This window comes from Candidatus Anaeroferrophillus wilburensis, from assembly GCA_016934315.1.
Taxonomy (GTDB): domain Bacteria; phylum Desulfobacterota; class Anaeroferrophillalia; order Anaeroferrophillales; family Anaeroferrophillaceae; genus Anaeroferrophillus; species Anaeroferrophillus wilburensis.
The window spans coordinates 1-57671 of record JAFGSY010000013.1; the positions used below are offsets into that span (position 1 = coordinate 1).

46 protein-coding genes and 1 pseudogene are annotated in these 57671 nt (G+C 51.5%); 7 read left to right on the forward strand and 40 right to left on the reverse strand.

Annotated features, from left to right (window positions below; translation table 11 throughout):
- Window positions 1-88: 88 nt before the first annotated feature.
- The 10 genes from JXO50_02980 to JXO50_03025 form a co-directional block, all read right to left on the reverse strand.
- Complete coding sequence (locus tag JXO50_02980; protein MBN2332049.1) at window positions 89-559, reverse strand: prepilin-type N-terminal cleavage/methylation domain-containing protein; 471 nt, start codon at window positions 557-559, stop codon at window positions 89-91.
- A 16-nt stretch (window positions 560-575) separates the two neighbouring features.
- Entirely contained in the window at window positions 576-2984 is a 2409-nt protein-coding gene (locus JXO50_02985; GenBank protein MBN2332050.1) for a tetratricopeptide repeat protein, read from the reverse strand.
- A 127-nt stretch (window positions 2985-3111) separates the two neighbouring features.
- Window positions 3112-3558, reverse strand: a complete 447-nt coding sequence (locus JXO50_02990) for a prepilin-type N-terminal cleavage/methylation domain-containing protein (protein ID MBN2332051.1) — start codon at window positions 3556-3558, stop codon at window positions 3112-3114.
- 313 nt (window positions 3559-3871) lie between these two features.
- A complete protein-coding gene (locus JXO50_02995; GenBank protein ID MBN2332052.1) occupies window positions 3872-6331 on the reverse strand; it encodes a PBP1A family penicillin-binding protein in 2460 nt (819 codons plus the stop codon).
- Between the two features lie 42 nt (window positions 6332-6373).
- The gene (locus JXO50_03000; GenBank protein ID MBN2332053.1) at window positions 6374-7861 is read right to left on the reverse strand and encodes a PAS domain S-box protein; all 1488 of its coding nucleotides are present in this window, start codon (window positions 7859-7861) and stop codon (window positions 6374-6376) included.
- A gap of 66 nt (window positions 7862-7927) precedes the next feature.
- Complete coding sequence (locus JXO50_03005; protein ID MBN2332054.1) at window positions 7928-9664, reverse strand: HDOD domain-containing protein; 1737 nt, start codon at window positions 9662-9664, stop codon at window positions 7928-7930.
- 114 nt (window positions 9665-9778) lie between these two features.
- A complete protein-coding gene (rsmA, locus tag JXO50_03010) occupies window positions 9779-10621 on the reverse strand; it encodes a ribosomal RNA small subunit methyltransferase A (protein ID MBN2332055.1) in 843 nt (280 codons plus the stop codon).
- 7 nt (window positions 10622-10628) lie between these two features.
- Window positions 10629-11087, reverse strand: coding sequence for a DUF2062 domain-containing protein (locus JXO50_03015; protein MBN2332056.1), 459 nt, complete (start codon window positions 11085-11087; stop codon window positions 10629-10631).
- Window positions 11084-12082: a tRNA (adenosine(37)-N6)-threonylcarbamoyltransferase complex transferase subunit TsaD gene (gene tsaD, locus JXO50_03020; protein MBN2332057.1), complete on the reverse strand. Its 999-nt coding sequence runs from the start codon at window positions 12080-12082 to the stop codon at window positions 11084-11086. Before tsaD ends, JXO50_03015 begins: the two co-directional genes overlap by 4 nt.
- Window positions 12083-12337: 255 nt before the next feature.
- Window positions 12338-13201, reverse strand: coding sequence for an RNA polymerase factor sigma-32 (locus JXO50_03025; protein MBN2332058.1), 864 nt, complete (start codon window positions 13199-13201; stop codon window positions 12338-12340).
- A 323-nt stretch (window positions 13202-13524) separates the two neighbouring features.
- Between JXO50_03025 and queD the strand changes: the two genes are divergently transcribed.
- Genes queD through plsY form a run of 3 tightly spaced genes read left to right on the forward strand, consistent with a single transcriptional unit; the run spans window position 13525 to window position 15254 of the window.
- On the forward strand, window positions 13525-13899 hold the full coding sequence (queD, locus tag JXO50_03030) for a 6-carboxytetrahydropterin synthase QueD (protein MBN2332059.1): 375 nt from the start codon (window positions 13525-13527) through the stop codon (window positions 13897-13899).
- Entirely contained in the window at window positions 13900-14673 is a 774-nt protein-coding gene (locus JXO50_03035) for a GTP cyclohydrolase I FolE2 (GenBank protein ID MBN2332060.1), read from the forward strand.
- Entirely contained in the window at window positions 14670-15254 is a 585-nt protein-coding gene (gene plsY, locus JXO50_03040) for a glycerol-3-phosphate 1-O-acyltransferase PlsY (GenBank protein ID MBN2332061.1), read from the forward strand. Before JXO50_03035 ends, plsY begins: the two co-directional genes overlap by 4 nt.
- 117 nt (window positions 15255-15371) lie before the next feature.
- Here the strand turns inward: plsY and JXO50_03045 are convergent, their stop codons facing one another.
- From JXO50_03045 to JXO50_03080, 8 genes and pseudogenes are all read right to left on the reverse strand, one after another.
- On the reverse strand, window positions 15372-15887 hold the full coding sequence (locus tag JXO50_03045; GenBank protein ID MBN2332062.1) for an NYN domain-containing protein: 516 nt from the start codon (window positions 15885-15887) through the stop codon (window positions 15372-15374).
- Window positions 15888-16027: 140 nt separating this feature from the next.
- Window positions 16028-17398 carry a pyruvate/oxaloacetate carboxyltransferase gene (locus JXO50_03050; protein MBN2332063.1) on the reverse strand — a complete coding sequence of 457 codons (1371 nt, stop codon included), beginning with the start codon at window positions 17396-17398 and terminating at the stop codon, window positions 16028-16030.
- Between the two features lie 104 nt (window positions 17399-17502).
- Complete coding sequence (locus JXO50_03055) at window positions 17503-17718, reverse strand: acetyl-CoA carboxylase biotin carboxyl carrier protein subunit (GenBank protein ID MBN2332064.1); 216 nt, start codon at window positions 17716-17718, stop codon at window positions 17503-17505.
- A gap of 100 nt (window positions 17719-17818) precedes the next feature.
- On the reverse strand, window positions 17819-19534 hold the full coding sequence (locus JXO50_03060) for a tetratricopeptide repeat protein (protein ID MBN2332065.1): 1716 nt from the start codon (window positions 19532-19534) through the stop codon (window positions 17819-17821).
- On the reverse strand, window positions 19531-20571 hold the full coding sequence (locus JXO50_03065) for a DUF3426 domain-containing protein (protein ID MBN2332066.1): 1041 nt from the start codon (window positions 20569-20571) through the stop codon (window positions 19531-19533). Before JXO50_03065 ends, JXO50_03060 begins: the two co-directional genes overlap by 4 nt.
- 3 nt (window positions 20572-20574) lie before the next feature.
- Window positions 20575-20685, reverse strand: a pseudogene (locus JXO50_03070) (zinc-ribbon domain-containing protein).
- A gap of 86 nt (window positions 20686-20771) precedes the next feature.
- The gene (locus JXO50_03075; GenBank protein ID MBN2332067.1) at window positions 20772-21893 is read right to left on the reverse strand and encodes a hypothetical protein; all 1122 of its coding nucleotides are present in this window, start codon (window positions 21891-21893) and stop codon (window positions 20772-20774) included.
- 94 nt (window positions 21894-21987) lie between these two features.
- Window positions 21988-22512 (reverse strand): gamma carbonic anhydrase family protein, encoded by a 525-nt coding sequence (locus JXO50_03080; protein MBN2332068.1) that lies wholly within the window; start codon window positions 22510-22512, stop codon window positions 21988-21990.
- Window positions 22513-22735: 223 nt separating this feature from the next.
- Between JXO50_03080 and JXO50_03085 the strand changes: the two genes are divergently transcribed.
- Window positions 22736-23932, forward strand: coding sequence for an amidohydrolase (locus JXO50_03085; GenBank protein MBN2332069.1), 1197 nt, complete (start codon window positions 22736-22738; stop codon window positions 23930-23932).
- Here JXO50_03085 and JXO50_03090 read toward each other — a convergent pair.
- The 7 genes from JXO50_03090 to JXO50_03120 form a co-directional block, all read right to left on the reverse strand.
- Entirely contained in the window at window positions 23905-25581 is a 1677-nt protein-coding gene (locus JXO50_03090) for a PTS sugar transporter subunit IIA (GenBank protein ID MBN2332070.1), read from the reverse strand. The two genes, JXO50_03085 and JXO50_03090, sit on opposite strands and share 28 nt — an antisense overlap.
- 201 nt (window positions 25582-25782) lie before the next feature.
- Window positions 25783-26517: a tRNA (adenosine(37)-N6)-threonylcarbamoyltransferase complex dimerization subunit type 1 TsaB gene (gene tsaB / locus JXO50_03095; GenBank protein MBN2332071.1), complete on the reverse strand. Its 735-nt coding sequence runs from the start codon at window positions 26515-26517 to the stop codon at window positions 25783-25785.
- Window positions 26518-26519: 2 nt separating this feature from the next.
- Complete coding sequence (gene rseP, locus JXO50_03100; GenBank protein ID MBN2332072.1) at window positions 26520-27590, reverse strand: RIP metalloprotease RseP; 1071 nt, start codon at window positions 27588-27590, stop codon at window positions 26520-26522.
- Window positions 27591-27726: 136 nt separating this feature from the next.
- On the reverse strand, window positions 27727-28872 hold the full coding sequence (locus tag JXO50_03105; GenBank protein MBN2332073.1) for a 1-deoxy-D-xylulose-5-phosphate reductoisomerase: 1146 nt from the start codon (window positions 28870-28872) through the stop codon (window positions 27727-27729).
- Complete coding sequence (locus tag JXO50_03110; GenBank protein ID MBN2332074.1) at window positions 28869-29690, reverse strand: phosphatidate cytidylyltransferase; 822 nt, start codon at window positions 29688-29690, stop codon at window positions 28869-28871. Before JXO50_03110 ends, JXO50_03105 begins: the two co-directional genes overlap by 4 nt.
- The gene (locus JXO50_03115; GenBank protein ID MBN2332075.1) at window positions 29687-30421 is read right to left on the reverse strand and encodes an isoprenyl transferase; all 735 of its coding nucleotides are present in this window, start codon (window positions 30419-30421) and stop codon (window positions 29687-29689) included. Before JXO50_03115 ends, JXO50_03110 begins: the two co-directional genes overlap by 4 nt.
- Window positions 30422-30439: 18 nt before the next feature.
- Window positions 30440-31783: a TolC family protein gene (locus JXO50_03120; protein MBN2332076.1), complete on the reverse strand. Its 1344-nt coding sequence runs from the start codon at window positions 31781-31783 to the stop codon at window positions 30440-30442.
- A 280-nt stretch (window positions 31784-32063) separates the two neighbouring features.
- Between JXO50_03120 and dusB the strand changes: the two genes are divergently transcribed.
- Complete coding sequence (gene dusB / locus JXO50_03125; GenBank protein ID MBN2332077.1) at window positions 32064-33020, forward strand: tRNA dihydrouridine synthase DusB; 957 nt, start codon at window positions 32064-32066, stop codon at window positions 33018-33020.
- Here the strand turns inward: dusB and rlmN are convergent.
- Entirely contained in the window at window positions 32995-34080 is a 1086-nt protein-coding gene (gene rlmN, locus JXO50_03130; GenBank protein MBN2332078.1) for a 23S rRNA (adenine(2503)-C(2))-methyltransferase RlmN, read from the reverse strand. The genes dusB and rlmN overlap by 26 nt on opposite strands.
- Window positions 34081-34574: 494 nt before the next feature.
- Here rlmN and JXO50_03135 point away from each other — a divergent pair, with 494 nt between their 5' ends.
- On the forward strand, window positions 34575-36767 hold the full coding sequence (locus tag JXO50_03135; GenBank protein ID MBN2332079.1) for a diguanylate cyclase: 2193 nt from the start codon (window positions 34575-34577) through the stop codon (window positions 36765-36767).
- 152 nt (window positions 36768-36919) lie between these two features.
- On the opposite strand, the gene JXO50_03140 is transcribed toward JXO50_03135, so the two are convergent.
- From JXO50_03140 to cooS, 14 genes are all read right to left on the reverse strand, one after another.
- Complete coding sequence (locus JXO50_03140) at window positions 36920-38314, reverse strand: sigma-54-dependent Fis family transcriptional regulator (protein ID MBN2332080.1); 1395 nt, start codon at window positions 38312-38314, stop codon at window positions 36920-36922.
- Window positions 38315-38447: 133 nt separating this feature from the next.
- A complete protein-coding gene (guaA, locus tag JXO50_03145) occupies window positions 38448-39998 on the reverse strand; it encodes a glutamine-hydrolyzing GMP synthase (protein MBN2332081.1) in 1551 nt (516 codons plus the stop codon).
- A 162-nt stretch (window positions 39999-40160) separates the two neighbouring features.
- Entirely contained in the window at window positions 40161-41618 is a 1458-nt protein-coding gene (gene guaB, locus JXO50_03150; protein MBN2332082.1) for an IMP dehydrogenase, read from the reverse strand.
- A gap of 18 nt (window positions 41619-41636) precedes the next feature.
- A complete protein-coding gene (locus JXO50_03155) occupies window positions 41637-42584 on the reverse strand; it encodes a fructose-1,6-bisphosphatase (protein MBN2332083.1) in 948 nt (315 codons plus the stop codon).
- 80 nt (window positions 42585-42664) lie between these two features.
- Window positions 42665-44449 (reverse strand): N-acetylmuramoyl-L-alanine amidase, encoded by a 1785-nt coding sequence (locus tag JXO50_03160; protein ID MBN2332084.1) that lies wholly within the window; start codon window positions 44447-44449, stop codon window positions 42665-42667.
- Window positions 44450-44599: 150 nt separating this feature from the next.
- A complete protein-coding gene (locus JXO50_03165) occupies window positions 44600-45532 on the reverse strand; it encodes a Ppx/GppA family phosphatase (protein ID MBN2332085.1) in 933 nt (310 codons plus the stop codon).
- 11 nt (window positions 45533-45543) lie between these two features.
- Window positions 45544-47223: a Na/Pi cotransporter family protein gene (locus tag JXO50_03170; protein ID MBN2332086.1), complete on the reverse strand. Its 1680-nt coding sequence runs from the start codon at window positions 47221-47223 to the stop codon at window positions 45544-45546.
- Window positions 47224-47234: 11 nt separating this feature from the next.
- Entirely contained in the window at window positions 47235-48410 is a 1176-nt protein-coding gene (locus JXO50_03175) for a divergent polysaccharide deacetylase family protein (GenBank protein MBN2332087.1), read from the reverse strand.
- Window positions 48411-48579: 169 nt separating this feature from the next.
- Window positions 48580-49947, reverse strand: a complete 1368-nt coding sequence (locus JXO50_03180) for a S41 family peptidase (protein MBN2332088.1) — start codon at window positions 49945-49947, stop codon at window positions 48580-48582.
- A gap of 191 nt (window positions 49948-50138) precedes the next feature.
- Complete coding sequence (locus JXO50_03185; GenBank protein ID MBN2332089.1) at window positions 50139-51395, reverse strand: peptidoglycan DD-metalloendopeptidase family protein; 1257 nt, start codon at window positions 51393-51395, stop codon at window positions 50139-50141.
- Window positions 51396-51410: 15 nt separating this feature from the next.
- Window positions 51411-52313, reverse strand: a complete 903-nt coding sequence (locus JXO50_03190) for an ABC transporter permease (protein ID MBN2332090.1) — start codon at window positions 52311-52313, stop codon at window positions 51411-51413.
- Window positions 52310-52987, reverse strand: coding sequence for a cell division ATP-binding protein FtsE (gene ftsE, locus JXO50_03195; protein ID MBN2332091.1), 678 nt, complete (start codon window positions 52985-52987; stop codon window positions 52310-52312). The genes JXO50_03190 and ftsE overlap by 4 nt, the downstream gene beginning before the upstream one ends.
- A complete protein-coding gene (locus JXO50_03200; GenBank protein MBN2332092.1) occupies window positions 52962-54695 on the reverse strand; it encodes a proline--tRNA ligase in 1734 nt (577 codons plus the stop codon). Before JXO50_03200 ends, ftsE begins: the two co-directional genes overlap by 26 nt.
- Window positions 54696-54955: 260 nt before the next feature.
- Complete coding sequence (gene cooS, locus JXO50_03205; GenBank protein ID MBN2332093.1) at window positions 54956-56920, reverse strand: anaerobic carbon-monoxide dehydrogenase catalytic subunit; 1965 nt, start codon at window positions 56918-56920, stop codon at window positions 54956-54958.
- Between the two features lie 467 nt (window positions 56921-57387).
- Here cooS and JXO50_03210 point away from each other — a divergent pair, with 467 nt between their 5' ends.
- A complete protein-coding gene (locus tag JXO50_03210; GenBank protein MBN2332094.1) occupies window positions 57388-57666 on the forward strand; it encodes an STAS domain-containing protein in 279 nt (92 codons plus the stop codon).
- Window positions 57667-57671 lie beyond the last annotated feature (5 nt).

Sequence of the window (57671 nt, forward strand, 5' to 3'; positions counted from 1 at the left end):
GAAAAATCAGTTAAAAAGCAGGAAAAAGAAGCTGCCTAATTTTTAATCAGTCAAGGGCGTGTGTCAGGTGAATACTATCACTGTACAGCTAATCAAATATCCAGCGAAAAACTGAAAATCCTGGCAATCCAGGCATAGCAGTATCAGCTACTGGATTAATATCATCTTGATCAATAGTCCATCGGTCGGTACTGCCATCAATAACTGCAAGTGCCTCCAGCACAAATGTTGTAGCCGCTGAATTATTAACGGTAAGAGTATAAACACCCTTGTTAAAACTATTGACATTGGTATTACCAAATCCCGGTAATAGACAGATGGTATCACAATAGCGATTGTTTTCACTAAAAAACTGTTCCTGAGCCATCTGGCTGGCCTTCAACCCAATAATGGCATCAGATTGCCGGGCCCGGTTGAGGTAGTTTCTGTATAGTGGAATGGCTACGGTTGCTAGAACAGCTAAAATAGCGACCGTTATCATTAGCTCCACTAAAGTAAATCCTTGTTTTCCAAAGAAGTGTGATCGGGATTGTACACGTATCATTTTCATAGTACTCATATTGATTTCTCCTCCGTCATAGCCCTTCAGCACCACAAGCCATAGCTTCCAATCTTTTTTTGTGAGGATAGTCTGGATATAATTCCAACGCCTTATCAAAACTATGTAACGCTTCCCCCCTTTTATTTAAAGCCAGCAAATAAATACCACGATTAACCCAGAGTTGGGCATATTTTTCATCTAAAGCAACGGCTTTCTCTATTTCTGTTACAGCCTCAGCCACATCCCCCTCTTTATATAAAAACCACGAGTGCAATAATAACGCATCCGGGTTATCCGGTTGCATTGCTTTTGCTAATTCAAGAACATATTCAGTTACAAAGTTATCATTCAAGCCTACTTTTATCATAGAATAGCCTATGGCCATAATAAAATTGAATCTATTTGTAAATGGATGGTAAAAATACTTATCTTTAATCGTCCCCTTTACTTGCTGTATCTTGTCCAGGGATTTCAGGTAATAAATTTTTTCCTTGATTTCTTTACATTTTTCCGAAGCTGGTTGTCTACCTATACCATTGTCACAATACATAAGCGCTAGATCAAATTCATTAAGGCTAAAAAATATTTCTGCCATTTTTTCATCAGCGGCTGAAATACTTTCTGTATTTATCTTCATTTCAGGATTAAAAGAATAACCTTCTTGTAATGCTGTTGTTAGTGTGTAAAGAAAATAGTTTTCAAATTTTTTCGGATTCTCTAGTCGGCTATTGGCAAGTGAATACTGCAACCCTTTAAAATAGATTTCCAGGGCTGATTGATATTCATGTTCTAAAAAATAAAGGTGCCCCAAATTAAAAAGAAATAAAGGGTACGCATTTTTCTTGGCCTCCGGAGGTGCCTCCTGGAGAAAAGATTCAGCCCTTTCTATGGCTAACCGGTTGTTTCCCATCTTTGATAAGTTTGTGATTATGTTGCTTACCGAAACCCAATATTCCTCATAACCTTTTACCCCTAGTTCTAACGCTCGCTCACACGAAACAATTGCTTGTTCATATTTACCTTGATCAGCCAATGCCTTGGCCAAGTTCCCATGCACACGCGGTTTATTGGGAGCTTTTATAAGACAGTCCCTGTATAATGAAACCGAATCCTGCCAAACGATATTCCTAGCATACGTTAAAAGGGATAAACATGAAAACACTATGAGCATGAAGGAGACAAATAGCTTTCCATAGTCCAGGGAATTTTGTATAGGGAAAATTTTTGATTGAATCTCAATAAGCAACAAAACTAATGTACAGTAGAAACCAACTGAAGGGAGATATAAACGATGTTCAAATTTCAGTTCTAGAGGTATAATTGTTGATTCAATAAGTAAATGTAGAAAAAACCAAAAAATTCCAAAAGCTACCAAGGGATATTTCTCCCTTACTTTCCACGCTGCAAAAATAATCCCAAACAGAAAGATAAGGGAAAAAAGAGTGGACAATGGAGAGAAAAAAGAGGTTGAAAGCGCTACATCATGTTCCAAGTTTAAAAAACTCGGCATAGGTAACAATAAAAGAAAAATATAGGAGCTTACAATGCGCAGTTCAGTCAAAAGGCGCTCCGTAATGGTAAAATGTCGCGCCGCTGCAATAGCTATCATTCGAGGAGATATTTTATAATAGATAAACAACCCACAAGCTGCAATAAAAAACAAAACAATTATTTTATTTTTTTTAATAATTTTAATTGGATAGCTATCTTTAACAAACAGCAATTCCGTTAACAGGACAATGATAGGCAACGTTGCTGAAATCTGTTTACTTAACAACGCACATGCGCCACTCAGTATGAATAAAAAATACCACCATAATACTTTCTGATTAAATCCTTGGGTTAATTGTTTTACCCTACCTTTCAGGTAGCAACCGTAAGAAAAAATATAAAATAAAGCAGACATTGATGTCATACGCTGGACAAGATAGGTTACCGCGTTAGTCTGCACAGGGTTTAATGACCACAAACCAACAATAAAAACAACAACCATGGGGACAGGAACTGGTATTTCTCTTAAGAAAGATTCGTTGCTACGATTATGCAGCGAAAAAAGGGCATTCAACATAAAGAAAACTGACAACGTCGTCAATATATGAATAATAATATTCGTAATATGGAAGGCAATAACACTCCCCCCCCCCCACTGCAAGTCGACAGCGAAGGATAAAATAGGCAGAAAACGAGCAAACCCAAATTTGGTTTTTGTTAATTCAATGAAACTTTCAGGAGTATAAGAAAACCCTAAAATTTTGGGCTCCTTCACAAAACTATGAGAGTCATCCAATGTGAATGGCGCATAAAGGCTATTTGAATATGCCGATATAATAAAAATCAAAAGAAAACAAATAGATAAAAAAATTATTGTTTTCCGCGCACTACAAAAATTTTTTTTGATGTTCCCATAAAGTTTATACACAGTTTGCACAGTGATAGTATTCACCTGACACACTCGTCCAGAACAATTTAACGTTCGAAGCAGCAACAACCGGATTATAGCAACAACCAGAAAAGGGGATACCGACCAGAATCGGTATCCCCTTGTGGTCTAAGCATATACACGCTTATTTTTAGTCCATACCCAATGCGTCTGCAACGTTACCGCTGTAGTCCCAACCAACAATTTTACCATTATCAGTAGTAGCAGTAGCCGTAATAGTAACACCATAAGCCGCAGACAGAGCTCCAACCGTTGTGTTGGTAGAATCTGCCAAGTTAAAAATAAGCTGAAATGCTGCAGGTGTAATTGTTGTCAACGTTACATTGCGGGTGGAAGCGTCAGCCTGCATGACCGTTGTATCTCCAGCTGCGGGGAAAGCATCTGTCAAGGCATAGCGAGCTGCAACATTGGTTTCCACTGAGTGGATTGTCGGCAATACTGCACTGGCAAAGCGCGCCTTCTGGATATAGTTCTTGTACATGGGGATCGCCACGGCGGCGAGGATACCGATGATTGCCACAACAATCATCAACTCAATCAGGGTAAAACCTTTTTTGTTCTTGTGTACTTTCTTCATCACATTACTCCTCCTCATAAAAAATTGCAAAAACCTTACCGATACAAACAGATCCCTGTTCCTAAACTCCCTTTCGACGTCCTACTCAGGAAACTTTACCATTTTTTTTCGCCGTTTTTTCATACAACATGGAACGCTTGCAAAGACTGATCCAGCCAATAAAAAAAATGATAAATTCTGCTTAAAAAAATAACAGCTTTATTTTCAATATATTAAAAAGCATAGAAGAACTCCTTAAAGGAGCATAAGCAGCAACAAGGCAATTATTCAACCGGTAAATGACAAATCAGGGCAGTAGTAGTGACAAAAATTGTCACTGAGGAGGAAGGGGTGGTGAGTTCTCTTCAGGAAAATCCTGAAAAAGCTGCTCTTCCAGCTGATGGGCGGAGATGGGACGGGAAAACTCTTTTGGCTCTGTGCCTTCCCGGAAGCATTCAAAACTCTCCTGCTCGGTCTCGGGAGTAGCCAGCAAACCGGTTTTTTGATCAATTTTTGCAAAAACGATCCCCGGGGGGACGGGAAACGTCGTCTTGGGAAATTCCTTGAGTGCTTCCCGCATGAAGTCAACCCAGATGGGACAGGCCGCCCGGGAACCGGTTTCATGTTTACCCAGGGGTTTCAGGTCATCAAAACCAACCCAGACCCCGGTTACCAGCTGCGGCGCATAACCAAGAAACCAGGCATCATAATAATCGTTGGTAGTCCCGGTCTTGCCGGCCAGGGGGCGCTTGAGAACTCTGGCCCGCCGGCCGGTGCCCTGCTGCACCACACTTTCCATCATACTGGTCATCAAATAGGCTGTTTGCGGTGAAATCACCTGTTTCCGCGGCTCAGAAGCCGATGAAGCTGCACCTTGAAGCATGGCATTAGCGCCATCATCCCCCCCTAAGCCCCAGAAAGGCTCATTATCTTCAAGAATTTCCCCGTCCCGATTTTCTATCCTTTTAATATAAACCGGGCCCTCAAGGCGGCCGCCATTGGCAAAAACACCATAGGCACGGGTCAGCTCCATCAGCGAAACACCGGAAGAACCAAGGGCAAGGGTCAAATCCGCGTTTAGGGGCGAGGTTATGCCGAGTTTACTGGCATAATTGATCACCCGGGGAATGCCAGTCTTCTGCAGCACCTTGATGGTTACCAGGTTGCGGGAATGGATCAGTGCCTGGCGGAGGCTGGTGGGACCATAAAATTTCTGCTCGTAATTGCGCGGTTTCCATACCTGATCCCATTCCTCACTGTCCTGATAGATGATCGGACTATCGAGAAAAATACTGGCCGGTGTCAACCCGTGATCAAGACCGGCGGCATAGATAATCGGCTTGAAGGCTGATCCGGGGGAGCGGCGGGATTGGATAGCCCGATTGAATTCGCTCTCGGCAAACGATTTCCCGCCGACCATGCTGCGGACCATGCCGGTCTGGACATCCAGCGCCACCAGTGCTCCCTGGACCAGCGGTTCCTGGACCAGGCGAACGGCAACCGCCGCACCATTGCCAGCAGCAGCACCATCAGCGACCGCGATGATTTCCACCAGCACGACATCACCGGGCACAAAGGCAGCAGATGGACTTTTGATGGTTGCCCCGGGGAAAAGTGCACCATCAGGTGCAGGTCTCCGGGCCCATGAGCAATCTTTCAACGCCATGACCGCATCAAGCCCCCCGAGGGACAGCATCACGTTCTGCTGCTGGTCGTCAACCTGCTTCACCAGAGCTTTCATCTGCTGGCCGGCAGCCACCGGTAACGAACGGTGCTCATCCGCCAGCTGTTGTTCAAAAGTAGCAAAATCATCGGGAGAAACAATCTGGAGGGGACCCCGGTATCCCTGGCGCCGATCAAGAGCCCCAAGGCCTTTTATGATTGCATCCCTGGCGGCCTGCTGAAAGTCGAGGTTAACCGTGCTGTAGACCTGCAGCCCTTCTCTGTACAGAAGGTCATAGCCGTATTCTTTTTCAAGATAGCGGCGAATATGCTCGGTAAAATAGGGTGCCTTGATGAATGGTTCCCGGTGCTGCCTGATCTCCACCGGTGATGCCAGCGCCTCCCGGGACTCTGCCGCGGAGATATACCCCTCCTTCACCATCTGGCCAAGAACATATCTCTGCCGACGGGCTGCCAGCTCCGGGTTGGTCAGGGGGGAGTAGCGGTTTGGTGCCTTGGGCAAACCGGCAATAAGGGTCATTTCAGCCAGGGTGAGATCACGGGTTTTTTTGCCAAAATAGGTTTGGGAGGCAATTTCAACGCCATAGGCCCCATGCCCCAGGTAGATTTGGTTCAGGTAAAGGAAGAGAATTTCATCTTTGCTGAGATATTTTTCAATCCGATAGGCAAGAATGGCCTCTTTAATTTTACGCTTCAATTTGCGTTCCGGAGAAAGCAGCAGTGATTTGGTCACCTGCTGGGTGATGGTGCTGCCACCCTGAACCACCCGCCCAGCAGAAATATTTTTTATCAGCGCCCGCATAATACCCATAAAGTCCAGGCCCTGATGCTCATAAAAACGGGCGTCTTCACTGGCAATAAAGGCCTTTTTCAGCTGTTCGGGAATCTCCTCAATGGGGATAATTTTCCGTTTTTCCAGGTAGAACTGGCCGATAATCTTACCATTATCGGCATAAATTTCGGTAATGGTTGCCGGACGATAATCCCTTAAGGAGGTTATCCTTGGCAAATCACTGGCAAAGTAAAAATAGGTCCCCATGCCCACTGCCGCCGCCAGCACAAAGCCGGCAACCAGCAGAACAGCACAAAAAACCGCAAGACGCTTGAACATGTCAGTTCTCACCTGTCATGGAGATCATTACCCTCGGCATGATTACGCAGCTGTCTGGGTACGGGACGTTTTACGCCGGTCAACGGGCAGCGACACGGTTACCGCTGTGCCTTCACCTGGCTTGCTGGCAATGTCGATGCTGCCACCATGGGCTTCGACAATCAGATACGCTTTCGCCAGCCCGACCCCGACCCCGGACATTTTCGATGTTACGAAGGGGTTAAAAATTTCCCCCAGCTTATCATCCGGGATGCCGCAGCCCGTGTCACTGATACACAAAGAAACAAAGGCATGATCATAGGATGGGGAAATGGCTAGGGTTCCCTGCTCCGCCATGGCTTCAATACTGTTTTGCATAATGCTGCGGAACAGAACCTGCAGATCATTACTGTCCGCCCGCACCGGCGGTACGCCTGCAGACGGCTCAAAAACAACCCTGATCTTCCGGTCGCCAGGCAGTTGGGCGGCGAATTCATCCACCAAAGCCGAGAGAAAAGCATTAATATCAATCCGCGTCAAGCTCGTTTGATGATCTTTGACAAACTGCAGATACCCTTCGATATCGGCAACCATCCGCTCCAGACGCTGGATCTGCTCAATAACAATACGCACATATCTCTGCACACCGGGATCCTCTTTGAGCTTCTGCTGGAGTCGATTGGCAAAACCGGCCATAATCAGCACAGGATTCCTCACTTCATGGGCAATCCCCTCCACCAGCTTTCCCAAAGATGCCAACTTTTCCATCTCCAGCAGGTTTTCCTCCAGAAGCTTTTGCTCGGCAAGATCCCTGACCACCATAACGCATCCGGAAAGCACCCCGGCAGAATCTATCCGGGACATAGCAATCTGCGCTGGAAATGGTTTCTGAGCAGCGGTATGTAGAGTGACTTCACGGCTGTACCTGCCGTTGCCCACCGCTTTGGCTAGCAGCAGATCAACAAGCAGGTCACCGCTGCCAGCTGCAAAAATCAGCGAAAGGGGTTGTCCCACCAGAAAATCCTGCTCATAACCAAACAGTTTTTCCGCTGCCGGGTTGCAGAACACCACCCTGCCAGCGAGATCAAAGGAAATGACCGGATCACTGATGGCGGAGGCCAGCAACGCCTGATGGCGCATCTGCGAATCCCCCGCCAGCGGCTCCCCCTGATAGGCGTTGAAACTGGTCACAACACGGGAAGCAGCCAGTGAAGCCGCCCCCTGTTTAGTAAGATAGTCCCACCCACCCGCCTTAATGATTCGGGCCGCCCGCTCGGGTTCGGCATTCGCTGATAGGACAATAACCGGGACTCTGAGTTTTTCCCGATGAAGAAAGACCAGCAGGTCCTCGACCTTACCATCCGACAGTTCGACCTCACTGATAATAGCCTCAATGGGAAAGTCGGCAAAAAGAGCATAGGCTTGACTAAGTCGCGGGACAAGATGAACCTGCTGGCAAACGCCTGCCAGGTGTTCCCGCAGAGCATCGCTGTACGGCGAGACCGCATCCAACAGCAACAGGTGGGAGATATGATTCGGGCCGGTGGTCATGAACGTTAGAAAACCTGGCTAACATGGGAGCAGTCCCAAGAAACCTTCAAAACTAGCCGCAGCAGGTCAGACCGCTGAAGCTGAAGGCACCGGATTGGCCATTTCCGCCAGCCAGGGCATGGGCATATGAATGGTAAAACCCACATTGCCATCAGCTTTACGGTCAATATGCATCTGGCCGCCATGGGCCTGGATAATGGAACGTGCCAAATAAAGGCCGGAATCGGTCAGATGATCAGCAACCGTGGTAAGTTTTTTCGGTTCATCCAAGCGTTCCCGCAAAGCCGCTCGCCGGCTATCCTGAAAACCATCACCATGCTCATCTATCCGTAACTCGAACAAACGAGCACTGGCACCGGCTGATGTTGGCGATTGACTACCGGGAACGGTGACGATATCAGTCTTAACCAGCACCTTGCCCCGTTCACCGGCCAGAACCATAGCCAGATTAAGCAGATGGGCCAGGGCATGGCCCAATTTATGCTCATCAAAAGTCAGCAATGGCAAGGGAGCACGAAAATCACTGACTATGGCAATCTCTTTTTTTTCGGCCCGCTCGGCAACCATCTCCAGCAATTCCAGCAACATCTTCTCCATATTGCTTCGGCTTGGACTCACCTGCAGATGTTCCTCCTCCATGTCCATCAGTTTGGCGGATTCTTTAAGCAGGGTCAGGGCGTTTTTGCCACTCTGGTAGATTTCCCGGACAAGTTTCTCAATCTCGGTCCGGTCAGCAGGCAGATTATGCACCAAGTGAGACGAATAGCCGATGATTGCTGCAAGAGGGGATTTCATATCTTCAGCGACCATGTTCATCAACTCGATGCGGGCCTGCTTCAGCCGTTCATGCTCCATTAGCGAACGAGTAAGCTTGAGATTGTTTTCCCCCAGCTTCTTGTTTGAATCCTGCAGAATTCTGAAATACGATTTTTTGCTCGGAAGTCCCAGTTCGGTATCCACCAGCAGTGCCTCAAGATTTCTGCTGGTCCGTAGCAGCAGGCTGTCAACAACTTTTTCCTGCAGCCCAAAGAGATTCAACACCATTGATTTGAGATAGACGGTTTTAAAACCATCCTCACCCAGAACAAAGATACTGGCAACCACCGATCCCAGGTGAACAAATTCCCCCAGTATTTTGACACCGTCATCTTCCAAGTCAGTGAGGACATCAAGGTTATGGTGCAATGCGATAACGCCAATATATTCTTCAGGAAGATTCCAAAGTTGGGCAAGGGCAACACCGGCTTCCGTATGATCAACACCAAATAAGGCCTTTTCAGCAACGCTGCGGTCACCTTTGCCACCGTCCTCTTTGCGGGCAACTTTCCGATAGAGAAGCGGATCAATTTCCCAGAGAATCAGGGAGCCAAGATCTGCCAGGAGACCGGCAATAAACACTTTCTCAGGCGCCGGATAACCAACCTGCTGGGCGAAGAGCCGGGCAGCGATAGCGGTATACAATGAATGTTCCCAGAAACTCTTCAAAGCCGGGTTGCCGGAGGTTTTGCTGTTCATAATGTCCATAACCGCCAGACTCAAAACAACATTTTTAACCACCTCTACCCCCAGGAGAGCAATGCCGTGGGATACCGTGGTGACTTTCTCCCGTAAGCCATAGAATGGCGAATTGATCAGTTTCAAGAGATAGGCCGTTATGGCTGGGTCTTCCATGACAATGTCAGCAATATCTTTGGCTGACGTCTGGTCGTCCATGCTGATTTCCATCAGCTTCATCGCCACCTGCGGCAATTTAGGCAGTTTATCCAGGCCGGCAACAATCTGTAGAATTTCATCTCGTGTCATCGCCACTCTCCCACTGACCGGAAAGCATTACGTTCTCTCACTATAAGGACAAGTCATCCTTATAACATCCGCTTTAAGGAAAGTAAAGAAACAGCTCCCATTCCTGCACGCTGGTCATCTATGAGGGGCAAGCAAACGCGCCAGGCGGCACAATTCATCAACGCTCATCGTTTCCGGACGGCAATCGGGAGAGAAACCGTTATGCTGCAGCAGTTCGACCAGTTGCTGCCGGGATAAGGTCAACCGGCAACCCAGCAGGGGATTAACAATTTTTTTCCGGCGCTGACTGAATAAACGGTTAACTATCTCCCCCAGCCATTGCCCATCAACCATTTCGCAGCGCCGGGACGTAAGGAACTCCAGGGTAATAACCCGCGACCACACCTGTGGCGGTGGATAAAAACAGGCTGGGGAAACCTTGAAACCGGAAAAAATATGTGCGGCCAATGAAACCATAACCGACAACCGACCATAGTTCTTGCTGCCGGGAGCTGCCAGCAGACGGACGGCAACTTCATCCTGAACCATAAGAACCGCCCGGCTGAAAAGATGGCGCTGATCAATTAGCGAAAAAACTATTGGGGTCGTAATATTGTAGGGGATATTGGCAACCACCAGAAATCTGCTGAAATCCGGATTACCATAGTCAAGGATTGCAGGAAGATCACATTTTAGAATATCGTCGGGAACCAGGGTGAATTGATCGGGAAAAGCGCCGGCAAAACGTTGCTTAAGAACCGGAATGAGTTCGGCATCGGTTTCAATGGCAGTCACCGCGGCGCCGGCCCGCAAAAGGGCCTCGGTCAGCACTCCGTTGCCCGGGCCAATTTCCAGCACCGGCATACCGGGAAGGATCGCCGCCAGGTCGATAATTTTCCGGACGATGTTGCCATCCTGGAGAAAATGCTGACCGAGTTTCTTTTTGTGGCGGTGTCCACCTTTGCTGGTAACAGACATGGAAAAACTATTCCTCTGAGGAACCTGCCGGCTTATGGTTTTGCCGGACCATGGTAATGACCATCTGGGCAAGGGGAAAACTGATCAGCGCCAACGTCAAACCGATGAGGTGGCCGCCAAGCAGCAGCGGCCAAGCCACCTGGCTGCCGGCCTGAATAATATCACGCAAACTATGGAGGTTTGCCGGAAAAGGAATATCGGCACCAAGGAGCAGCTCGCCAACTCTGAAATCGAGATAGAGAATGGGAATCAGGGAGACAGGATTGCATACCCAGCTGGCTAAAACCGCTGCCAGGCGGTTGCCACGCAGAAGAAAAGCCAGGGCTATCGCCAAGGCTGTATGGATGCCGAGCAGAGGGGAAAAGGCGACGAAAATTCCGGCGGCAAGCCCCCGGGCAACCGTTGCCGGGTCATCAGTGCTGCCGAGCAGCATCCTTACCATGGAACGAAGTCGAGGTTTTTTCATAAACGCAGTCGGGAGACAGCATTGAGCTGCCAGCCATCTACCTGTCCACGCCGGTGCCGTTGTCGCCCCACAAGCCCTATCATGGCCGCATTGTCAGTGCATAAAATCGGCGGCGCTGCAAACACCTCAATACCCAGTGCGCCGGCCGCCTGTGACAAATGCCGGCGAACTGCCCCATTGCAGGAAACACCGCCGGCCAAGGCAATTGATTGAACCCCATAACGGTCAGCGGCCTGCAATGCCTTACGGGTCAACACATCACACACAGATTCCTGGAATGCCGCCGCAACGGCAGGAATAAGGCTGGAAAGTTCATCAGGATGTTTTTCGAGAAACGTACGGACTGCAGTTTTCAGACCACTGAAGCTGAAATCCAGGGAGTCAGAAGCTAGATAAGCGCGCGGGAAAACGATCCCCTGACTGCCACCCTGACGTGCCAGCTGTTCAATAATCGGCCCCCCCGGGTAGCCAAGGCCGAGCATTTTTGCCACCTTATCAAAGGCTTCACCGGCGGCATCATCAATGGTCCGCCCCAGCAACTGATAGTCATGCCAGCCGCGCACCAGGTAAAGGCTAGTGTGCCCGCCGGAAACCACTAAGCCGATAAAAGGAAAATCCGGGTGGTTCTCAGCCAGCATGATGGACATCAAATGCCCTTCAACATGGTTCACCCCCACCAGCGGCAGGTCAAGGCCAAAAGCGAGGGATTTGGCGTAGGAGATACCCACCAGTAGTGAACCAACCAGTCCCGGTCCACAGGTGACGCAGATTCTTCCCAGATCAGCAAACCGAACTGCCGCTGTTTCCAGAGCCTGGTTCACTACCCAGTCAATATTTTCCAGGTGTTTGCGGGATGCCAGCTCCGGGACGACACCGCCATAGATGCAGTGAACATCGACCTGACTGGAAATGATATTGGCACGGATCTTCCTGTCGTACTCAACAACGGCGGCACACGTATCATCACATGATGTTTCAATGGCAAACGTCAGCATAGCGGCACATTATCCCATTTATACTCGGCAAACAAGTGATTTTTCCAGCCCTTCACTGTTCGTTTCACAAGCCTGTCAAGGGCCAGCAGTGCGCTACTCCTTAGCGTCGCGGAGATAGCTTGACCTGCACTCTACCCGCCACCATCACGCCAAAGCATCCAGGAATTTCCTTATCCCATCATCACTTCCCGACAAACACCATCACAACCTGACCATCCCTATCTCTTTACTTTCCGGGTGGGGGCTGCATCATTTTCAGGCGGCCAACAACAGATCACCAAACTCCATCTCCAAATAGTGCTTCAGTTTCTTTTTGGCGTTATTTTCCAACTGTCGCACCCGTTCCCGTGTAATGCCCAGACTGTCTCCTACTTCCTGAAGCGTTTTTGGTGATGAAGAAAAAAACCGCCCTTCCACAACCTGCCGCTCTCGTTTGGTCAACCGAGCAATGGCCTGGCGGATCTTTTGCTGCAACCGCTGCTGTTCTTCCAAAGCGATCAATGACCGTTCCTGATCCTGGCCCTCGTCAACCAACATATCAAGATACGTCGTTTCACCCTCACTGACCACATGATCCAGGGAAAGATCCCGATGGCTCAAGCGCTGATAGAGTGCCTGGACCTTTTCATCATCATGTTGGCCATCCATCAACGCCCGCATGGATTGCCGATCAATTTCATTACCTTCAAGGGATCCTTTAATTTGCGACAATTTATAAAAAAGTTTTTTCTGCAGCTGGGTAGTACCAATCTTAACCAGGCTCCAGCTTCGCATGATAAAATCCCTGATATAGGCACGGATCCACCACACCGCATAAGAGATGAGCCGATATCCGCGCTCTGGATTGAACTTTTTCACCGCTGTCATCAGACCGAGATTGCCTTCCTGAATCAAGTCCATCTTTTTTATCCGGTAGCCGTCATATTCAGAAGCGATCTTGACCACAAAGCGCAAATTGCTCACAACCAGTTTATGGGCAGCTTCAAGTTCACCTGCCTGACGGTAGCGAACCGCCAGCGAGTACTCTTCATCTGGCTTCAACAGGGGGAAACGATTGATTTCGGCCATATAAAGGGACAAAGAGTCGGTTACTGGAATTGCCGGTGCATACTCTGCCATCGTCATACCTCCCACACATTATTAGCACTCATCAAGTATGAGTGCTAATATATCACAGTTTTCATATTAATCAAGTATTTTTTACCGGGATGATCGAGGGGGGAGAACTGCACAACGAAAGACAATCAAGGTTTCACGCTGACATGATTGCCTGAAAACAACCAAAAGTTTTTTGTAAAAGGCAAGACACCCTGCCCTTACTAGACTATTGACAAAAACAAGCTGCTTACACTATGATGCCCCACCAGTGGCTTGGACAGGGATAGCTCCCAGATACGATATAGCCCCCGGCCTCCCGCACATCAAACGAAAGGATCACAACCATGGCGTATGAATTGCAGATTGAAACCTCCTTTGCCGCAGCGCATAACCTGCTCAACTATTGCGGCCAGTGCGAAAAACTGCATGGCCACAACTGGAAGATCGAAGTACATATCAAAGGCAACACCCTTGATAAAAGCGGCATGATGCTTGATTTTAAAGTTCTCAAACAATACACCGAGGAAATAATCCAATCACTTGACCATAGCTATCTCAACGAACATCCAGCCTTTGCCGGTCAAAGCCCCTCGTCTGAATTAATCGCCCGCCATATTTTTCTCGAACTGGAAAAGCAGCTGGCCAAGCATGGTATCACGGTTTCCCGGGTCGTTGCCTGGGAGTCAGAACGGGCCGCAGCTGCCTATACAGGTGAGTAAATGATCCAGGACATTCAGCAGCAACTAGACCATCGCCAGATCGAAATCAACAAGGTCGGCGTCAAGGGCATCCAGTACCCGATTCAGGTGCTCGACAAAACCGTGGGCATTCAGCATACCATTGGCGACTTCAACATGTACGTCAGCTTGCCGCACCATTTCAAGGGCACCCACATGAGTCGCTTTGTCGAGGTACTGAACAAGTACCACAATAAAATAGGAATCAATATTTTCCCCACTATCCTTAAAGAGATCAAGGACCACCTCGAAGCTGAATCGGCCCATCTGGAGATTTCCTTTCCCTACTTTATCGACAAGGAAGCTCCGGTCAGCCGGGCAAAAAGTAAAATGATCTACCAATGCACCTTTTCCGGCAACATGACCCACGATCAGCTGGATTTCAGGGTCCTGGTCAAAGTCCCGGTCACCAGCCTCTGCCCCTGCTCCAAAGCAATCAGTGAATATGGCGCCCACAATCAACGCAGCATGGTATCGGTGAATTTTTCCTTCAAGCAGTTCGTCTGGATCGAGGACATGATCAAGCTCATCGAAGAAACCGCCAGCTGCGACATCTACCCCCTGCTCAAACGCCCTGATGAAAAATACGTTACCGAACGGGCCTATACCCACCCGATGTTCGTTGAGGATTTAGTACGGGAAATAGCCACCTTGCTGCTTCTTGACCAGAATATCACCTGGTTTACCGTTGAAGCGGAGAACATGGAAAGCATCCATAACCATAGCGCTTATGCCTATGTCGAGAAATACCTGTGACCGCACTCGCATTGATTATCGCCGGCTACCTAGTGGGCTCCATCCCAACGGGCATTATTGTCAGCAACCTGCTGGGTGCTGCCGACCCGCGGCGGCAGGGCAGCGGTAATATCGGCGCCACCAATATCGCCCGCCTCAGCGGCAAAAAAGCCGGCATCATTACCCTTGCAGGCGACGCTCTAAAGGGAGCGCTGCCGGTGCTGGCCGGCCTCATGCTGGCTCCCCAGACACCATTACTGGCAGCCCTTGCCGGCCTGGCAGCCTTTATCGGTCATCTGTACCCACTTTTTCTGGGTTTTAAAGGTGGAAAAGGTGTGGCAACCGCTCTGGGGATATTTCTGGTGTTGGCCCCCTTGGCGGTAGCAGTGGAACTGACGCTTTTTCTTTTAGTGATGGTAACCGTCAGGGTTGTCTCCGCGGCTTCGCTGCTGGCATCCCTAACCATGCCGGTCTGTATCTGCCTGTTGGGCTATCCGGCCACCTCCGTCCTGGTGGCCCTGATCATTAGCTGTCTGATCACCTATCGACATCAGGAGAACATCAAGCGCCTTATTCTCGGCCAAGAACCCAAGTTTTTTTAAGACAGAATCAACCCCCTACAACCAAAATAGGGCCTTTTCGGCCCGCACATACGTGCTCTTATCAGAGCATTTTCTTGTTTTTTTTCAAACAAGAAAACAACCTGTAACACACTGATTCTACAGTGAATTCCGCCGGATCTCCTTCTGCCGCTGCTTGCGGGACAGCCGGCGGGCGTTACCCTTCTTTCTGGTAGAACCGCACCATGGTGCCGGCTCTCCCTCATCGCCACATCCCATTTCACCGGCCAGCACCACGGCCACTACCTGCTGATAAAACTCTTCGGCACCAAGGCTGACCGCATGCCAGCAGTGGACTCGCAACTGCAGCTCCCGATCACTGGTTACCACGGTCAATCCTGACCCATAGGTTCTGGCCATCTGCTCCAGCACGGTATCAGCTTTCACGCCAAGGGGAGAAAAAACCAGGCTGATCCCCTGCTCATGGGTTCGCCGCTGTGCTGCCCCGGCTGCTACCTGCCAGCCATCAAAAACAACGACAATATTATGCCGGCGGGCGACACGATAGGACGCCAGCAGATCAACCAGGCTTTGCCGCTCCGCCTCCAGGTCAAGATAGTCCAGCGATCCGGAAACTGCCGCAATAACATTGTAGCCATCCACCGCTATCCGCATACTACCAGTCCTTCACCTGCTGTTGCCACCGTGGTGGCTCCACCGCCGCAAAAAAGACACCACGCCCACACCACAAAAAAAAGGGGGCGGCATCACTGCCCCGCCCCCTGGATAACCATAGTCATCTTTCCCAAACCCCCTCAGTCTTTGGGCAGCTTATCTTCGGGCTCAAACGTTCCTTTTTCTCGCTCTTCAAAAAACTGCAGCGCCACTTTGGGAAAGAGGGCATAGGAAAGGACATCTTCGACACTCTTCGCCTTGTCACCCAACTCAGCTGTCAGTTTTTCCATCTCAGGCGGAATCAGGTCAGCTGGCCGGCAGGTTATGGGATCCTCGCCTTTCAAAGCCAGCTTCTGCACGTCTGGATCAAAAGGAGCCACCGAACGGCCGTACATCCCCTTGAGAACATTTTTTGATTCGGTAGGAATCATCAGATAACGTTTGCCGGTCAAAACATTGAGGGTCGCCTGCGTACCTACAATTTGGCTGCTCGGAGTCACCAGTGGCGGATAACCAAAATCTTTTCTGACCCGGGGAATCTCCTCAAGCACGTCCTTGAGCTTGCCGATCGCCCCCTGATCCCGCAACTGGGTTTCCAGATTTGACATCATTCCGCCGGGCACCTGATAGATCAGGACGTTGGTATCAACACCGGTAAAACCACTTTCATAAGCACCATATTTGGCCCGCACCTCTTTCATATATTCGGCAATTTTTGCCAACGGCTCAAGTTCCAAGCCGGTATCATAGGGGGTGTTCCGCAAAGCGGCAACCATACTCTCGGTCGGCGCCTGCGACGTCCCCTGGGAAACGGTGGAAATGGCGCAGTCAATAATATCAACACCGGCTTCAATCGCCTTCAAGTAGGTCATATGGGCCATACCGCTGGTACAATGACAATGCAGGTGAATTGGTACGGTGATCTTTTCCTTCATCGCCTTCACCAGCTCGTAGGCGTCATAAGGAGCCAGGAGACCGGCCATGTCTTTAATACAGATGGTATCGGCACCCATGCCGACCAGTTCCTGAGCAAGATCAACAAAATAGCTATTATTGTGCACGGGACTGATGGTATAGCTGACAGAAGCCTCGGCAATCTTACCGGCTTTCTTCACTGATTCCATCGCCACCCGCATATTGCGGGGATCATTCAAGGCATCAAAAATACGAAAAACATCGATACCATTGGCAGCTGCCCGCTCAACAAAGGTCTGCAACACATCATCGGCATAATGGCGATAGCCAAGGATATTCTGTCCACGAAGCAGCATCTGCAAACGGGTATTGGGAATCGCTTTACGCAACGCCCTCAGCCTCTCCCAGGGGTCCTCTTTCAGAAAGCGCAAACAGGAATCAAATGTTGCCCCCCCCCACACTTCCAGCGACCAATAACCAATTTTATCCAAATCGCCGGCCACCGGCAGCATATCTTTGGTCCGCATTCTGGTAGCCAGTAACGACTGGTGCGCATCTCGCAAGACGGTATCTGTTATCTGCACTTTGTGAGCCATTTTCAACCCCCAGCAAAAATGTGTCCTAAAAGTTACTTAGTATACTGTATCCAAGGAACAAAGGGAAAAGAAAGCGGCGCTGATCGGCGCCGCTTTCACCCATCTTATTCGATCACTGCGATTTCGGTATCAGATTCCACCGCATCACCGGCAGCGACGTTCACGGCCTTTACCGTTCCGTCGATTGGTGAAACAATGGGCATCTCCATCTTCATTGCCTCGAGGATTGCCACTTCGTCACCTTCAGCAACCTGGTCACCAACCTTTACTTTCACATCGAGAATTTTCCCAACCATCGGGGAAGTTATTGCTTCACTCATGAGTACGCCTCCTGCTGTTAACAACCATAATTTAGTATTACCCCGCAGGCCATAGCATACTGACCAGGGTTTTGCAACATTTTTATAGATCAGCGGTCCGTCAACGGCTAAGCAAAGGCTTCATCTTCTCACGGACTCGAGGCTCATCTTTCAGCACCAATGACCGCTGATAGGTTGCCAGGGCTTTATCCCGATCCCCCAACTCAAGATAGACATCACCGAGATGCTCATGAATCACTGGATCGTCCGGAACCAGGCTAACAGCTTGTTGCAGAGTTTCCAGAGCCTGGTGATATTCCCCCCGGGTAAAAAAGAGCCACCCCAGGCTGTCAACAATAAAACCGCTGTCAGGCTTCAAGGCCAGCGCCTTGCGAATCAGCTTCTCAGCATCATCCAGTTGCACCCCCAATTCCACATACGTATAGCCAATAAAATTGAGTACTGTCGCATCGTCGGGGTTTTTTTGCAGTAGCGACTGCATGATGGCGATGGACTTCTGATGATCACCCAGAGAATGCAGCAAAACCCCGTGGGCAAACGTCAGCTCATAGTTGTCGGGAAACAGCTCCAAGGCCTGTTGCAACACCACCAATGCCTGCTCACCGTTACCAGCCTTTTCATAAAGGGACGACAGCATCCGGTAAAGACTGGTTTTATCAGGGTAGGCAATTATCAACGCTTCGAGAATTGCTATCCCCTGCTTAAAATCGCCCTTTTTATCGAACAGATAAGCGGCATGGATCCGTGAATCATAGTAGAAATCACCCTGCTCCTCAATAAGGAGAAACAATTGCAGGGCCCGGTCAATTGCCCCCTGGGCCTCATAACTGGAAGCCAGATAAAAGGTAATCCGATCCTGTTTAGGATGTTTTTCATGGAGGGGCGTCAAAATTTTTACCGCGTCATCGTAGTTTCCCGCCTGGAAATGGATGAGAGCCAATTTAATATCGACACTGAGCGGCGCTTTGCCACTCTTTTGCAACTGGCTGAAAACCTCCAGTGCCGCATCTGCCTGTCCTGTGGCAATATACAACTGACCAAGACGCTCCAGGGCTCTCGGGTCACCATGTCTAACCTGCAAAAGCCGCTGGTAAATGGCAATTGCCTCATCTTTGCGATCATCAAACTCATAAATCAGACCAAGTTCAAAAAGCGCATCGGGAAAATCGGGGTCGCGATCCAGCACTTCCTGATAAAACTGTTCCGCCCGCTGATACAATTTCAATTCAGCATAGATCTTACCAAGATAAAAGAGCGGCATAATTTGATCGGGTTCTTTTTCCCTCAACGTGGTTAGCACGTCTATGGCCCGCTCATATTCCAGCTTATTTGCATAGAGAGAGGCAAGGAAAAGATAGGCGTCAGCATTATCAGGATCGCTGGCAATCACCGCCTCATACTGCTTGATGGCCAGTTCCCCCTCCTCCGTTGCCGAGTAGATCCCGCCCAACACAAGGCGGGCAGGGGTATAAGTGGAATCAATGGCTAGGGCGTCCTCGCACAAACTGCGGGCGGCAGCAACTTTACCCGCCTTAAGCAGCAAGGTGGCCAGTTCAACCTTCAGGTAAGCTGAAGTCGAGTCGGCAGCAACGGCCTTCTGCAGGCAACCGATCGCCTCCTGCATGCGGTTTTGCTGACGCAAAAGCGTATAAACAGAAAAATAGTAATAGGATTCCCCCATATCAGGAGGCGAAAAAACCTCTTCCTGCCCGGCAACCAGCGGGACAGGCTGCGGCTCATTGACTGCTCGCGGAGCACAGGAAGCCACCGGCAGCAGGAGCAGCAGCATGCCCAGAAGGGCAACAGCATAGTTCATTGCTGTTCACCCTTCCTCAATACCGTAAACTCAGCCAGTTCAACCACAAAGGTTGCCGCTGCCGGGGGATAATCATAAAAAACCAGCATAAAAGGTAATTCGCCGCCATCAGCGGCAACGGTGGCCGAAGCATTTTCCAAGGCGCCGATCATCTCCTCGTTCAAGCTTTGCAGCTCTGCCGACGAAAAGGTAACCCCTCCCGAGGTCGTCCGTTCGGCCAGCGCGTTTCCTTGACGATCAATAAGAACCCCCTTGATTTTCAAAGCACCAACCATCTTGGGAGCGGTATTGTAGACTTTTCCTTGGAGAACAATAACCCGCTTATCGGCGGAAAAAATCATATTACGGCTTTCCAGACCAACGAGTGAGAGGTGCTGTTCCATATCGATGGAAAACTTCTGCCACAGGAGAACCCCACCCCACAGCGCCAGGCTCAAAACAGCAACAATAAGACCTAGATAGAGAAACATGCGCCGGCCACCCATCCGTGGCCACAACGATCCCCTGCTGACCACCGGAGCAGCGGCTCCCGCCGCCTGAGAAACCTCACTATCGGCTGTCACAGTGTTGATTTCCACTGTTTCTTCCCTGGTTTTGCTGATTGTTTCGTCCAAATCAGTCTCGTCCAGCGTCGTTTGCCGAAGATCATCACCGGCAGTCTTGCTCCCCTCTCCCCCCCCGGCGGTCTCTTCATCATCATCAAGGTCAACATCCCATGACAGATCATCCTCGGAAAAATCATCTGCCATCTCAAAAACCATCTCAGCATCAGCAGTTTGCTGTTCCTCCACGGCGTCTTTCAGGCCGCCACCGGCCAATCCGTCGGTCACCGGCGTCAGCTCAGGGGACGGAGCAACCGCGTCTCCGGTACCGGCAAACTCGCCTTCGGCCAACGGCATCTCAGGTGGTGGCACGTCCATTTCCGGCACACCACCTCTCTCGTCAGATTCCTCTGCCTGCATTTCCGGATTTTCACCCAGCAGGTCAGGACCGGCATCAGGTGACAGTGACTCCGGCACCGGCAATTCGTCCGACAAGAGGGGAAAAACCGTTTTGCACCGTGAACACTTAACCATTGCATGTTCAGCAGATGGTAATCGTTCATCAGCAAGGTGAAAGGTTGTCTGGCACCGCGGGCAGGTGATCAACATATCATCATCCTCATTATTCAACTAATCTCAATGGACCATACATAAAAGGGTCATCCAAATGCAAGATTTTTCTCCACCACACCTCGTCATACCCTGGCATTGATGAGGTTGGGAAGATCGTCAAGAAAGTACTGCTGACGAAATGCTGTCAATTCAATATCCATTACCTGATCAATTCGGATGGCCACCTGGTGGCCCAACCTTGCAGCTAGCTGCTGCTCAACAGCAGGAACCTGCTCCTCCAGCAGCTCCCGTTGCCGGCCGCCGGCAACCTGAACAGTAACCACTGTCTGGCTGCCCAACATGACTATCCGGCTGCACGTCTGGCCGAAACCGGGAAAGTCGAGAAAAAAGGTTACCGTAAACAGGGAATCATTTTCTGCCGCAGTCTGCGAAGAAGGCTGCCGCTGAAGCTTCAGCCAGACATCCAATTCAGTCTCACCGACCAGAAAAGGAACAATGAATACCAAGCCACCGTCCTGTCGAAGGCCGGGATTATTATACAACTGATTCAATTCCACCAGCGACAGCAGCTCCTGAAGAACGGTCTGCAGCTGCCCAAGTTTATCTCCCGCTGGCTGGGTTGCAGCCCAGGCAATGGCCTGCAACAAAGCCACCTTCAGGTTATGACCGGACAATCCTTTAAGCATCGCTGAAACAAGCTGGCGGGAATCGCCGGTGGTTGCCAGCCGCGCCTCGAGCAATAATCCCATATGTTCCAACAGCGACGGCAGCATCCCTTCCTGACCAACAAAAAAATCTGTACCGGAAAACAGCTGCAGCACCTGCTCCAATCCCGACAACATCGGACTGGAAAACTGCGGCAAAAGGTGCTGTAGCTCTGCCAGCCGGGAAGCAAATGCATTGGGCTGGCTCATGATCCAGGATGCCGCTTCACGCAGGGAAGGAAATAGATCGGTGCTCCCTTCAGACAGCAGGCGCAGAGTGATGGCCGGTGAGATGCCGATCACCTGGGCTCGGTGGACGCTGCCGACCGGCAAAGAATCCCTGCTTTGAGCAACCAGTTGCTGACCATCAAGATCAACCAGGAACTTGCCGCCGCCAAGCAGCTCAACCACCTTCACCTCCACCTGTTTCCCCAGCAGTTGATGCAGGAATTCACGGCTGAACACCGGCGTTTCCCGGTTGATCTGCAGGGTGGATAACAGCGGGGGCGGCAGAGCCCCATTCACATTAAGAGCAGACATTCGTCCATCTCCCCGAGTTCCATACCAATAACCAGGCAATACAAAAGAGGTTAGCCGCTTTTCCAAAAAACCGGAGAATCTCCAGTTTCACGGCTCATGACAGCCGACGCAGCCCTCCTGGATAGCGTTTAGCCAGATCAACATACAGATCTTTGCCGTATTCCCAGAATGTTCGATGGCGTTCTTCAACCGGTCCGAGAACGCGGGCCGGGTTGCCGGCCACGATAGTATGAGCAGGAATGGTTTTGCCGTTGGGAACCACGGCGCCTTCGGCAACAATTGCTCCGGCCTGCACCGTTACCTGAAACGACAGGATCGCACCAATACCAATCACCGCTCCTGTACCGATAAAGGGACAGTGAATTTTGGCCCCGTGGCCGATGGTTACCCGCCGCTCCAAAAGGCAGGTGGCTCCGGGATTGATATGAATAATGGCACCCTCTTCAACCGCCGTCTGCTCTTCAACCACGATGGTACCATAATCGGCCCGCAATATAACCCCATGCCCGATATAGACCTGGGGCGCAATCCGCACATCGCCAATGACAATGGCTGTTTCACTGACGTAGGCATCAGCGGCAATAACGGGACAACGTCCTTCAAATTCATAAATCGGCATACCCGACTCCCTTCTTTAACCTTCCCCAAAGATACCCTGATCTACCTGAAAATTTCCACAATCCTTTTAAAGTCATCGTCGTTGCTGGACCGGTGGATCACCGGCACTCGGCATAAACAGAGACAAACTGCATGCAGCAGCCGCATTTCCGGTTGCAAGATGGCATTGTTCCTGCTAGAGAATATACTGTCTTGCAACCTCCTGCCGCCGTGAGTTTGCTGCCATGCTTGAAATGCTTAACAACCGTGTCAATACCATCATTCCGGAAGTCATCTCCTGGCGCCGTCATTTTCATCGCCAGCCGGAACTCTCCGGCCGGGAAGAACACACCGCAGCGTTCATAGCTGAAGTCCTGCAAAAAAACGGCATCAGACACCAGACCGGTGTCGGCGGCCACGGGATTGTTGCCTGGCTGGACAACGGCTCGCGGGATATACCATCGATTGCCTTTCGGGCTGACATGGATGCCTTGCCGATGCAGGATGCCAAAACCTGCGACTATGCCTCATCCGCCCCCGGAATTATGCATGCCTGCGGCCATGATGGTCACACCGCCGTGCTGCTGGGTATGGCAGTAGCCCTGGCACCAATCGCGTCTCAATTACCCCGTCCACTGATCCTGCTTTTTCAGCCGGCGGAAGAAACCGGCCAGGGAGCCCTGGCGATGCTGGCGGAACAGGTTTTTGCCTCTCCCCCGGTGGCACTGTTCGGTTTTCATTTTTTCCCCCACCTGGAAACCGGCAGCATTGCCATCAACCAGGGAACCCTGATGGCGGCCACCGACCATTTTTCCCTGCAGATAAGCGGTACTTCAGCCCATGCCTGCTACCCGGAAAAAGCCGTTGATGCCATCCAGATTGCCGCTCATTTAATTGCCGCAACCAATTATCTGATGGCTAAAGGAAGGGATCAGATTGAACCAGCCCTGATCTCCATCGGCACTATCCAGGGCGGAACGGCAGCCAACATTATTGCCGACCAGGTTACTCTTACCGGCACCATCAGGACGCTTTCACTTGACCAGCGGCAAACAGTGGTGGAGAAATTCAGCACATTAATGGGCACCGTGGCTGCCGCTTACGGCGGTACGGCAGCATTGAACATCAGCCAGGTAGCACCGGCGCTGACCAACAACAAGGATCTATGCACCTTTGTCACCCGGCTGATCCCCAAGGTCCCGGAAATAAAGCACTGCGATCTTTTTCCAAAGCCGGTACTGGGCGGTGAAGATTTTGCCTATTTTTCGCAGTTGGTTCCCAGTTGCTACCTGAAAATCGGCTGCGGCAATGAAGCCAAGGGCATCATGTCACCTCTGCACAGCAACCTTTTTGACCTCGACGAAAGCTCTTTGGAACTCGCCCTGAAGCTGCTGGCAACCATTGCTTCTCAGGCTCAGGACATCTCTTCCTCAACCAAATAATCTCCCGGATTAATCTCCTCCGTAAAGAGAATATGATAAACCTTTTCAGCCCCGTGGGTCTCTACCAACCGCTCCACCAGCCCCGGACGGCTCATGACTTTGGAAATTTCCGCCAGAACCCGCAAATGATCGCGGAAACACCCCTCGGGAATCAACATGAGAATAATAATCTTTGATTTTTCGCCATCCAGGGACTGAAAATCAACTCCCGCAGGTTTGATCCCCAGCACCCCCATAATCGATCGCCCTTTACTAATCGTCCCGTGGGGAATGGCAATCCCCTTGCCAATCCCGGTACTTAATGATTTTTCCCGCTCAATTACTGAAGCCAGCAGGACATGGCGCTGCTCGGTGTGCAGGCTATGGATCTCCATGGCATAATCAACCAGTTCTTCAATAACCGCCCATTTATCAACCGCCGCCAGCGGCGTCACAATCCCCCGTCGGGGAACGATGCCGAACAACCGCCGGCCTTCCTGGCCAGCCTCACCGGTATGGCTCAACACCTGCTTGACAATCACCGGACCTGACAGTTCACTGATGACAATGGAGGCCAGAACGATTGCCGTAATGGAGGATTCATACATATGAAACAGCTGGTTATCCTGCATCGCCACCACCAGACCGATGGCAACGCCGGCCTGCGGCACCAGACAAAACCCGAGATTATTACGCACCAATGGAACCGTATTGGTCAACCAGCCGCCGAACCAGGCACCTGCAAGTTTGCCGCCATAACGGGTCAGAATATAGACAACCCCAACCACGCCCAAACCAGGCAACAGCGAAATATCAAGGTGTGTACCGGCAAGAGTAAAAAAGGAGAGATAAATAAGTGGTTCCAAATCTTCAAGGGCGTTGAGAATTTCCCGCCGCTGCGGAGACAGGTTGCTGATGAGAAAACCAACAGTCATGTTCGGCAGCAGGGGAGAAATATTCAACCAGGAAGAGATGCCGGTGGTAAAAAAAACCGCCAACGCACTACAGGTAACGAAATGATATTTTTCCCGCAAACCCTTTGACAACAGCAGCAGGATTGCACTGACTCCGGCACCAAGCAGGAGGGACAGGCCAATCACCCGACAGGTGCCCGTAAGCAGTGGCAAAGAAATACCGTGACCGGTGAGCAGTTCCCCTTCAACCAGGAAGGAAACCACCACAAACAGGGTGATGGCCAACACGTTATCAAGGGCAACAACAGAGATCAGGGTTTTTACCAGGGGCCCCCTGGCTTCGGTTTCCTTAACCACCGCCAAAGTTGCTGCCGGCGCTGTGGAGACGGCAATCGTAGCCAGCAGCAAGGCTGGAATCCAACTTTCAAGGAGGAGACAGGCGGCCAGAAATACAGCAGCAAACGCCCCGGCCACTTGAAACAGGGTAATAACCAGCAGCCGAAATTTGTGGCCGGCCATCCGGTTAATCCGCAAATGGGAGGCGATGCTGACCGCAATCAGGCTGAGGGCAATTTCAGAAATGGGTTGCAGAGTCTGATAAACAATATCATGGCTGAGGATATTCAGCAGATGAGGGCCGATCGCCACCCCAATAACAATATTGCCGGTTACCGATGGCAGGCGCAGCCGCCGAGCTGCCATGCCACCAAATAAACCGGCCGCTACCAGAATACTGACCGCAAGAATGGTATTCATCTCTTCATCCAGGGAACATCCTTATGGTCGTCCGGATTGGGCTTGGAGCTGCAAAAAGCTCAGGGGATGACATGCCGCCCATTCTCGCTAACTCTTGTTTGGCGCTCGGCGCCAAAAATCACAAACCGCACCGTGGCAGATTGACAGTCCGGAAAGCACTCGGTAAAAGTGGAACGAACCGGCTGGCGGCCCGTTTCATGGTCACGTTAGATGACCGGGATCAGGCAGCCCGCTGGTTTTCCGGCCCAGGTTTATCTCAGCATCGGACGGCCTGATATACAGTGGCGTAACAGGACTCGCCTGCCCTGGCTTGCAAACCGGTGATTCAGTCAGTGCTTCGGCAACCAGGCGACTGACCAGGGCAAGATTGACAATCCCTAGAGGCAGGCCGATACAGTTGAGCCGTACTCCGGCCGCCGATTCCATGGCCGCCCGGTAGACATCCGCTCCCGGACCAACGATCAAAGTCTTTTCAACATCCACCAGTTGAATAATCCGTTCAGGGTTATCAACACCATAGGCTCGAACCCGGCGTCTTTCTCCGATCTCGTCAACCGCATAGAGAGACCAGTACAACTGCCCCCGACGGGCGTCAACAACCGGACAGACAAAACCTCGGCAAATGGAGAACTGCAGGGCCAACAGATCAAGATTAACAAAGGAATGAAGGGGCAGATGAAGGGCCGCAGCCAAGCCACTCATGGCTGCAATGCCAATGCGCAAACCGCTGAACGAACCGGGTCCTCGGCAAACCAACAGAAGGTCAAGATCTTTTTTATCAAGCTCCGCCGCTGCCAGTGTTTGTTCAATGGCCACCATCAACCGATCGGAGTGGGTGCTGCGAACAGACTGCACCAACTGGGCACGTACGGCATGATCCTGGAGTACGGCTACCGAAGCAAAAAAGGTACTGGTATCAACGGCAAGAGCGATCATCCCTACTCGGTGAAAATCCTGGCTAAATCATTGTAAAATACATAAATCATCAGAGAGATAAGGATAAACATGCCGACCTGTTGGGCAATTTCCATCTTTCTCATACTTACCGGCTTACCCACAATGATCTCAATAAGAATAAAAACAATGTGGCCGCCATCCAGAATGGGAATGGGAAACAGGTTGAGAATTCCCAGATTAACACTGATAATCCCCATAAAATAAATCAGGTTCAACAGGCCGGCTTTGGCCTGCTGACCGGCCATCTGGGCAATGAGAATAGGGCCGCCGAGGGTTTTGGCCGGGATAACCCGTTCAATGAGCTTGATGAAGCCAACAATAGTCAGTTTGATAATATTCCAGGTTTCCACTACCCCTTGAACCAAAGCCTGACCCGGAGGATAACGAAGAATATCGGTTTCACCGGCGGCCGTAATCCCGACAACGTAGGTGACCACCAGCTCACCAAAGACATTCTCACTTTCAATTTTTTTTGGCGGCACTTCAAAAGTCTCGACAACACTGTCCCGTTCAACGGTCAGCGATATGGTCATTCCCTGGCTTTTTTTGATCCGATTCGACAGCGCATCCCAGCTATCCACCGGCTGCCCGTTCACAGCAAGCACTTTATCGCCGGCCTGAATACCGGCCGTAAAAGCCGGAAAGTCAGGATTTACTTCACCAATTCTCGTGTTGAGGGACGGCACTCCATAGAGGTAGACCAGGCTGAAAATCATGGCTGCAAAAAGAATATTGGTAAACGGGCCGGCAAAGACGATAGCCAGCCGCTGGAGGGGCGTTTTTGCCGCGTAGGAAAACGGCTCATCGGCCGCCGAGACATCCTGATCCTCGCTCTCCTTACCTTCCCCCAGCATCTTGACATAACCACCCAGAGGCACAGCAGACAGCAGGTATTCAGTCTCCCCCTTTTTAAAGCCAAACACTTTCGGGCCAAAACCGAGGGAAAAAATCAGCACCCTCACCCCGCAGAGCTTGGCCACCAGAAAGTGGCCCAGTTCATGGACAAAAATAAGCGTACCGAGAACAACAATTGTTGAGATGACACTAGACATGAAACCTATCCGTTATCTGCGCTGAAAAGTCCTGTTAACTTGGGAGGTTGCTGGCATCTACCCACACAGCTCTGCCGGAGGACAGGCTGACCATTGATCCATCAGGACATTACCGGTTTTCACCAAGGAAACCCTGTTAAGGGGTCATGGAAATTCTTACCTGCCGATCAAAATCGAGCACTTGGTCAACCGTGGAAAAGTTTTGGTGGGCCACCGAAGACAGCACTGACTCGACCACTTCGGTAATCTCCAAAAAATTCAGTTGTCCTTCAATAAATCTTGCAACTGCTACTTCATTCGCGGCGTTGAGGGCCGCCGTGCCACTGTCACCCAGGGCCAGCGCCTGATGAGCCAGCCGGAGAGCGGGAAAGCGGTCCCCGTCAACCGGATAGAAGTCAAGCCGCCTCTCCCGTGCCAGATTCAAAACCGGCAAATCCAGCTCCAGCCGCCGGGGATAATTCAGCGCATAAGCAATGGGCAGCCGCATATCGGGAAGCGCCAGATGGGCAATCACCGAACCATCACAAAACTCCACCAGCGAATGGACAATGCTCTGGGGATGGATGATCGCTTCTATCTTCTCAGGCTCTTCCTCAAAAAGCCAGCGGGCCTCGATAATTTCAAGGGCCTTGTTCATCAGCGTTGCGGAATCAATACTGATTTTTGGCCCCATCTGCCATCGGGGATGTTTTACTGCCTGCTCAGGAGACACATGGACAAGCTCCTCTTTAGGCATCTGATAAAAGGGGCCGCCGGAAGCAGTCAGCGTCAGTTTACGAAGCGACTCCCGTTGTTCCCCCTGCAAGGACTGCCAGATGGCTGAATGCTCGCTATCCAACGGCAAAATTCTTGCTCCCTGACGCCGGGCGGTTTCATTCAGCAAGCGGCCGGCCATAACCATTGACTCCTTATTCGCCAGAGCCACATCCTTGCCGGCCAGCAACGCTTCATAGGTCGGTCGCAAACCGATTGCCCCGACCATGGCTGACACCACCAGATCAGCAGCTGGAAGCGTTGCAACTTGCACCAGTCCTGCGTCACCCCAGACGATTTCCGGTGCATAGCTGATGATTTGAAGCCGTCTTCCCAGCTGATCCGCCAGTTCCGCCGTGGCCACCGAAACGATCTCCGGCCGCACCATCTGCACCTGTTCAACCAGGATGTCAAGGTTTCTGCCAGCCGCCAAACCGGCTACCGAAAAACGTTGGGGAAAACGCCGCACCAGATCCAGGGTATTGGTGCCGATGGAGCCGGTTGAGCCAAGGACAACCAGCTTTTTCATCTCATCAGCACCAGAGCACCATAGTAAATCACCGGTGCAGCGAACAAGACACTGTCAACCCGGTCCAGCAGACCACCATGGCCGGGAATCAACTTCCCTGAATCCTTGATACCGGCCAACCGTTTCAGATAGGACTCAAAAAGATCGCCCAGTTGCCCGGCAAGATTAGCAATAATGCCAAGGATCACCAGACCATACCATGACAGTGGCACCAGACCGGCCATCGCCAGCAGAAGAGAAAACAGTCCGGCCCCGGCAATACCCCCCAGACATCCTTCAATGGATTTATTGGGGCTGATCTGCGGCGCCAGCTTATGACGACCCCAGGCTGTGCCGGTATAATAGGAAAACGCGTCTCCTCCCCAGGTAGCCAGAAAAACCATGGCCACCAGCGCCCGCCCACCGGCAAGATCCCAGAGCAGCAGAAGGTGGCTGAACAAGAAAGGCAGATAGAAAAAAAGGAGAAGCTGGCTGCCCAGGGATGCCAGTGCCGGTTTTCCCATCTCCTGTCGAAACATTTGAGCGACGGCAGCAAGAAAAACCAGCAGGAGAAAGCCGGCAAGGAGCCCCGGATCGCCCCAGCAGGCAGCTGCCGCCATGGCGACCGCACCAGTGCCGGCAGTCCATCGGCTCCACCGCTCCTGATCACGGCAGAGCAAGTCCCAACCTTCCTGAAAAGCAATCATAAGTGCAACAATGCAGAGGAGAAAAAACAGCCATTTGGGTGCCAGGGCCAGAATCACGATGAAAAGTGGCACAAAAACCAGACCGCTGTATACCCGTGAGGTGCAGATATATCGTTTCCAGAATGGGGTCATGATGATAACTGTTCGCTGATCATGCCAAAACGCCGTTCTCGCTGTTGAAAATCACGCATGATAGAGAGCAGTTCCTCTTCGCTGAAATCTGGCCACAGAGTTTCGCTGAAGTAGAGTTCAGCATATGCCGCCTGCCAGAGAAGAAAATTACTCAAACGATATTCTCCCCCCGTCCGCAACATCAGATCCGGATCCGGCAGCCCGGCAGTATCAAGAAAGCCGGCAAACGTGGCGGGATCAAGATTTGCAAGCGTAATCTTTTGCTCCTCAACGGCCTGCAAACATCGCTGGACAGCAACAATAATTTCATCTCTTGACCCGTAGCTGAGCGCCAGGGTTAACGTCATGCCGGTGCAGGAAGACGTCCTGGCAATGGCAGACTGCAGATCATCCTGGACCCCTTGGCTAAGCCGGTCCGTACGCCCAATAGTCCGCAGGCGGATATTATTTTTAAGCAACCGGGGCAGTTCACGGCGCAGGAAGCGCTGCAGCAGTTTCATCAATGCCTGCACTTCAAGCGCTGGCCGCTGCCAATTTTCAGAAGAGAACGCGTAGAGAGTAAGTGCCTCAATCCGATGCTCCGCACAACATTCGACGGTCCGCTCCACCGCTTTAATCCCGGCCTCATGACCTTTGATCCGCGGCAGCAGACGTTTCTTCGCCCAGCGGCCATTGCCATCCATAATGATCGCCACATGACGGGGCTGTCGTTCCGGATCAAGCGTGTCCATGGTTCGATTCATCCCACCCTATTGTCCTTCAGGGAAAAGTTCATCACGACCAATGGCCCGAGCCAGTCCCGCCAGGGCACTATGATACTCATAACGAGATTTATAGTAATCAAACTGAACCCGGGCAAGCAGGGTGAGGGCATCCAGAACCTCAGTGGAAGTACTCAATTGGTTTTTATAGCGCAGATCGGTTATGCGATAGTTTTCCTGCCCCTGTGCCAGTCGCACCCGAGTGGTCTCAATATTTGAAAAGGAAAAGTTAACCTGGAGAAAATTTTCTTTCACTTCCAAACCGATATCATCCATAACCTGGGTAAACGCCAGGCGCGTTTCCTCCTGGTATGTCTGGGCTTGTTTGACCTGACTGTGACGCTTTTGCCAATCCCACACATCCCAGGTGGCCGCCACCATGAGAGATGTTTCATAGGGATTCTGAATACCGTTACCGGAGACATCCGGCGAATCACCAATCCGCTCATGCTGAGCGGTAAAGGTAAGCTGAGGAAAATAAGCGCTACGGGCAGCGACAATCTGCTGTGCTGCCATATTCAACTGATAATTGGCAACCCGAAGCTCCGGCCGCTCGGCAAACGCAGCCTCGGTTACTGCAGCCAGATCAAGGGTAACCGGACTGACATCCACCACATCCTCCACGTCGTACCGCCAATCCCTGGGCCTCTGCATCAAAACCGCCAAGCGGGCCATAATCAGCGCTTCCTCTTTAACTGCCAATCGGTATCCCTGTTCCCCGTTGGCCAGTTCGACCTCCGACTGCAACAGATCATTGCGGGGTATCAGTCCTTGTTCATAAAAATGGCGGGCATCACGAAGGTGAGACGCCAAGCCGGTCACCACCTCCGCTGCGACGCCAACCATTTTCCGTGCCAGCAGCAGGGAAAAATACGCCGACTTCACCTGATAGACCAGCTCGATCCGGGCAAGCTGCTCTCTGGTTTGGGCCTCCTGCAAGCCGATGGTTGCCAGTTTATACGCCGATATCAGAGAAAAACCCGTAAACAGGGGCTGGCTGAGGGTAACATCGAAGGCATAATTATCCTTGCGGTTCAAAGGCACCGCAACACCGCCGATATTCGTACTCCGGACATCTTCCAGCCAGGTGAACGAATAACCGGCTCTAACTTTCGGTAGCAGATCTGCCCGGGCGGCAGCCTGCTCACAGGCCGCCTGCTGGGCCTGGTGGCCAGCCTGCAGCACCAGCGGATTATGCTCCAAGGCCTGAGCCAGGGCATCAGCCAAGGTAACCGTCGGCAGGCTTTCGGCCTCTGCCGGCTGGCCGGCACACACTGCCAGCAGCATAACAACCGACAGCAGAACCATCAATCTCCGAAAAACTGTCTTCATCCTGATCGGCAAACCTTTACTTTCCCGGCCAGTACCGGTTGTCCGCCACCCAGAAGCCGGTTGCTAGTCAGTAAAAAAATGTAACGGTCGGGGGAGGAACCATCCTTGCCACCCGACATCTTCAACCCTGGGGGAAACCCGGGAAGGAAACGGCCTAGAGCACCGTTGCCAGACAACAAAATAGACCGCGTTGCAACGGAACACCAGTTGCATACCGTGGTTCACAAAATAGTGTCAAGAAAAACTTGAACTTCCGGCAGATTCCCGCTAAGGGGAACCAATGTTTAGCAACCAGCCGCTCATTCTTGCCCCCATGGCGGGGATCACCGACAGCCCTTTCCGGCAACTGACAAAACAGTTTGGCGCCGATCTGGTGGTAACTGAAATGATCAGCGCTAAAGGTCTGCTGCAAGGGGACCGGAAGACCGCCACCTTGCTGAACTTCTGCCCTCAGGAACAGCCCCTTATCGCCCAGCTGTTCGGACGGGATCCGGAAATCCTGCGTGCTGCCGCCCAGCAGGCAATCGACCAAGGTGCGACATATGTTGATATCAACATGGGTTGCCCGGTAAAAAAGGTCATAAAGACCGGCGCCGGTGCAGCTCTACTGCAAGATTTGCAGCAGGTAAAAAAGATTCTCGCAGCCTTGTCCCGCCCCCCGGCAATTCCCTATACCATTAAAATCCGTTCAGGCTGGGACCAGCAAACCTTGATCGCCGATAAAGTTATTGATCTGGCAGCCACGTTTGCAGCCCTGGCGGTGTTCTGTCATCCACGAACCGCAGCAATGATGTTCAGTGGCATGGCTGACTGGGATTACCTCGAAGCCATTGCCGGCAAGGCGCCGCTGCCGGTCATCGGTTCTGGCGATATCATAACAGTGGAAGCTGCCCGCAAGGCATTGGCACGGCAGGGCATTAACGGCCTGATGCTTGGACGCGGCACCTTGGGACGCCCCTGGTTTTTTCAGGAGATCAGGGATTTTCTGATTTCTGGTTCTGTCACCACCATTCCATGGGCAAAAAAGCTGGAAACTATTCGCCAGCATGGTCTTTTGTTGCGACAAGAGAAGGGAGAAAAAACCGGTTTTCTGCTATTTCGCAAACATCTCGCCTGGTACAGCCGGGGCCTGCCGGGAGCCGCGGCCTTTCGCCGCCAGCTTTTCACCACCACTGACCAGAAGGAGCTCGATCCTTTACTGCAGATCTTCTTCAGCGACCATCATTATCAGCGGTGAGGGAACCCTTTCCTGGCCGAGAGAGCACTCTGCCGCGCAGTTGACCACAAGCAGCGGTAATATCCGCCCCCTTACTCTTGCGGACGATAGTGGTCATACCATTCTGCAGAAGAATAGCCTGAAAAGCGGCAACCTGCTCATCGGACGGCCGTTTGAATGGCAGGTCCGGATGTTCGTTAAAAGGAATCAGGTTCACCTTGCTTTTCAGCGGAGCAAGCAACTGCACCAGACGGCGAGCATTGGCAGGCGAATCATTGATCCCCTGCAGGAGAATATACTCATAGGTAATCCTGCTCCGGTTTTTTAAAGGATACCGACCGCAGGCAGCCAGCAAATCCCTTAAAGGATAACGTCGATTCACCGGCATGATCTGGCTGCGCACTTCATCGGTGGTGGCATTGAGTGAAATTGCCAGACAGACTTCCACCTCCCTTCCAAGCCTTTCAATTTCCGGCACCAGGCCGCAGGTTGAAAGGGTGATCCGCCGGGATGAAAACTGCAGCCCGTCATCATATTTCAATATCTCTACCGCGGAAGTTACCGCAGTGATGTTGTCCAGTGGCTCCCCCATCCCCATAAAGACAAGGTTGGATATACGCCTCTGATCCTGAACAGCTACATTTTGGGTCTGAACCACTTGATCAACAATTTCGGCAACCGTGAGATTTCTGACAAAACCCTGTTGTCCAGTCACACAAAAACGGCAGCCCTGGCGGCAACCAACCTGGGTGGAAAGACATAACGTCAAGCGCTCCTTCTCGGGAATCAATACCGCTTCAACAGCATTGCCATCTGCCAGTTGGAAAAGAAATTTTTCCGTACCATCGGCGGCTTTTTCACGGGCCACACAGCTGAGTGAAACGATGCATGCCCGGTCCCGCAGCTGCGCACGAAAGGCGCGCGACAAATTGCTCATGGCATCAATATCGTCCACCCGTTGGAGATAAAGCCAACGGATAATCTGATCTGCCCGATACCGCTCTTTGCCCAAACCCACCAGAAGCTCAGCCAGCTGCTCTCTGGTCAGCCCCTTCAAGTTCAACTTCTGCTTGTCAACCATCATCACCATACAAAAAAGGATATTAAAAAAAGAGTATCTTTTTACATAAATTGGTCAAAAAAATTCTTTTTTTTCACTAAATGGGAGAAGGACTCCCACATCACGGGCAAAACCGCAGCTCAAAAGCAACAGGAATATCTTACCCCACCACCAGAAAAACATTGATATTCCAGATAGTTAGAAAACCATGGCAAAGAAAGATGAAAAAACCACCCTTAAGGCATCTATTTTGCAAATTCATACCCCTACAGAACAGGGTTGGGCAGTTTTTTCCCCACTTTCAGCAGTTGATACACGGGCAACAGCTGCAAAAAGCGTTGGAAATCGGATGGTACCGTAACGGCTCCGTATTCTCCTGGAGAGTGAGACGTACGCCTCCGTAACAAAGGTTGCAGCTTGACCAAGAAGATGGAGTTGTTGCGGAGGCAGTAGCAGATAACATCGGCCTAAAGCAGCCTGCCTAGCACCGTCATCGTCATAACAGGGACAATTTAATGACAACAACATTTTTTTCTGAAGCGGAAATGGCATCATGCGCTCTGGATATCTCCCCCGATCTCACCAGTGAAACTTTACAGAAGAACACCAAAAGTGTCAATCTTCTCCTCAAAGCACCGATCTACTTTGCCACATCCTATGATAAAAATTTAACCATTGAAATGTTTGTCTCATTTGCCCGCAAGATCATTCCTTATAAAAAAATAGCCTTCTGCATGTGGGATGAACCAACGAACAGTATGAATCTGGTTTTTCAGCGCGGTTTTACCGACCCCCAAGTCAATCTTTTAAAAACCCACGCCCCGTTTAGCACCTGGGTCCATACATTTGAAAAGCCGCTGCTGATTAGAGAAATTGATGTTCAGCGACAAGACATCTTCCAAACCCTGGGATTTGCCGAAGCCTTGATCATTCCCGTTTCCTGGGAAGGCAAAATAAGGGGGGGCTGGCAATTGTTTGCCCCCAAGCCCAACACCTTTTCCCTCAATGACATCCAGCTCTTCTGGATTTTAACCATGCAATGCGAGTTGATCTTCCAGAATCTGACCAAACGAGAACAAATACAAAAGCTGGCCATCGTTGATTCGCTCACCGGCCTCTATAACCGCCGGTTCTTTGACAGCCAGCTGAAAAAAGAGATCGACCGTTCCCAGCGGAACAACGCCCCCTTATCCCTGCTGATGATTGATATTGATGATTTCAAACATTTCAATGACCAGTACAGCCACCAAGCGGGGGATTACGTTCTCAGGGAAATAGGTTCCATCTTGCCGGGCAATGCACGTACAGTCGACACCATCTGCCGCTATGGCGGCGAGGAATTCAGCATCATTCTGCCAAGCACAGATCCGGTGGGGGCTTTTCTGATCAGCGAACGATTGAGGAAAGCGGCGGAAAGCCACTCGTATCTGATTGAACACAATAAATATGTCCACCTGACGTTGAGTATCGGCATCGCCTGCTACCCGCAAATGGCAACAACAGACAGCGACTTAGTAAGGAAAGCCGATAACGCCCTCTACGAAGCAAAACGCCTGGGCAAGAATCGCTCGATCATCTTCTCCCCCCAGATCACCACAACAAAACAGCTCGATGACAGCAAACAGGGAATCAGCATCGGCACCGTTGATTTTTTTATGGAAGGCATCCGCTCACTGACCGATGTCAGTCGGCTGTTGACCTCCCTGATGCACATCATTTTTCCGAAGCTGGGGAAAATGGAAAGTCTCTACCTTGAAATCGACCGTAAAGACAGACATGCTTTTCTGGTCTCCGAATCGTGCCAGACCAACACCATGCTTTCTGAACCATACAAAAAAATCCCCCTTGCCACCCCGCTCCAGGGAGCGTCAACCGGCTGGGATACGTCAAAAGCATTGACACTGGAGGAAAAGCAGCAGCTCAGGAGCTTTCTTCCCGACAGCGCCTGCTACTCCTGGGAGAAAAGCATCTATCGTCATTGCCACCGGTTGAGCGCCAACCGCCAAGGCAGCCTATTCATCTTCCTTGATGAGGAGCACCATGAACAGCAGCTATCCGATGCATACACCAACGACGGGTTCCGCTTTAACGAGATGATCTCCCTCATCTCTGAAGGCATCACCATGCATCAGCAACAACGGTCCTTCTGCCGTTTGGCAGCCCACAAGTTGATCGCTCTTTCGGAAACGGCACTACCCTATTTCAAGCACCACAGCTCCCAGGTTTCCCGGTTACTGACCGATTTTGCCGAAGCTCTGGACCTCTCTGAAGATATGGCCAATACCCTGACTGATACGGCATATTTTTATGACCTTGGGTTAATAAGTATCAGCCATGATATTTTGCTCAAAGATGCACCGCTCAACGCCAGAGAGCGAAAGATATGTGAGCAGCATCCCCTGCTCAGCTGGGAAATTGCTAAATTTTCACCCAAGGCCGTCGATCCGGATAAAAATGCCATCCTTCACCACCATGAATGTTTTGACGGCTCCGGCTACCCTGATCATCTTTCCGGCAGTGACATCCCCCTGACTGCCCGCATCCTGGCACTGGCCGACACCTATGCCGCCATGACCTCCAGCAGGCCCTACCGGTCGGCGATGACTGCCAATCAGGCGCTTAAAGAAATAAGCAGTTTGGCGGGCAGTCGCTTTGATCCCGTCCTGACCCAAGAATTCTGCAGCCTGATAAAAGCCGGACACGCATAAATACCAAAGATGGTAGGATAGTGAAGAAGATGGCGTTGCCGCCAATCCATCAAACATGGCTGGCTTGCCTGAGTACGGGGAGGGAGAAGAGAGAAAACTAGCGGCAGAAAATGAATCGTGGACGTTTTTCAGCAGTTGCTTGCTGAGATCAACTATTTATTTTTAATCCATCGAGGATTGGAAAGATTATACTGCTTAACCTTGTAATTCATGACCCGCTTGCTGATTCCCAGCATTTTGGCCGCATCTTTCTGAATCCAGTTGCACATCTTCAGGGTTTCCACCACCAGAGCCTCTTCCATCTCCTTGAGTTGAATCCCTTCCGGCGGCATTTTCAAAGGCAGTGACTCTGAGGTTCTGGGCTCCATATCCTCCATAAAAAACAGGTCCTCCTGCTTGATCTCCGTTCCCTCGCACATCAAAACAGCCCGTTCAATACAATTTTCCAACTCCCGGACATTGCCGGGCCACTGATAACGCTGGAGAAGAGAAACTGCCCCTGGAGAAATCCCCCGGACATGTTTTTTAAGATCGCCGGAAAACTTTTTAAGAAAAAAGCTGGCCAGCAGCGGAATGTCATCTTTCCGCTCACGCAGGGAAGGAATCCTGATAGTAATGACATTCAGACGGAAAAAAAGATCTTCGCGAAACTGCTTATCCTGAACCGCCTGCGAAAGGTCTTTGTTGGTGGCTGAAAGGATGCGGACATCAACTTTAATGGTCCGATTTCCGCCAAGACGTTCAAATTCCTTCTCCTGAATAACCCGCAGAACCTTGGCTTGGGTGCTCAGGGTCATATCGCCGATCTCATCGAGGAACAAGGTTCCCCGATGGGCCTGTTCAAAACGGCCGATCCGCTGTTTCATCGCCCCCGTATAGGCTCCTTTTTCATGACCAAACAACTCGCTTTCAAGCAGGTTTTCATGCAAGGCGGCACAGTTTACCTTGACAAAACCGGATGACGAACGCTGGCTGGAATAGTGAACCGCCCCGGCCACCAGCTCTTTGCCAGTGCCGGTTTCCCCGGTAATTAAAACGCTGGCGTTACTCCGCGACACCTTCTTCAAGGTGGCAAAGACTTTTTTAACGCTGGCACTTTGACCAATAAAGTTATCAAAGTTATAGATAACATTGCGCTCACCCCGAAGATAGGTAAGCTCATGCTCATAGTCACGAACCCGCAGGCCATTGACAACCCGCAGCTGCATCTCCTCAATGGAAAATGGTTTCTGAAGGTAGTCAAAGGCACCAAGCTTCATCGCCTCAACCGCACTTTCCACCGTCCCGTAACCGGTCATAATAATCACCACGGTGGTTGCATTGAGCTTCTTAGCCTCCTTAAGGACATCAAGGCCACCAACCTTTGGCATCTTGATGTCGGTAATCACCACGTCGTAGTTGGTTTTCACCAGGCAATCGACTGCCTGCATACCATCTTCGGCCTGGTCCACCAGAAAACCATCGGCATGAAACACCGCCGCCAGGCTCTCGCGCAAAGAACTATTGTCATCAACAACTAAAATACTGCCTCGGCCGCTGCCAGACATGGGACCCACCGCCAGTGAAAGCTCTGTATAAGTAACCCTACCCCCCGATCTGCACAGGCAGACCAGAGCCGCCAACTATAGGCTAATTGGCAAAGAGCATAGCACAGGATTTCAAAATTGTAAAGGACACAGCCTATTCCCACTCAATGGTTCCAGGAGGCTTGGAAGAAATATCATACACCACCCGATTAACCCCGTGTACTTCATTGATAATCCGGTTGGAAATTTTTTCCAACAAATCGTGGGGGAGCCGGGCCCAATCAGCGGTCATACCATCAATGCTGGTTACCGCCCTGATGGCAATCACCTGCTCATAGGTCCGCTCATCACCCATCACCCCAACGGTTTTGACCGGCACCAGGACCGCAAAAGACTGCCAGACGTCGTTATAGAGACCGGCCTTGACAATTTCATCCAGGACAACGGCATCCGCTTCCCTGAGAATCGTCAGGCGCTCCGGTGTAACCGCACCGATAATCCGAATGGCCAGGCCGGGGCCGGGGAACGGCTGGCGATTGATCATCTTTACCGGCAAGCCCAACTCGCGGCCTACCTCCCGGCCCTCATCCTTGAACAGTTCCCGCAACGGCTCTATTAAAGCCATTTTCATCCGCTCAGGCAAGCCCCCCACATTATGGTGACTCTTAATCACCGCCGATGGGCCTTTAAAGGAGACACTCTCGATAACATCAGGATAAAGGGTTCCCTGAGCCAGAAAGCGGATCTCCCCCAATTTTGCCGCTTCATCTTCAAAAACCCGAATAAATTCATTGCCGATAATTTTCCGCTTCTCTTCCGGATCAGTCACCCCGGCCAACCTGTCCAAAAATTGTTCACTGGCATCCACATAGTGCAGGTTCAGCTTGAATTTGCCGCGGAACAACTCCTGGACCTCAGCAGCCTCATCCCGGCGCAAGACACCATTATTGACAAAAATACAGATTAACTGATCACCGATAGCCCGGTGGAGCAGGAGGGCCACCACCGATGAGTCAACCCCGCCGCTGAGCCCCAGGATAACCCGTTCTTTACCGACCCGCTGTCTGACCTCAGCAATACTGCTGTCAATAAACGATTGCATCGTCCACCAGCCATGGCAGCCGCAAATGGAAAAAACAAAATTATCCAGTATCTGTCTGCCATTGGGAGTGTGGATAACTTCAGGATGGAACTGTACCCCCCAGAGCCGCCGGCTCACGTTGGAAATAGCCGCAATTGGCGCATTGTTGGTTTCCCCGATGACCGTAAAGCCAGATGGCAGGCGACTTACCTTGTCTCCATGACTCATCCAGACCTGCTGCGGAAAAGCAAGACCTTCGAAAAGCAGGTCATGGGTTACCAGCCCCAATTCCGCTTTGCCATATTCACGCTGCTGGGTTTTTTCGACCAGGCCGCCAAGCTGGCTCACCATCTCCTGCATCCCGTAACAGATACCCAGAACCGGGATGCCAAGGGAAAGAAGTTCAGCCTCACTATGGGGAGCATCATCACCATAGGTGCTGGCCGGCCCACCAGAAAGGATAATCCCCTGGGGAGCAAAATCCTGCACCTGTTTCAAAGAAATATGGAAGGGATGAATTTCGCAGTATACCTTGCTTTCGCGAATCCTACGGGCAATAAGCTGGCTGTACTGGGAACCAAAGTCTAAAATAAGAATTTTCTCTGCATGAAGATCCGGCTGCATTGCACCACCTGTTGGGAGGGTTGTAAGCCACCCCGGGCTTCTGGAAAAATTATTTTTTCATATCTGGCATTCAGCTCTACGATACAAAACAAAAGGGCCGTAGACATTATGAGAGCAGTAAGCCGACGCTAGTATTCGCTGGGGGCACTGCTACGTTTCCTCTCACTCCAGACGGTAGTTGGGTGCCTCCTGGGTAATGATCACATCATGGACATGACTTTCCCGCAGACCGGCCTGGGTGATCCGGACCATCCTAGCATCACTTCTCAGCTGAGCTATGTCTCTGCAACCCACATAACCCATACCGGCCCGCAGGCCTCCCAAGAGCTGAAAAATACTTGATGAAAGGGGACCTTTATAGGGCACCCGGCCTTCAATCCCTTCGGGCACCAACTTTGAAGCATCCACATCCTCTTGGAAATAACGGTCTTTACTCCCCGACTTCATAGCCCCCAAAGACCCCATGCCCCGATACAATTTATAGCTCCGTCCCTGGTAGAGAATAGTATCCCCTGGACTTTCCTCCGTACCGGCAAAAAGAGAACCGATCATCACCGAATGGGCACCGGCCGCCATCGCCTTCACTATATCACCGGAAAACTTCACCCCCCCATCGGCAATCAGGGGAACCCCAAAGCGGTCAGCGGCAGTTCGACAATTGATCAGGGCACTTATCTGCGGCACACCGACACCGGCAACCACCCGGGTAGTACAGATGGAGCCGGGGCCGATACCAATTTTTATCGCATCAGCACCAGCTTTGATAAGCCTTTCCGTTGCTTCAGGGGTGGCCACATTACCGACAATCAACTGGCAGGGAAAATTCTTTTTGGTATCCTGAGCAGCTTCAATCACCCCCCTGCTATGGCCATGGGCGGTATCAATCACGATAACATCCGCACCGGCCGCCAGCAGGGCGGCAATCCGCTCCTCCCGGTCGCTGGAGATACCAACGGCCGCACCAACCCGGAGACGACCAAGATCATCTTTACAGGAATGGGGGTATTTTCTTGTCTTTTCAATATCCTTAATGGTGATCAAACCCTGCAAACGGCCCTTGTCGTCAACCACCAGCAGCTTTTCAATCCGGTTTTCATGGAGGAGCACCTTTGCCTCCTCCATGCTGGTACCAACCGGCACGGTCACCAGTCGATCCTTGGTCATCACATCCCTCAGGGGGCGCTCCATTCTGGTTTCAAACCGCAAATCACGGTTAGTAACAATGCCCACCAGCTGCTCACCATCAACAATGGGCACCCCGGAAATCCGGTACTTCTTCATAACGGCCAGCACTTCATGAACTTTCTGGTCGGGATGCATGGTTATGGGGTCGACAATCATCCCGCTTTCTGATTTTTTGACTTTGTCCACTTCCAGGGCCTGGGACTTGACCGACATATTTTTATGGATAATGCCAATACCACCTTCCCTGGCCATGCAGATGGCCGTTTCAGACTCGGTAACCGTGTCCATGGCCGCACTGAGCAAAGGAATATTGAGACGGATCTCCCTGGTAAGATGGGTACCGATATCCGTTTCATGGGGCAGAACCTCGGAAAAACGGGGCTGCAGCAGGACATCATCAAAGGTCAGTGAAAAAGGAATCTGACTTTCACTCATGGATATCTCCTTATACAATCAACATTCCATCAATAAAAACTTTTCCGCCATGGCAACCTCTTCCTTGCTGCCGATATAGACGGGACACCGCTGATCAAGATGTTCGGGAACCACATCGAGAATAGGCATAGACCCGGTGCTGGCTGCACCACCGGCCTGTTCAACGAGAAAGGCCATGGGATTGAGTTCAAAGGGAAGTCGAAGTTTCCCCTGCAGACTGCCGGTGGTTGCCGGGTACATGAAGATCCCCGAACCCTTTAACAGAACCTGATTAATGTCAGGAACAAAACCACCACTATAGCGCAGCTTGTAGCCGCTTTCCTCGAGATAGGCAACAAACTTCTGATGGCCGGGGATATAGTCCTTATGCAAGCCGCCCGGGCTGTAAAGTTTCCCTTTCGGTTTCAGGGAAATATTCTCTCGGGTCATGGTAAATTCACCCAAGCTGTTCAGGGTAAACTCATAGACCCCTTTGCCGGCCGAGTACACCAGGGTCGTTCTTGGTCCGTAAACAACATACATGGCACCGACCTGTTCGCGACCTGGCCGCAGGGGATCATCACCGGGGTAGATTGAAACAATCGTCCCGACTGCCAGATTCACATCGACCAGTGATGAACCATCCAAAGGATCATAACAAACAGAATACTGCCGTAATTTCCCCTGTCGCTCAAAAATGATAATTTCACTCTGCTCCTCGGAAACAATTTTACTGACTCTGCCCGTATGATCAAGGCGATCTTTGATAATTTCATCGGCAAGAACATCAAGGGCCAACTGTTCTTCCCCATAGAGGTTGCTGGTTCCCGCCAAGCCCAAATCACCGGTCCGCATGGCATGGTTAATATATTTCGAAGCCACCCCCACTTCATAGATGATACTTGCCAGGCCCATTTCCACCCCGCATCCCATCAGGTGGTTCCAAAGCCCCCTCTTTACATGTTTTCGATCACTCATGGTCACCATTTCCCTTTCTTTATGGGTAAAACATCCTGCCGACCGCCATCTTCAAACAGCTATCTGCACCAGCAGACTCACCTGCCACATCAGGGACGAAAAGCTGCCAGTTTGCTTTCATCGATATACGATTTAATCCCGGCAGCAATCCCTTCAGCCACTTTCTGTCGATAGGCATCTGAATTAAGCCTCTTTTCCTCAATTTTATTGGAAACAAATGAGGCTTCCACCAGGATACTGGGCATCTGAGCCCCAATCAAAACATAGAACGGAGCCTGTTTTACCCCCAGGTCATGCACATTCTGATATTTCCGCCGCAAGTGGTGCACCAGATTATCCTGGACCGTGCGGGCCAAGCGACTGGATTCATTTATTTTTGAGTTGCGCATCAGGTCATTGAGGATCAATTGCAGATCACTGATCTTCTTGGTGGATGTGGCATTCTCAAGGGCGGCCAGTTCCATCGCATCATTATCGGTGGCCAGGTTGAGAAAATAGGTTTCAACTCCTTGAGCTTTCCGGTTGCGGCTGGCATTGACATGGACCGAAACAAAAAGATCGGCTTTTTTGGTATTGGCGATCACCGTCCGCTCCTCCAGCGGCAGAAAACAGTCATGGTCACGGGTCAATTCAACCCGACAATCCATCAGTTTCTGCAGTTCTTGCTGCAGTTTCCGCGAGATATCCAGCACAAGATCTTTTTCCTTCACCCCCCGGGGGCCGACAGCACCGGGATCCTTGCCGCCATGACCGGGATCAATAATGATGGTTCCAATGCCTAAACCCAGCTGTTGGGCCAAAGAAAGCTGATCAGCCGTAGGGACACTCTGCTCACCGGGTGAACCCGCCTGCATCTGTGTCTTTCCCTTCGCCACCCTCTCTGCAGCCCGGTCACCAATCACATCAACGACAATACGGGATGGATTGCTTAAATCAAAAATCTTATAATCTTCGATGGAATCAAGGTAGATGACGGTCCGGACGGTTTGTTTGTCGAACTGGGCCACCTTCACCTGTTTCAAAATCCCGTCATTAATGGGGATGGTACGGCTGGCACCGCTGATAAATGAGTTTTTCAGATCCAGATAGATGGACTTGATCCTATCCCGCTCCTTTTCATGTTTCAACACCCCTTTGGAGTAGGAAACTTCATGGTCAAGGTCAATCACCACCCTGGTATAGGTCGGCGACGACCAGTAGCGAATATTGTCAACCCGGGCCTTGCCGGCGAGCTTACCGTTTTCGCGCGGATCGTCAGGGCGATAAACATCCGTACCGCCAACCGGGCAGGCTTCGGCAGCCGGCTTGGCCACCGGCGGTGCCGCTGTCAGCCGGGCTTTGGCCTTGCCAACCATATCTCCCTGGGGAAAATCCTGGATAATCTGTCGGAGAGCCGCCCGTGAGCGCTCCACCTGACCAAGTTTCTCCTCGGTGGTCGCCAGATGATAGAGGGCATCGTCGGCCAGGCGGCTCTGGCCATAATCAGCAACAATCTTTCGGTATAGACTGCCGGCCTGCTGCAAATCGGCATCCCAGCCGGAGTAGTTATACAAGGATGAGTAGAGGCGGGCAGCAAGGAAGAGGGCATCATCGGCCCGGTCTGACTGGGGATAAGTCTGGTGAATGCCGGTAAATTTCGCAATCAGTTTAGTCCAGTTTTTCCGTTTACCCCACAGTTTCTTATCGGCATTAAACTGCCGGTAGTCTTTTTTCGCCTGCCTGTATGCTTGCTCAGCAGTCGTTGTGTCAGTTGGCGGGGGACCAGCCGCCACGGCACCGGTCGTCAGGATGACCTGCACCAGCAGCAAAACAGCTGCTGATAGAAAAACCGTTCGCCGCCAACCATGTTTTTTTGCCGCCACGTACATTATCATACATCAACCATAGCAGTTATCGACCCAACAGTGAGCATCTTCAATGCCCTGAAGCCATTAGGGGGCTGGCAACATGGCTTCACCTGACCGGATGAACATACATGGAGCCAGGCTCCAGTCGGCTGTCTGTTAATGACCGCTCACGGATAGTCAATGATTGAACAGAGAAAGGGCAACACCTTCCAGCAGACCATCATCACTGATCATCACCCGATCAAAGCCCAGCCGGTCCATCACCCTCAAAGCAATGATGCCACCAGCCAGGATGACATCTGCTCGGCCGGCTTCCAGTCCGGGAACCCGGCGCCGCTGCGGTGCATCCAGCTGCCAGAGGTTGTCATTAAGCACCTGAAGGCGAGCGAACGACATCTGGTAACCATTGATCAACTCCGGACGATACTTTTCAAGCTGCTGATCGATAGCCGCCAGACTGGTCATTGTTCCCGCAGTTCCCGTCAAGATGGTCGCCGGCGGCAAAGGTAGGTTGCCGGAATCCCGCAAAGCTTCAACCACCGCTTCCAGACACCGGTCAACTTCCTTGGCTACCTGTTGCTGCGCCAAATCTTTCTGAACAGGCTCTGCCAGAAATTGTTCGGTCAGCTTTACCACCCCGAAGGGAAAACTGGTGGCACATTGCACCCTGCCGTCAGCCGCTACCAACGTAAATTCGGTGCTGCCGCCGCCGATATCAAAAATTAACAGGGGCTGCCCAGCCACTGGCAGGGCATGCAGTACCCCTCCGGCGGTCAACATCGCCTCCTGGCGGCCGCTGATAATCTCCAAGACAATGCCGGTTTCAGCAGCTACCCGGTCAACAAACTGGCGGGAATTTTTTGCTTCCCGGACAACACTGGTGGCCACGGCCCGCATCCGTTCCGGCTGATAGCTCTCCATCAAGGCTGCAAAGCGCTTCATCACCATCAGAGCACGTTCCATCGATATCGGAGCCAACCCCTGTTCCGGGATGTAATCACGCCCCAGCCGGGGGATACTCTGCTCCTTGCAAAGCGGCTGTCGTATCCCCTTTTGCCGGTCGGCAATCAGCAGGCGAAAGGTGTTCGTGCCAGCATCAATAGCCGCCACCCTGCCGGTTATCATTTCAGACCGGCAACCGATTCAGCCAGGTTATAACAATGGTCACCGATTTTCTCAAAATTGGTTAAGATGTCAATAAAAATAAGCCCGGCGTCCACCGAACAGGAACCTTCATTCAGACGAATGATATGACCATTGCGGTAGCGGTCTTCCAGAGAGTTGATCATACCCTCCAAGCGCTTGGCCTCGGCCATAATAGTTTTATCCCCTTTGGCTATTCCGGCAGTGGCCAGGTCGAGAAATTCCATTGTTTTCTGGGCCAGGACCTCAATTTCTTCCACCGCCTGATCGCTGAAAATCACCTTGCCATCCCGTCGCCGCTCCACCAGTTTGATAAGGTTTTCCGAATGATCACCAATCCGCTCCAGGTTGTTGACCATATACATGATCGAGGTAACCTCTTGAGAAAATTCACGGGTCAGCGACTGGGGGCTCATGGCCACCAGGAAATCAGTGATCTCCTTTTGGAGCATATCAAGGGTGTTTTCCTTGCGATAGACTTTTTCCACCAGAGCCGGCGAGTACTGACGAAAACATTCCATCGTCTGCCGGAGCATTTTACGGGCGATCTCCACCATTCTGACGGTTTCCTGCCGCGCCTGGGAAAGGGCAAGCGAAGGAGTATCCAAAACCCGGTTATCAAGGTAGCGCAGATGATATTCATGCTCCTCTTCGTCATGACTGGGGACCATCATGGTACTGACTTTGGCCAGCACTCCCAGCAATGGCAGAAAAATAAGGCAGTTAACCACATTGAAAATCGTATGGGCATTGGCCAAATGGCGGGATATCAGGGGTTTTTCACCGATCGCCATACCATAGCGCAGGGCCTGATCGGCCGTCCTGATCACCAGATCCGGATCTCCCGGGGTAAGATAATTAACCAATCTGAGAAACAGGGGAAACAGCACAAGCATGTAACAGACTCCAAGAACATTGAAAATCATATGAGCCCGCGCTGCCCTTTTGGCTGTCACATTGGTGCCGATACTGGCCAGCAATGCCGTTATGGTGGTGCCGATATTCTCCCCGAGAATCAAGGCTACCCCGCCCTTGAAGGTCAACGCCCCACTGACCGCCAGGGCCATGGTGATGCCAACGGTGGCACTGCTGCTCTGCAGAACCATAGTCAGTAGGGCACCCGCGAGAACAGCCAGCAAAGGGGTGTGGCCAAAGGTAATAAAAGCCTGTTCAAAGACTGGATGATGTTTGAGCTCCGTCAATCCGCCTTTCATGATCGTAAGACCGTAAAAAAGCATTCCGAAACCAATCAGGATTTCACCGTAATACTGCCACCGTCGGCTGGAAGCAAAAAATTTCAACCCTACCCCCAAGCCAATGGCTGGCAGGGCATAATGTTGTACTTTAAAGGCAATCATCTGGGCGGTAACCGTCGTCCCGATATTGGCCCCCAGAATCACGCCGATGGCCTGGAGCAGGTTCATCAGGCCGGCATTGACAAAGCCCACCACCATCACCGTGGTGGCACTGCTGCTCTGGACAACAGCGGTTACGCCGACGCCCACCATGAAGGCCATAAACCGGTTGGTAGTTAGTTTTTCCAGTACCTTTCGCAGCCGGTCACCGGCCGCCTTCTGCAAGCCCTCCGACATGATTTTCATGCCATAAAGGAAAAGACCCAAACCACCCATAAAAGGAAAAAGCATTGATTGAATCATCAGAAAAACCTTTAGTGATCTACCGTTGTTTTCATCAGTGCACCAACCGGAACGACATCCACCTGCGCTACCCGACTGAGCTGCCCCAACTTTTGTAAGGCAGCAACGGTTTCCGGGTAAGGGTGACCGATGCCGACGGCACTTTTTTTCACCTGGGCAACGGCAATCAATTTTTCAAGCTGGGAAAGGATATGCTCCTCGTCCCTGATATTATCAAGGAAGATATCCCGCTGGCCGGCCGGAATGCCCGCCTGGCAGGCTTCGTCATAGGCAATGGTGGCGGCCGATGTCCGACTGTCAATAAAAAACAGGGGTTTATCACGCAGACAGCTCATCAGCACTTCCATAGCCTGCCGGTTTTCCGTCAACCTCGACCCCATATGATTATTGAAGCCGACAATCCCGGGAACCGCATCCAGTTCGGCCCGGAACAGGGACGACAGCTCCTGAGTATTCATCGTACCGAAAAGAGCCCCGGGGCCGGGGTCAACATCAGGGTAGCCATGGGGCTCCATGGGCACATGGAGAAGAAGCTGCTTCCCGGTTTCATGCAGCAGGTCGGCAACTTCTTGGGTGTGGGGAGCATAGGGAAAGAGGGAAAATGTCAGGGGTTGTGAAATGCTGGCCAGCTGCCGGGCAATCTCAACGTTCATACCCATATCATCGATAATAATTGCTATGCGGGGACGCTGATCGACAGCAGCGTAACGAGGTTGATCTGCCTGCCAATGAAGCTCCAGGGTGCCCACAAGCTCTCCCCGGTCCAGGAAAAGGAGGAAATAGGTCTTGTGCTGATCAACATAGGAAAGCAGATCATAGCCGGCCGGCCATTGATCAACCATCTTCCTGCAGGCAGCAAGAAAGAGATCCATATCAGCGGTCGGTCCGTAGACTCCCTGCCAGCGGATCAGCTGCCAGCGATGGGAACCCCGGGAAACCCATTCGCTCGAGCGATCAACATGTCCCTGAGGCAGGTAATGCCTCATCAGGGCGTCAACAGGTACAAGGACCTGCCGGCTGCCGGTCGGCAAGCTGAAGCTTTCCCGGGGATACTTGCCGGCAACCGGCTGCTGGCTGTGATCCCTGGCAACCACGAGGAAAATCACCAGCAGCACTATGGCAAGCAGCGCCGTACCGATACCCAGCCAGAAGCGGAACTGATGGGGACGATAACTTCCTTTATTCACAGTTTTTCTATCCCCGCACCATAGAGCTGTTTGCCATCGCCACACAGATGATCAACTTGGCGATGGCAACGGCAGACAACAACGTCCACCAATCAAACCACCGGACCGGATATCTGCCGACCACCGTGGCAATAAATCCGGGACAAGATAAAGGATTATGGCTGATGGTCTATTGCTGAATGTTTTTAAATACCTGCCATCCCTGAAGCAGCTCCAGTGCCCGCTGCAGCTGAACATCCTGGGATGCCACCTGCTCATCGTCAGCTGAAGGCTCATTGGCAGAAGGCTGTTCCGGCTGGCGGTTATCCTGGGTCTCCGTCCCGGATGGTTCACCAACCTTAGAATCACCGTTATTCTCAAAATGGCCTTTCAGATCCTTCTCTTTAAGCTGGTGGAAAATTGACTGTTTCTTTTCCACCTTCTTCACCACCAGCCCCTCTTCAACGGTAATATCCGGTTCGATACCTTTTGCCTGGATAGATCTGCCGTTCGGGGTGTAATACAAAGAGGTGGTCAATCTGATTGCCGCACCATCATCCAAGGGAATAATCGTCTGCACCGACCCCTTGCCGAAACTGGCAACCCCCATGATCACTGCCCGTTTATGGTCCTGAAGAGCACCTGAGACAATTTCCGAAGCACTGGCACTGCCGCCGTTGACCAGCACCACAATAGGATAGTCCTCTTCCGTCCCATCGTCATGGGCATAATATTTCATGTTCTGCTCTTTGCGGCGGCCATCAGTGTAGACGATCAAACCATCTTTGAGAAAATAGTCGGACACCTGCACTGCCTGATTCAGCAACCCACCGGGATTATTACGCAGGTCGAGAACCAACCCCTGAAGGGGGCCCGGCTCCTCCAGTTCATCGATCTTTTTGGCCATATCAGCGGAGGTCCGCTCCTGGAACTGGGTAAGGCGGACATAACCGATAGTGTCAGACAGCATTTTCGTCTTAACGCTGACAATCCTGATGATATCCCGGATGATCTTTACATCCATCAATTCGTTAAGGCCGGAACGCATAATGGAAATCGTTATTTCGGTTCCTTTTGGCCCCCTCATCTTTCTGACCGCTTCCATGAGGGTCATATCCTTGGTCAATTCATCATCTATTTTGATGATCCGGTCACCGGCTTTAATCCCAGCCCGAAAAGCAGGGGTATCCTCAATCGGGGAAACGACGGTCAACACCCCGTCCCTGATGGTTATTTCTATCCCCAGGCCGCCAAAGCTGCCATGGGTTTCCACCTGCATCTCCTTGAACATTTCCGGCGGCATAAAGGATGAGTGAGGATCCAGGTCGCTGAGCATCCCCTTGATGGAGCCGTACACCAGTTTTTTGACATCCACCGGTTCCACATAGTGCTGTTGCACCAGGGACAGGGCATCGGTATAGCGCTTGATATCTTCATAGGGGACATCCGCCTCCCTGGCCACCGATGAACTACCCATCAAGGTGTTCAGTGCCACCATCACCAGCACCATCAAGCCGACAGCCAACAACAGTGACTTTCCCCGGTTGTGCTTTGCCATTAGTTAATTCCTCCCGCCTAAATATATCATGGTTTGGCAACCAGCCAGACCATTGGTTATTCCTGCCAACCATCCCTGTTCGACATTGAAACTCCCGCCAAGGATTATCTGAGGGACGCACCAGCCAGCCAACCACGCTTCAACCTGATGCTGAAATTTCATCCCCTTAGTATAATGCAATAGGGCCAGGTCTATCCCTGCCCCATGGGAGTCACCCATTCAAGAGGATCAAGGGGCTGACCGTGTTTTCTGATCTCAAAATAAAGTGAAGGACCAATAAGAGAATCCGTTTCACCCACAGAACCAATAATATCGAGCTGCTGGATCTGGCTTTGCACCGCAGCCTTAAACTCCAGCAGATGACCATAAATTGAATAATAGCCATCACCGTGATCAATAATGATCAGGTTGCCATAACCTTTCAGCCAGCTGGCAAAAACCACTTGACCGGGGAAAATTGCCTGCACCTCGCTGCCGGCCGGAGCTTCAATGTCAATGCCCTTGTTTTCCGTTACCGTTTTGAAGCGTCGGTCCCGTTCCAAGCCAAAAAACTTGACCACAACCCCCTTGGCGGGCATGGGCAGCCGGCCTTTATGATCCTTTAAGGAACCCGGCTGAGCCTGCCGCTGGCGCTGTTTGCTGATAATCCTCTCCAGCTCGCCAGCTGCCGCTTCCAGCTCTTTAACCAGAGCAATAACATTGCTTTTTTCCCCTTTAATTTTATACAACAGCTTATTTTTTTTAGCAATATTTTCTTCCAGAGATGCCAAACGCTGCCGTTTTACCTCTTCCATCCCGGCACATTGCCGCCGTTGTTCCTCCAACTGCTGCAAAACCTGCTGACGTTCCTCCAACAGCCGGGAATACATGGTCATCTGCCGATGATCGTGGATAAGAAGATGTTTCAGATAGGTCAGGTTATGCATCATTTCCCTGCTCTCCTGACGGGCCAGAATAACTTCCACGAAGGCCATGGGCGGTCTTTTGTATCGGCTCCTGAGTCGCTGATAAAACAGCTCCCGCTGCTTGTCCAGACGAACATTCACCTGCTGCAGCTGTTGCTGGTTGCGATCAATATCAGTAACTACCATCTCCAGTTGCTGACGCAGCTGGGTCAGTTCCCTTCCCAGATGATTCTGCTGGCGGGAAATATGGTCAAGCTCGTCCAGCAGCGACTCCTCCTGCTGCCTGACGGAGGCCTCTTCCCGGCGCTTCTGCTGCAGATCTTTTTTGACCTGCTCAAGGCGTACCGCGGTAGAATCGTCAGGGCCGGAAGCAAAAGCCAGCCGGCCGAGCTCCGGGCAACCAACCAGCAGCACAACCGCTACAGCAAAGCTGAGACATCGGCAGCGGCAACCAGCCGGAAAAGTCGGCACTAAGGCGCAGGGAAAAGGGAAATGCTTGCTGAACAGCAAAACGAAATGACAGAGAAAACTCAGAAAAAACACCGCTGATACGTTGCCTCAGGTTGTTTTTAACCATCTGAAAGAAACCAGAAAGCCAACTATGCCAAGAAGAATCCCCAGTACGACAAAACCACCCAGCAGGAAGGGGGGGAAAAAGGTCAGGGAGATGACCCCTTCCAGAAAGTACAGGTGGGACTGCAACCAATAAACAAGATAACGATAGATCCCGTAGACCATGCCAAGGGCAAGCAGCGAGGCAATCACCCCTTGAAAAACCCCCTCCAGCAGGTAAGGAATGGCAATATAGAATCTAGTCGCGCCAACCAGTTCCATGATATCAACCGTATCCTGGCGGGAATAGAATGAAAGTTTGATCGTATTGGAGACAATCATAATCGTTACAAAAAAAAGAAAACCGGTAACCACAACTCCGAAAACATGAATCAACCGCACAACGGAAAAAAACTTGCGTAACCACCGTTGGCCATACTGAACTTCCTCGATCCCCTCTTGAGCGGCAATCTGGTCGGCCAACGCTTCAACAACCCCGGCCTCCTGCAGTTTTTTATCCAGTTGCAGTTCCAATGAGGCAGGCAGAGGGTTCTCTTCAACCCCGGCCAGCAAGGCGGCATCCTTCTGCCCCAGCATGCGGCGAAACCGCGCCAAAGCTTCTTGCTTGCTGACATAGGTCACCCTCTCTACACCAGACAAGTGTCTACAAAAATCCTCCAGGGACTGCTGCTGCTGACGGGTTGCCGAATCCTGCAGAAATGCCGTTATCTGGAGATCGGCCTGCCAGTCGGTAATATTTTTTTTCAGGTTCAGATACGCAAAGGAATAAACCCCGAAGACAACCAGAGAAAAACTGATGGTCACAATGGACACCAGGTTGATCACCAGATGTTGACGGATATTCTGGTAGGCCGTTTTCAGCAGATAGATGAGATAATGGATGGTCATTGTTCTTCAGCAGGCCAGACAAACTCCTGCAGGCCCCCCTTGTGCAGGGAAAACACCTTCCGCTTAAACTTCTGCATCAGCATGCGGTTATGGGTTGCCACCACAACCGTCGTCCCCTGGGAGTTGACATAGTTAAAAATATTCATAATTTCCGTGGTTATTTCAAAATCAAGATTGCCGGTCGGCTCGTCGGCCAGAATAATAGGAGGGTCATTCACCAGCGCCCGGGCGATGGCTACCCGCTGCTGCTCACCGCCGGACAGTTCAAGGGGGTAGCGATAGAGTTTCTGCTCGATACCCACCAGCTTGAGTACTTTCCAGACCCGTTTTTTGATCTCATTGCGGGGTAACCCATGAATCTCCAGCACCAGCGAGACATTGTCAAAGACGGTCCGGTAGGGAATCAGCTTGAAATCCTGAAACACCACCCCGATGGAACGGCGCACCCGGGCAATCTGTCGGCGGGAAAAACTGGTAATATTTTGCCCGCCAATGAGAATCTGCCCCGATTTTGGCCGTTCAGCCGCGAACAGGAGACGCAGGAGGGTTGACTTCCCGGCCCCGCTGGGGCCGGTCAGAAAAACAAATTCACCAGGCGCAACGGTAAAGGAGACATCCTGCAATACCATCACCGTTGGCAGATAATTTTTATAGAGATGAAAGACCCTGATCATCCGCAGCCAATCGTTCAATAAGCTCCCACAGCACGGTCAGGTCATCAATGGGAACTTCCATGACGTCCCCGGCCCGCCGTTCTTTAACTTCCACTACCCCCCGCTGAAAACCTTTCTTGCCAACCGTAATCCGCACCGGCACACCCATCAGATCGGCATCCTTGAATTTAATCCCCGGCCGCTCATCACGATCATCATACAATACGTCAATGCCCTTTGCCACCAGCTGGTCATGAAGACGATCACAATATGCCAGCACTTCATCATTCTTGCCGTCAAGACAAAGCAGGGCAACCTTGAACGGTGCCAGGGCATAGGGGAAGATAATTCCCTGCTGATCATGGTTCTGCTCAATGGCCGCCGCCACAGTCCGGCCGATGCCAATACCATAGCAGCCCATAACAAGCAGCTGTTCCTTGCCATGTTGATCAAGATAGGACGCTGACAACGCTTCACTATACTTGGTGCCCAACTTGAAGATATGGCCAACTTCTATGCCGCGAACAATATCCATTGGCGCATGACAGTGGGGACAATGATCTCCCGCCTGGACCTCGGTAAGATCACCAACCAGTGCGGCAGTGAAGTCGCGCCCGTACACGACGTTCCTGAGATGAAAATTTTCGCGGTTGGCGCCGCAGACCAGGGCCGGCATCCGGGGCACTTCCTGGTCAACGACAACCGGTAACTTTGCCGCCACCGGACCAAGGGAACCTACGGGCACCGCACATAGCTCCCTTACCCTGGCCACCTCGGCCAACTGCACCCACTGAACACCCAACGCTGTTTTCAGCTTTGTTTCACTTACCTGCCGGGCACCATTGACAACCACCAGGTATGATCCCTGGTCAGTATCATAGACCATGGTTTTGACCGTTTCCCGGGGCCTGATCTGAAAAAAAGCGCTGACCTCTTCAATGGTGGTGCAGCCTGGAGTGGCCACTTCTTCAGGGAGCGCCGCAACCGGCACTGCCTCCTGTGCATCATGACAGATGCGCTCGGCTTTTTCCACATTGGCAGCATAACTGCAGGAACGGCAGGTTGCCACGCCATCCTCCCCGGAAGCAGCCAGAACAACAAATTCGTGGGAAAAACTGCCGCCAATCGCTCCGCTGTCCGCTTCAACCGCCCGGAAATCAAGACCACAGCGCGCGAATATCCGCTCATAGGCATCACGCATGATGCGGTAGCTCTGCTCCGCCGACTGATCGTCAACATCAAAGCTGTAGGCATCCTTCATAATAAATTCCCGCCCTCGCATCAGGCCAAAGCGGGGTCTAATCTCATCTCTGAACTTGGTCTGGATCTGGTAAAGATTCAAGGGCAGCTGGCGATAAGAACGGATTTCATGGCGAACCAGATCGGTAATCACCTCTTCATGGGTCGGCCCAAGACAAAAACCGCGCTGGTGACGATCGGTAAACCGGAGCAGCTCTTTGCCATACTGCTCCCAACGGCCGCTTTCCTGCCACAGTTCAGCCGGCTGAACCCCGGGGAGCAGCAATTCCTGCGCGCCGGCCCGGTTCATCTCCTCCCTGACAATTTTTTCAACGTTGCGAACAGCCATCAATCCCAGCGGCAGGTAGGTATAAATGCCCGCCGCCAGACGGCGGATCATGCCTGCCCGCAGCATCAATTGATGACTGACAACTTCGGCTTCTGCCGGAGTTTCCTTCAACGTGGGAATGTACATCTGGGAAAAACGCATCGGACGTCACACCTCTTTGCTTTTCTAAAAGAAAAAATTTCCGCTGGCGTGGCAATAACCAGGCGGCAGTTTTTTCGGTTATCTGAACCACTACAAGCCGCCGGGGATTATGGCAAAACCATAACGGGAAAGCTCATCAGATACCATCGTTTACGGTAGACACTACTTATGAAACTCCCCCTCTGATGTCAAGGAATAAAAAACCCCCGGCATCAACTGCCGGGGGTTTTTGGCGTAGCAAGAAAACTACTCGCTCCTGTTTACAGGGCGCGACGGTCAGCCATATCGAAGAGTTTACGCTCCTGCTTCTCCTGGATACCCAGGGCTTCGCGTTTTTTATCGATATGATCAATCATCTTCTGGGCATGCTCATAGGGATCTTTGGCGAAATCCCACATGCCGCCAACCTGAGCCTCAAGGCCATTGAACAGCAGCTCTTTAAACTTGGTACCGTCGGTAACCGGGAAGGTGGCACCGAAGACGGTGTAGACACCGGATGAGACAAAATACTGACCGATGGAGATGGCTTTTTCGCTCATCCATTCGGGAGCAGAGCCGGCAACCGGCAGATCGGAAATTTTGTCACCCAGGCCGCCCGTCTTGACCATTTCAGCACAGGCAATCAGGATACGGCTGTTGTCAACACAGGAACCCAGATTAAGCACCGGCGGCAGACCGGTAGTTTCGCAGACTTCCGCCAAACCGTCGCCGCAGAATTTCGCCGCTTCCGGGGTCAGCAGGCCGGTCTTGGCCAGGGCGATGGCGGAGCAGCCGGTCTGAACCACCAGAACGTTATTTTTGATCAGCTCTTTGACCACTTCCACATGCACCCAGTCATGTTTAACCCTCGGGTTGGTGCAACCGACAACCCCGGCAACCCCACGGATGCGGCCATTGATGATATTGTCATTCAGGGGCACATAAGATGAGCGGAACCGGCCGCCGAGAACGTAATTGACATACTCGTGGGAAATACCGGTAATGCTGATCTGCTTATTCTGGGGAATTTCCACCGGTTTGGTGCGGTTTTTGTACCGCTCGATGGCCATCTCCACCACTTTGTCAACGCACTCACGGGGCTTATCTTCCTTCAGTTCTACATGGATGGCACCTTCGATGTGGGCCCGGGGGTTGGTGGTGATGAACTTGGTTCCATAGCATTCGGACAGGGGAGCAAGCGCCTGCTTGATGCACTGGACGTCAACCGCCATGGCGTCGACGGCACCGGTAACAATAACCGCTTCGGTGGACAGGAAGTCACCAAGATGGGGAACGCCGTGCCGCATCAGTACTTCAGCCCCGGAACAGCACATGCCGCCCAGGACAATGCCGGTGGCTCCGGCGGCTTTGGCTTTTTCGATATTTTTCGGATCATTCACCGCATCAATCATGGACTCAAACAGATTGGGCTCATGACCATGGACGATGATGTTAACGGCGCCCTCTTCCAGGTTGCCCATATCAACATAGGCCTGCTGGGCTTTCGGCGTACCATAGAGGATATCGGAAATCTCGGTGGCCACCATGGAGCCGCCCCAGCCGTCGGACAGCGCGGTACGCTGGAACTGCTTGGCAATATTTTCATAATGCTGGTCCACGCCGATATGGGTGCGGTGCATCATCTCCATCAACTCACGCATGGCGCCACGGGGAACGATCCCCAGCTCACGCCAGCGTTCCAGGGTCTTTGCAGGTACACGCTTCATGAACGGAATCTCACCTTCCACCTGGGTGTAGGTTCTTTCCAGTTCCTCGGCCAGCTCAAGGGCCATCTCCTTAACGTCACGATCCTTGGCGACGCCGTCTTCCTCAACCGTGGTGGCTATGCCGATTTCGCTGCAGACATATTTCAGCTTGCTAACATCCTTGATGGTATAATCGGTGATCTTGCCGTGTACCACTTCCTTGAACAGGTCAAGCATGGCCATCCCGTGGTCGGTATGGGCGGCAGCACCGCTGACCACCATGCGGGCGAAGTTACGGGCCTGGATAGTATCAATGGTAGCACCGCAGACACCCACCTTTGAATAGGGATCCTTCGGGCTCATGCGGCAGGGCCCCATGGAGCAGTTTTTACAGCAGGCTGACTTCTCACCGATGGGACAGGCAGACATATCGTTTGCCCGGTCGTAACAGGTGGTCACCCCGTCTCTTTTTGCTTTTTCCAGCATCTGGATGGTACTGGCACAGATACTGGCTTCCTGGATGTTCAATTCCTTGGCCATTACTACCTCCTTGATAGCGTTATTGAAGTTTATCTTTAGCGTTGTTGCTACCTGATTCACCGAATTAGAAGCCATTGGAAGCAATAACTATTCCACCCGTTAAAAATTTAGGCAACCACCTCCCACCCACCCCCGGACACGGCCCTATGAGCTAAAAAAAATGACAATTATCCTGGAATTATCGCTAGATGATGATTTCGTTCAACCCCCTCCCCGGCCATCCCATAAAAATACAGTCCATTCACAACCGGCAATGCTCAGCGGAAAGTGCGCATTTTTTTCGTTTTGCGCAAATTTTTCGGTGAATTTTTTGCGCTCACCGGTGCTCATCCCCGTCGCCTGATACAATTTTTCGGTGGATTTGTGATTACAAATAGTTTAAAGGGAACTGCATAAGGGTTCGTGGAGTTCCACACACTGAGACACTCCACGTCATTGAACACTTTTTGCACCCCGGGAGGGACCTGATGGAGGTAATTGTAAGACCGGCCAACGATATTATTGACTACCCGTCATGGGATGAATTCTCTAAAAAACTGCTGGCCTTGATTGATGCAGACTTTTCTCATATCATTCTTGATCTGGAGCAGGTCGAGCATATGAATTCAAGCACCATCGGGACCATCATCAGTTCTCACACAAAAATGGCCGAAGCCGGCAGGCAGCTTTCCCTCATCAACCTGAACAACAATCTTGCCGACCTTTTAAAACATATGCGGCTGACAGAGATATTAACCATTCGCTAGGCCGT

Coding starts and splice junctions, on each gene's coding strand:
- JXO50_03155 (MBN2332083.1), bottom strand. CDS start 42,584: ATGGTGACCATGAGTGATCGAAAACATGTAAAGAGGGGGCTTTGGAAC.
- JXO50_03060 (MBN2332065.1), bottom strand. CDS start 19,534: ATGAACTATGCTGTTGCCCTTCTGGGCATGCTGCTGCTCCTGCTGCCG.
- JXO50_03000 (MBN2332053.1), bottom strand. CDS start 7,861: ATGACCACCGGCCCGAATCATATCTCCCACCTGTTGCTGTTGGATGCG.
- JXO50_03105 (MBN2332073.1), bottom strand. CDS start 28,872: ATGAAAAAGCTGGTTGTCCTTGGCTCAACCGGCTCCATCGGCACCAAT.
- JXO50_03045 (MBN2332062.1), bottom strand. CDS start 15,887: ATGCGGATAGCGGTGGATGGCTACAATGTTATTGCGGCAGTTTCCGGA.
- JXO50_03160 (MBN2332084.1), bottom strand. CDS start 44,449: ATGATAATGTACGTGGCGGCAAAAAAACATGGTTGGCGGCGAACGGTT.
- guaB (MBN2332082.1), bottom strand. CDS start 41,618: ATGAGTGAAAGTCAGATTCCTTTTTCACTGACCTTTGATGATGTCCTG.
- JXO50_03025 (MBN2332058.1), bottom strand. CDS start 13,201: ATGGCAGAGTATGCACCGGCAATTCCAGTAACCGACTCTTTGTCCCTT.
- tsaD (MBN2332057.1), bottom strand. CDS start 12,082: ATGCTGACGTTTGCCATTGAAACATCATGTGATGATACGTGTGCCGCC.
- cooS (MBN2332093.1), bottom strand. CDS start 56,920: ATGGCCAAGGAATTGAACATCCAGGAAGCCAGTATCTGTGCCAGTACC.
- tsaB (MBN2332071.1), bottom strand. CDS start 26,517: ATGATCGCTCTTGCCGTTGATACCAGTACCTTTTTTGCTTCGGTAGCC.
- JXO50_03135 (MBN2332079.1), top strand. CDS start 34,575: ATGACAACAACATTTTTTTCTGAAGCGGAAATGGCATCATGCGCTCTG.
- JXO50_03015 (MBN2332056.1), bottom strand. CDS start 11,087: ATGAAAAAACCTCGACTTCGTTCCATGGTAAGGATGCTGCTCGGCAGC.
- JXO50_03080 (MBN2332068.1), bottom strand. CDS start 22,512: ATGCCGATTTATGAATTTGAAGGACGTTGTCCCGTTATTGCCGCTGAT.
- JXO50_02990 (MBN2332051.1), bottom strand. CDS start 3,558: ATGAAGAAAGTACACAAGAACAAAAAAGGTTTTACCCTGATTGAGTTG.
- JXO50_03110 (MBN2332074.1), bottom strand. CDS start 29,690: ATGACCCCATTCTGGAAACGATATATCTGCACCTCACGGGTATACAGC.
- JXO50_03180 (MBN2332088.1), bottom strand. CDS start 49,947: ATGGCAAAGCACAACCGGGGAAAGTCACTGTTGTTGGCTGTCGGCTTG.
- JXO50_03005 (MBN2332054.1), bottom strand. CDS start 9,664: ATGACACGAGATGAAATTCTACAGATTGTTGCCGGCCTGGATAAACTG.
- JXO50_03120 (MBN2332076.1), bottom strand. CDS start 31,783: ATGAAGACAGTTTTTCGGAGATTGATGGTTCTGCTGTCGGTTGTTATG.
- JXO50_03085 (MBN2332069.1), top strand. CDS start 22,736: ATGCTTGAAATGCTTAACAACCGTGTCAATACCATCATTCCGGAAGTC.
- JXO50_02995 (MBN2332052.1), bottom strand. CDS start 6,331: ATGTTCAAGCGTCTTGCGGTTTTTTGTGCTGTTCTGCTGGTTGCCGGC.
- dusB (MBN2332077.1), top strand. CDS start 32,064: ATGTTTAGCAACCAGCCGCTCATTCTTGCCCCCATGGCGGGGATCACC.
- rseP (MBN2332072.1), bottom strand. CDS start 27,590: ATGTCTAGTGTCATCTCAACAATTGTTGTTCTCGGTACGCTTATTTTT.
- rlmN (MBN2332078.1), bottom strand. CDS start 34,080: ATGGTTGACAAGCAGAAGTTGAACTTGAAGGGGCTGACCAGAGAGCAG.
- JXO50_02980 (MBN2332049.1), bottom strand. CDS start 559: ATGAGTACTATGAAAATGATACGTGTACAATCCCGATCACACTTCTTT.
- queD (MBN2332059.1), top strand. CDS start 13,525: ATGGCGTATGAATTGCAGATTGAAACCTCCTTTGCCGCAGCGCATAAC.
- JXO50_03170 (MBN2332086.1), bottom strand. CDS start 47,223: ATGATTCAATCAATGCTTTTTCCTTTTATGGGTGGTTTGGGTCTTTTC.
- guaA (MBN2332081.1), bottom strand. CDS start 39,998: ATGCAGCCGGATCTTCATGCAGAGAAAATTCTTATTTTAGACTTTGGT.
- rsmA (MBN2332055.1), bottom strand. CDS start 10,621: ATGTCTGTTACCAGCAAAGGTGGACACCGCCACAAAAAGAAACTCGGT.
- ftsE (MBN2332091.1), bottom strand. CDS start 52,987: ATGATCAGGGTCTTTCATCTCTATAAAAATTATCTGCCAACGGTGATG.
- JXO50_03140 (MBN2332080.1), bottom strand. CDS start 38,314: ATGTCTGGCAGCGGCCGAGGCAGTATTTTAGTTGTTGATGACAATAGT.
- JXO50_03115 (MBN2332075.1), bottom strand. CDS start 30,421: ATGGACACGCTTGATCCGGAACGACAGCCCCGTCATGTGGCGATCATT.
- JXO50_03200 (MBN2332092.1), bottom strand. CDS start 54,695: ATGCGTTTTTCCCAGATGTACATTCCCACGTTGAAGGAAACTCCGGCA.
- JXO50_03050 (MBN2332063.1), bottom strand. CDS start 17,398: ATGGCTCACAAAGTGCAGATAACAGATACCGTCTTGCGAGATGCGCAC.
- JXO50_03090 (MBN2332070.1), bottom strand. CDS start 25,581: ATGAATACCATTCTTGCGGTCAGTATTCTGGTAGCGGCCGGTTTATTT.
- JXO50_03035 (MBN2332060.1), top strand. CDS start 13,900: ATGATCCAGGACATTCAGCAGCAACTAGACCATCGCCAGATCGAAATC.
- JXO50_03190 (MBN2332090.1), bottom strand. CDS start 52,313: ATGACCATCCATTATCTCATCTATCTGCTGAAAACGGCCTACCAGAAT.
- JXO50_03210 (MBN2332094.1), top strand. CDS start 57,388: ATGGAGGTAATTGTAAGACCGGCCAACGATATTATTGACTACCCGTCA.
- JXO50_03075 (MBN2332067.1), bottom strand. CDS start 21,893: ATGTCTGCTCTTAATGTGAATGGGGCTCTGCCGCCCCCGCTGTTATCC.
- JXO50_03055 (MBN2332064.1), bottom strand. CDS start 17,718: ATGAGTGAAGCAATAACTTCCCCGATGGTTGGGAAAATTCTCGATGTG.